Genomic DNA, 57671 nt, shown 5'->3' on the forward strand with positions numbered 1-57671 from the left:
GTGGAATTTAGGGCTAATCTACGTCAGCCCCAAAGTTTATGATGATATGTCGGTAGTAGTTTGTAAGGTTATCCAAACGCCCTCTATCTAACTCTTTTAACAATCACTGTCATCAGTTTTAAGTGAAATTTGAAACCATCTTTTACCATATCTCTCCATCATTGCATTCGTCCGTCTATCGGATAATCATTGCATTTATCCGATATGTCATGATACTGTTCAAAAAATATGACTATTAGGAGTTTCTCATGTCCGAACAGCAAAAATTCTTTTCAACCCAAGACGGGACTTCGCTTTTCTACCGCTATCGCCCTGCTGCCGATGGTTCTTCCGACAAAGCCATTGTGCTGTTCCATCGCGGACATGAGCATTCCGGCCGAATGATGTTTGTGGCGGATGAGCTGGGTTTTGATGATTTTTCCTATTTCGCTTGGGACGCGCGCGGTCATGGTTACAGTCCCGGTGAACGCGGCGATAGTCCGAGTATCGGCACTTCGATTGCAGATGTGGACGATTTTATCCGACACATCCAAAGCGAATACGGCATCAAACCTGAAAACATCTGCGTGATTGCGCAAAGTGTCGGTGCGGTATTGGTTTCTACTTGGCTGCATGATTACGCGCCGAAAATCCGTTGCGCCGTATTGGCTTCGCCTGCGTTCAAAGTCAAACTCTATGTTCCGTTTGCCCGTACCGGTTTGAAAATCATGCAAAAATGGCGCGGCAATTTCTTTGTCAACAGCTACGTCAAAGCCCACTATCTGACCCACAATGTCGAACGTCAAAAAAGCTACGACAACGATCCGCTGATTGCCCGCGCCATTTCTGTGCGCATTCTGCTGGGTTTATATGAGGCGGCCGAACGTGTAGTCGCCGATGCACAAGCGATTACTACGCCTGTACAACTGTTGATTTCAGGCAGCGATTGGGTTGTTCATCACAAACCGCAACATGATTTCTACAATCGTTTGGGCAGCCATATTAAAGAGCGCCATATCCTGCCAGGTTTCTACCACGATACTCTAGGCGAGCAAGACCGTGAAATTGCGTTTGTAGAAATGCGCCGTTTTATCCGCGAGCGTTTCAACCAACCTTTGCAACCAGTTGATTTAACCCAAGCCCATTTGCACAGCGACAGCCGCCGCGAAGCTGACGAACTGGCTACGCCTTTGCCTATTTGTTCGCCACGCGGCGCATTTTGGGCAATATATCGTGCCTCGCTCAAACTGGGTGCGCGCTGGAGTGAAGGCTTGAGAATCGGTCAAGAAACAGGTTTTGATTCGGGCAGCACGCTGGATTACGTCTACCGTAATCAACCGCAAGGCAGCAACGCTTTCGGTGTATGGGTGGACAAATACTATCTCAATGCCATCGGCTGGCGCGGTATCCGCCAACGCAAAGTCAATATCGGCAAAGCCATTCAGACGGCCTCAGCCAAATTGCGTGAAGCAGGCAAACCTGTACACGTTTTGGATATTGCGTCCGGTCATGGCCGCTATGTATTGGATGCCCTGACTGCCGACACATTGCCTGATTCCGTACGCTTGCGCGATTACAGCCCGATTAATGTCGAAGCCGGACGCAAACTGATTGCCGAGCGTGGTTTGCAAAACACGGTAACCTTCAATGAAGTCAATGCCTACGACCGCGCCAATTATCACGATTTGCAACCGCGTCCAACATTGGGCATTGTATCTGGTTTACACGAATTATTTGCCGACAATGATTTGATTTTGAACTCGCTCTACGGCTTCGGCGAGGCCATTGAAACCGGTGGCTACCTGATTTACACCGGCCAGCCTTGGCATCCGCAACTGGAAATGATTGCCCGCGCCCTGACCAGCCACAAAGCAGGCAGCCCAAACTGGGTAATGCGCCGCCGCAGTCAACAGGAAATGGATCAGCTGGTTGAAAAAGCCGGTTTTGAAAAAATCCATCAATGGATAGACGAAGACGGTATTTTCACCGTGAGCTTGGCAGTAAAGAAATAAAAATAAAGGCCGTCTGAACAAATTTTTAACTTTCAGACGGCCTGGTATATAAGTTGAGCATTAATAACTCAACAAAAAATAATATTAAAAGGGATTTTGGGTATAAACGTCAGCCCAATTAAATAATACTATGAAACACTTACTAATCGACTTTGAAAATATCCAACCGCAAAATCTGGATAAATTACCAACTGAAGATACTCATATTTGGTTATTTTTAGGCACACAACATAAATCATTACCCATTAGTTTAGTGGCATCATTGCTTCCATTTGGCGAACGTGTCCATCTTATTCACTTACAGAAATCAGGCAAAAACGCATTAGATTTTTATCTTTCTTATTATCTTGGAAAAATTATAGCTACAGATACAGATGCTCAAATTGGTATACTTTCTCGTGATGGTGGTTACGATATCTTAATAGAACATATCTTAGAAAAGCAGGAGGCAAAAGGTGTTGTACGCTTAGCAAATATAGATGAAGTGCAGCACACAAAAATTAATACTACTCCTCCAACAAAACTACTAGAACCCCACCCTCAATCTGAAAACTCCCTCAAACAACCTCAGCCATTAGCACCTTATTTTCAAGCAGCCTTAACTGCTTTGCGTCAGCCCAATGCTTTTCTTCCAACTCGCTTACATAATTTGCAACAAAATCTGTGTAAATATATTTTACGCGAACAGTTTCAAGGCAAAACAGATAAAGAATGCGAAACAACAACTGCTCATATTATTAATAAACTTAAAACACAAAACTTAATTAGTGTTGATGAGCAAGGTATAGTGATTTACCACATCAGTGACAATGATCTATTACAGAAAATCCAACGTTATATTTTGAATATCAAACCCAAAACTTATACTAATTTTCAAGATGCCGTACAGAAACGTGCAGATGCTCTATCACTTACTATAAGTCAAGCGGATATTCAAGCCTTTGCACGCCATTTGCGCGAACAAAACCATATTCGCCAAAACAATGGAAAAATTGAATATGCTCCATTTCCCCATACTAATCCCAATCCCATATCTCAAAAGAAAATACTCCATTTGCCTGATGAAACCATGTGGAAAAAAGTAATTGCCGCACTGTCAGTTGAACCATCAAAACGCCCAGGTAAAGTCAGTACATTACGAAACACTATAAAAGCACATGCAAAATCCAACAATCATGAAACTGAAAAACTATTACAGCATCTACTGAATAGAAAAGTTCTTAGCATTGATGGTACGAATATCACTTATCTTAAATAGGCTCACGGAATCAAAATATTTAATTATTAACTAATCCCCCATGAAACCCTCCCTAAAAACCTCCCTGCTCAAGCTGATGTCAGTCGGTATCCTGTTCTACACCAGCTACGGCCTGTCCAATCATTACGCGGCATCGCTGGACTATGTGCCGGAAGTCGCTTTTGCATGGGAGCGCAATATTCCGTTTTGGGCATGGACGATTGTGCCTTATTGGTCGCTGAACCTGATGTATGCCGCGGCATTTTTCCTTTGCCATGATACACATGAACAAAACCGATATGTAGCGCACCTTGTAGCTGCCCAACTGATTGCAACTCTTTGCTTCGTGCTGTTTCCGCTGCGTTTCGGGTGGTCTAAACCGCCTGCCTATGGACTGTCGGGCTGGCTGTTTGATTCATTGGCTGCATTTGATTTGCCGTACAACCAAGCGCCATCTTTGCATATTGCGTTGGCGATTATCGTGGGTGCATTTTATTGGACGCGCTTTCCCAAAATCCACCTGCCGCTTTTCTTATGGCAAAGCCTGATTGCTTTGTCGGTACTGACAACTTATCAACATCATTTTATCGACGTACCAACCGGAGCATTGCTCGGCTGGCTGGTGTTGTGGGCTTTCCCACGTCAGATGGCTTCGCCGCTAAAACTGGGCTTGAGTCATGCACGCTCACAAAAGATTGCGCTGCTGTATTTGCTTGGTGCGTGTTTGACGGCATTACCCGCGTTGCTGGGTGGCGCGTGGCTGTGGCTGATATGGATTAGCGTGTCTTTGCTAATGGTGGCTTTTGCCTATTTGACAGGAAATGCAAACGTATTCCAAAAACAGGCTAATGGTAAATTATCGGCGGCAGCGACGGTTTTGCTATTGCCTTATCTGGTGGGCGTACGGCTAAACATGGCGTATTGGTTACGCGGTAAAGCGAAAACGGCACCAGTCCGCCATGATGTGCTGATTGGCAGCGTTTTGGGGATTCCAAACCATCTGCCTGCGGTATTGGATGTATGCGCCGAATATCCCTGCCGTAGCCATCAAGGAGAATATCGCGCTCTGCCTTTACTGGATATGGTAACGCCGTCTGAAAACGATTTGGTTCAGACGGCCTCGATATTGGAAACCTTGCGCCAAAAACACGGCAAAGTATTGGTATGTTGCGCTTTGGGTTATGGAAGAAGTGCCGCAGTGGTGCTGACGTGGCTGCTGGTTTATGGTGGTTGCAAAAACTTGACGCAAGCGAAGGCAGAGCTCAAACAGGCTCGGCCGCAAATGGTATTATCGCCAGCCACTGCCCAAGCAGTTGAAGCTGCGGCCACCCGTTTAAAACAAGGATGATGATGGACAACGCAACCGATAGCCGTATTACTGCCCACCTACTCTCTACCGCACATTATGTTGCCGCCTGCAATGCCTTGCTGCTCGCCTTGTCGGCAAAATATGGTGGTGCTTGGTTTGCGGTGCAACTCGTCTTAGCAGCGGTTTTGTTGTACTGCCATATCCGCATTCACTTCGACCGCCGCGTGTTCCAAGACTTTGCCGACAACCGCTACGCTCCTGAAGACTTTGACCAATCCTTACAGCAAAACGGTTTGCGCCAAATTTCAGGCAACCGTACTTTGACCCAACGGATAAACGGCGCACTTTCCCTATGGCGCAAAAGCTTATACCTAACCGCCGCCCAATTTTTAATTTTGCTTATCCAAAGCATTTGATTATTTTGGCTGATTTATCCAAACCAAATCCCTAGCGGTATCTCACTCCCAAAGGCAGAAACAATGAAAAACTTCCTCAAAAAACAACTTGCCTGGCTAACCGACCAAGCCTTGTGTCTGTCGGTCTCTTTTCTTACGGGCGTACATCCTAAAAGTCCGCGCGAGCTGACATTCAATCAGCACCAAAAAGTTTATTACGCCAATCACGGCAGCCATGGTGATTTTGTGTTGGTGTGGATTTCCCTGCCCCGCCGCTGGCGTTTGTCTACACGCCCTGTCGCCGGTTCGGATTACTGGCTGACAAGCAAACTCAAACGCTTCATCATTCAAAACGTTTTCAACGCTTTGCTGATTCCGCGCCATAGCGATAATCCGCAAGCGATTACCGAACAGATGAAAGACGCACTAAACGCAGGCGACTCCTTGATTATTTTTCCTGAAGGCACGCGTAACACTGACGACAACACCATCCTGCTGCCGTTCAAGTCCGGCATTTATCACCTGGCGAAAAGCAAACCCAATACCGAATTTGTGCCGATTTGGATAGACAACATCAGCCGCGTATTGCCCAAAGGCAAAATCCTGCCTATCCCACTTTTGTGTGAAGTTCATATCGGACAGCCGCTTACCTTGCAGGAAAACGAAGACAAAGACAGTTTTTTGACACGCAGCCGTGAAGCGCTGCTGGCACTCAGGCCGTCTGAAAACGACCGCAGCGTGCTTCGCCAAAATGAATCTGAAGTTCAGCAAAACAAAGGAGGACAAGCATGAGCCTTTCTACGACTTCCCAACAAATCATTGTCGAACAAGCCGCCGCTCATCTGACTCCGCAAGCCGGCTATATTTTTGTCGGCGTGTTTGCCGTATTGTGTTTTGCCAGCATCATCGGACAATGGCTCAAGCGCAAAAACGGCGCAGATAATGCCACCATCGCCAACCTCAACGCCCGCATTTACGCATGGTGGCTGATGACGCTGGTGTTGCTGGGTGCGTTTTGGTTCGGCAAAATCGGGACGGTTGTACTGTTTTTCCTGATTTCATTTGCCGCACTGCGCGAATTTATGACCCTCGTCTATCGCCGCCGCAGCGACTATTACAGCATGGTGGTCTGCTTTTACCTGCTGCTGCCGGTGCAATACTATTTCGTCTATGACGGCTGGTACGGCATGTTCAGCATTTTTATTCCGGTTTACGGCTTTTTGATACTGCCGATTATTGCCAGCCTCAGCGGCCAAACCGCGCACTTTTTGGAACGTGCCGCCAAAACACAATGGATGGCGATGATTTGCATCTTCTGCCTGTCCCATGTTCCAGCGCTGATGTTTCTAGACTTGGACGGCTTCGATAACGGCAACAATATCCTGTTACTGATTTTTCTGATTGGCGTGGTGCAAGTATCGGATGTGTTGCAATACGTTTGGGGCAAACTGATCGGCGGTGCAAAAATCATGCCTTCGCTTTCGCCGTCAAAAACGATTTCCGGCACTGTCGGCGGTATTTTATCGGCCACGGCCATTGCCGCGTTGATGGCGCCGATTACGCCGTTCTCCCACGGCCAAGCAGCCGTTATCGGCTTTATCGTCTGCCTGATGGGCTTCTTTGGCGGCCTGGTTATGTCTGCCATCAAACGCGATTATGGTGTCAAAGACTGGGGCAATATGATACGCGGCCACGGCGGCATGCTTGACCGCGTGGATTCGATTTGCTTTGCCGCGCCCGTGTTCTTTCACATCACCCGTTATTTCTGGAACGGCTAAACTTCAGGCCGTCTGAAAGCTGTTTTTCAGACGGCCTCTAATATCCGAAACCGCCAATCCGCCGATTCGTTATACAATACGCAACTCTTGTTATTACATATACACAATATGAATAAACCCTCTCCAATCTTTCCCATTTTTCTTGCTACGCTTATCTTCGCCCTCATTGTTTGGTCAGGTATCAATCCCCATGACCGCGCGGTTTGGTACGCCGAAATCATCCCCGTAGCATCCGTATTCTTCCTTCTGGTTGCCACTTACCGCATTTTCCGCTTCAGCAACTTAGCCTACTTATTCATGAGCTTCTGGCTGATTATGCATTCAATCGGCGCATACTATACTTTTGCCGATGTGCCGTTTGAATCCATCAACCGCTTTGTCGAACCGATTTTGGGCGAAAACCGCAATCATTACGACCGCATTGCCCACTACATCATCGGCTTCTACGCCTATCCAATGGCTGAATGGCTACTGCGCCGCAAGCTGTGTAATCTGCCGCTGGCTTTGTTTTTCTCCCTGTTCTTCATCATGAGCGTGGCTGCCGCCTATGAAATCATCGAATGGCAATATGCCGTCATCGACGGCGGAGAGGCCGGACTGGAATTCTTGGGTTCTCAAGGCGATATTTGGGACGCGCAAAAAGACATGCTTGCCGATACTTTGGGCGCGTTAACCTCGCTGTTTATTTTTGTGTTTACCCGACCCGATAAACGTTTGGGTTTCTCTTAAATATATCCCTTTAAAGCAAAAGGCCGTCTGAAACCAGATTTTCAGACGGCCTTTTTTCATTTTTCTATCGCTATTATTGTAAAAATTAATAAATACGATAGTTAAAAACATAAGCCGATTTTGAAACAAAATCCGTCATCAAAATTTTTAAGCACATGAAATATATAAAAAACAACGTCTGTTAAGATTTTGTAAACAATATGCCTACGTCAACCTGAATTTTTCAATTTGATTTAAATCAGCATATCTTGTGTCATTAATCCATAAAATATCCGGAATTCTACAAAATATTGATTAACCCGATAGAGGTTATCATCAAGACGAGGAACACAAAATGCAGAAAATTCCAGAATTGGTCTGCCCCGCCGGCAACCTGCCTGCACTGAAAACCGCTGTGGACAACGGTGCGGACACGGTTTACATGGGTTTGAAAGATGCGACCAATGCACGAAACTTTCCGGGACTGAATTTCGATATGAAATCGGCGCGGGAAGGCGTAGCTTACGCCCATGCGCGCGGGCGCAATGTACTGATGGCCATCAATACATTCGCACAAGCGGGCCAAGTGGAGCGTTGGCACGCCGCTGTGGATACGGCGGCGGATTTGGGTGCCGATGCGATTATTGTTGCCGACCCCGCCATCATGGCGTATGCGGCAGACAAACATCCGAATTTACGCCTGCATATGTCGGTACAAGGTTCGGCCACCAATTACGAAGCCATCAATATGATGAAAGAGCTGTTCGGCATCCGTCGTGCCGTTTTGCCGCGCGTACTGACCATCGATCAGGTCAAACATGTGATTGACAATACTGATGTGGAAATTGAAGTCTTTGGCTTCGGCAGTTTGTGTGTGATGGTGGAAGGCCGTTGCATCTTGTCGAGCTATGCAACAGGCGAATCGCCCAATATGCAAGGTGTCTGCTCTCCGGCAAAATCCGTCCGCTGGGAACAACTGCCCGACCGCATGAACGTACGTCTAAACCAGGTATTGATAGACCAATACAAACCCAATGAACCGGCAGGTTATCCAACCTTGTGCAAAGGCCGCTTTGAAGTCAATGATGAAACTTACTATGCTTTGGAAGAACCGACCAGCCTGAATGTTTTGGAAATGTTGCCCGAACTCATCAAAATCGGTGTGTCCGCCATCAAAATCGAGGGACGCCAACGCAGTCCGATGTATACGGCGCAGGTAACCAAATCCCTGCGCCAAGCACTGGATGCAGCCGCAGCCGACCCGTCGCATTTCAAAGTCAATCCGTCCTGGAACAATGCCTTGAGCAAAGTTTCGGAAGGTCATCAGACAACTTTGGGCGCATACAACCGCCCATGGAAATAAGGGGAAAAAAATGAATTCATTGAAATTGTCGCTGGGCCCTATTTTGTTTTTCTGGCAAAAAGAAGCCCTGCTGGAATTTTACGTTTCCATGCTGGATACGCCGTTGGATACGGTTTATTTGGGCGAAGTAGTCTGCTCACGCCGTCAGAAAATGCGCTTTGCCGACTGGTTCGGACTGGCTGAAGACCTGGCGGAAAGCGGTAAGGAGATTATTCTTTCTTCACAAGTCCTGCTCGAAAGCGAATCCGATCTGAAACGCCTGCGTAAAATCACGGAGCAGGGAAAGTTTAAAGTTGAAGCCAACGACATGGGTGCGGTCAAATTGGCACGCGAACACGGCATCCCGTTTGTTGCCGGCGCAAGCCTGAATATCTACAACGAAACCACTTTGGACGTATTCCGAAAATTAGGGGCATTCCGCTGGATTGCACCGTCCGAGCTGAGCCGCGATAAGGTTGCAGAAATCATCAAGGCTTCAGACGGCATTGAAACCGAACTCTTTGCTTGGGGCAAAATGCCGCTCGCCTATTCATCACGTTGCTTTACCGCCCGCCATTACAATCTGAATAAAGACAGTTGCGAGTTCCGCTGCCTCGACCACGAGCACGGTATGGCCATGAATACGCGCGAAGGCCAGCCGTTTCTCACCATCAACGGCATCCAAACCATGTCTTACGGCTGCCAAAACCTACTGCCCCACCATGAAGATTTGAATAAAATCGGCGTGAATATGCTCAGACTGTCGCCACAAATGCACGGCATGGCTGAAATTATCCAAATTCACCGCGATGTATTGGACGGAAAAGCTACATGGGAAGATGTCCGCCCCGAGTTGGAACGACTGACTACCGGAACACTGGTTGACGGCTATTGGCGCGGCCAGCCCGGTATTGAAACCGTGAAGGAGGCATATTATGGCGCTGCCTGAAATCATATTACCCAAATGGATGGCAAAAATCGGTACCAAACTTCCCGGTAAACCTCCACGCTTTGTTTTGGTCTCCGTATTGAATACCATGCTGAAGAAAGGTTTACTGCCTGCCGATATGGAACTTTTTGCCGGAAGAAAATTCGAAATCGAAGTTTTGGATGCCGGTATCAAAGTGCGGTTTAGTGCCGATACGGAAAAATTCCTGGACGACAACTTCAGCGGCGCTCCCGATCTGAGGCTGGCCGCCAACGGCATAGACTTCATGCGTATGATGATGCGCGAGGAAGATCCCGATACCTTATTTTTTAACCGTAAATTGCAAATTGAAGGCGATACGGAACTGGGGTTAATTACCAAAAACTTACTCGACAGCGTCGAGTGGCCTTTCAGCGAATGGTTCCTGAAACGCAGTACATCCACTTTGGATTGATTAATTTTGGTTGAACCAAGAACAAAGGCCGTCTGAATGTTTCAGACGGCCTTATATATTTTGCCTCTTTTTGATATGTTTTTCTTATTGGTTTTATCAAATATAAAAAAGCGTACCTTGTTAGGTACGCTTTTTTCAATCCGACTCAAAATTAGAATTTTGCACCGGACTCATTTGCCATAAAGTCTACAGCCGCTTTAACTTCATCGTCACTCAAGCTGCTGTTGCCGCCTTTGGCAGGCATTGAATTAAAACCTTCAAGCGCGTGTTTGTGCAAAGTGTCTTTACCTTGCTTAATTCGAGGAGCCCAGTCGTCTTTTTTACCGACAACAGGTGCGCCCGGAATCATACCGCCATGACATGTTTTACAGTTGGCTTCAAAAACAGCTTTGCCGTCTACCTTAACCGGAGCCGCTTCTGCTTTTTCAGCAGGTTTGGCTTCAGCAGCCGGAGCAGCTTTGGCATCTGAAGCAGCTTTATCGGCAGCAGGAGCCGAAGCGGCCGCCGGAGCAGAAGCATCGGCAGGTTGAGCTGCCGGAGCAGGCTCAGCTTTTTTAGCAGGAGCTTTTTTACCGTCTTTGTTGGACAAACCCCAAACATAAGCAGTCATGATGTGCAGCTTGTCTTTGTCGAGGAAGTGACCCCAAGCAGGCATTTGGCTGCTGCGGCCGTTGGTAATGGTTTCGGTAATCGCTTTTTGAGTACCACCCCACAACCATACATCGTCGGTCAGATTCGGGCCGAGGCCTTGGATACCTTGACCTTTGTCGCCGTGACAAGTGAAACAGTTGGCAGGTGGGCCGCTAAACAGGACTTTACCGCGTTCTGCACGTTCTTCGTCGTATTGACCTTTAGGTTTAGAAAGAGACATAACATATTGTGTTACATTTTTCACGCCTTCTTCACCCAAAGCAGGACCCCATGCCGGCATAGAGGCAGTACGGCCTTTTTCGATGGTTTCCTGAATCTTTTCAGGTTCGCCGCCCCACAACCAATCGTCGTCGGTCAAATTCGGGAAGCCTTTTGAGCCTTTGGCATCTGAACCGTGACATTGGATACAGTAGGTATTGAAAAGGTTTTGCGCAATAGCACGGGCTTCAGGATCTTTAGCCACTTTCTCAATCGGCATATTGGAAAATTTAGCATACACTTTACCGTATTGCTGATTGGCTTTGGCAACTTCTTCTTCATATTGACCATGGCTGCTCCAGCCCCACAGGCCTTTGTAATCGCCGATACCTGGATACATAATCAGGTAGCCGACACCAAACAGCCATGTGCAGACATAAAGCCAAAACCACCAACGTGGCAGAGGGTTGTTGTACTCCGAAATGCCGTCCCACTCATGACCTGTGGTTTTTACTTCTTCGCCTTTTTTAGGGCGTTTCACAACGTTTTGCGAAAGCAGAAGCCAAGCCAGGCCGATGAAGCTGAGCACGACGATAACGGCAATATATATACTCCAGAAACTACTGGTAAATTGGGATGTTGTGTTCATTATTTTGCTCCGTGATCACGGACTGACTGAGCTTGATCGTTCTTTTCAGACGGCCTTTGTTCGTCATTATCGAAAATACTGCTGGCAGCATCGTCATAGTTTTTCTTATTGCGTCTATTGAACACAATATAGAGGACTAAAATAAAGCTGATGAATACCCAAACAGTAAAGAGCGAGCGAGCCCAGTTAGCGTCCATGATGTTACCTTACGTTTTTCAATGCCAAGCCCAAGCCTTGCAGGTAGGCGATAACAGCGTCCAGCTCTGATTTGTTGGCCAGCATTTCAGGTGCTTTGGCAATTTCTTCATCGCTGTAAGGTGTACCCACTTTACGCAGGGCTTTCATATGCGCCACAGTTGCCTCGGCATCGACTTTATTGCGTGCGAGCCATGGGAATGCAGGCATATTGGACTCCGGCACAACGTCGCGCGGGTTCAGCAGGTGGATGCGGTGCCATTCATCGGAATAACGGCCGCCGACACGAGCCAAATCCGGACCGGTACGTTTAGAACCCCATTGGAACGGATGGTCATAAACAGACTCACCGGCAACAGAGTAATGACCGTAACGTTCAGTTTCTGCACGGAATGGACGAATCATTTGAGAGTGGCAGTTGTAGCAGCCTTCGCGCACATAAATATCGCGACCGGCCACTTGCAGGGCGTTATATGGTTTCACGCCGGGTGCAGGTTCGGTAACCGCCTTGGTGAAGAACAGCGGAACAGCCTCGATCAGAAGGCCGACGCTGACTACAAGCAGGGTGAATACAATCAGTACACCGACTTTTTCTTCAGCTAATTGTTGTAATTTCATTTTGGTAGCCTATCTTTCTTGTCATTAGTGGTGTTGAGTTTGAGAAACCGCAGGAATCTCAGCATCAACGGCTTTACCACTGATAGCAGTACGGTAAACGTTATATGCCATGATGCACATACCGCTCAGGTACAGAAGACCGCCGGTGAAACGAATCATGTAGTAAGGCATGGTACGTTTTACGGATTCAACGAAGGAATAAGTCAGCGTGCCGTCGTCATTCAAAGAACCCCACATCAGACCTTGCATTACGCCGGCAATCCACATTGCAGCGATATACAGAACCACGCCGATGGTCGCGATCCAGAAATGCGCCTCAACCAATTTGGTGCTGTACATTTCATTTTTGCCGAACAAGCGGGGAATCATATAGTAAACGGAACCGATGGTTACAAAGCCCACCCAGCCCAATGCGCCGGCGTGAACGTGTGCAACAGTCCAGTCGGTGTAGTGGCTCAGAGCGTTAACGGTTTTGATAGACATCATCGGGCCTTCGAAGGTAGACATACCGTAGAAAGACAGAGAAACGATCAAGAATTTCAAAATCGGGTCGGTACGCAGTTTGTCCCATGCGCCGGACAGAGTCATGATACCGTTGATCATACCGCCCCAAGAAGGCGCAAACAGGATCAAAGACAATACCATACCCAAAGATTGAGTCCAGTCAGGCAATGCGGTGTAGTGCAAGTGGTGAGAACCAGCCCACATATAAGTGAAAATCAAAGCCCAGAAGTGGACGACGGACAAGCGGTAAGAGTAAATCGGACGGCCTGCTTGTTTAGGTACGAAATAGTACATCATACCCAAGAAGCCGGCTGTCAGGAAAAAGCCCACCGCATTGTGGCCGTACCACCATTGAACCATCGCATCAATCGCACCTGCGTAAACCGGATAAGATTTCATCAAACCGGCAGGGATGCTGATATTATTGACGATGTGCAACAGCGCAACGGCCAAGATAAAGCCGCCGTAGAACCAGTTGGCAACGTAAATATGTTTGATTTTACGTTTGGCAATCGTACCGAAGAATACGATGGCGTAGGCAACCCACACCAGCGTAATCAAAATGTCGATAGGCCATTCCAACTCGGCGTATTCTTTACCTTGGGTGTAACCCATAGGCAAGCTGATGGCCGCAGCCACGATAACGGCCTGCCAACCCCAGAAGGTAAATGCAGGCAACCAACCGCCAAACAGACGGGTATTACATGTACGTTGAACAACGTAGTATGATGTACCGATCAAACCGCAACCGCCGAATGCAAAAATAACCGCATTGGTGTGCAGAGGACGCAGGCGGCCGAAGTGGAACCAAGGTCCGATATTGGATAAATCGAGGGCTGGAGCAAAAAGCTGGGCAGCGACGATAACGCCAACCAACATGCCCACAATACCCCAAACTACAGTCATGATGGCGAACTGGCGCACCACTTTGTAGTTATAAGTTTGTGTGTCCATGGAAGTCTCCATAAATTATGGGTATAAAAAATTTTTATCTCACCCCAACCCCTGCATTTACGAAAAGCGCAATACGGCCAAGGCTCAAATTTTTCTAAATTTAACATAGACACCACAACATGCCAAGCAAAATTACATTCCACATTGCATAAAATATTTAGCAAGACATAAATTCATTTCTTTTATAATCAATAAATTATTAAAACATACGCATTAAATCGGACAGGGTATTTTTTCAAGCCCCCTTTTTCATACAGTTTTATTGATATAGATTAAGCCCACCCCTTAAAACCCCTTCTTCTTAATAAACTTTAGCAAATTAACCAATAGCTATGATTAATTACAAAATTACCCCCAACTTTCTGTCCCATGAATGGCACATCACCTTATCATTCACTCAAACCAATGATTCAGAAACAGAAATCAGCTTACCCAACTGGGTTCCCGGCAGCTACCTCATCCGTGACTTTGCCCGCCACATCACACACATCAGCGCGCGCTGCAACGGCAAAGCCCAACCACTGACACAAACCAGCAAAAACCATTGGCAAACCCCTGCCCTCAGTGGAGCGTGGGAAATTTACTACACTGTTTACGCATTCGACTTATCCGTTCGCTGCTCGTTCCTCAGCACCGAGCGCGGCTTTTTCGACGGCGCGTGTCTATTCTTAAAAGTGCACGGACAAGAATACCGGCCACATCAAATCGAATTTTCCACCCTGCCGCACACATGGCAGATAGCCACCACCCTGCCCCAAACCTCGGCGACCGCTTTTCAGACGGCCTCATATGCCGAGCTTATTGATCATCCTGTTGAAACAGGCATCATCGAATTCCTCGAATTTGAAGCACAAGGCATTCCCCACCGTATTGCATTAAGCGGCATCTATCCCGATTTTGACCGCTCCCGCTTCCTCGCCGATATTCAAAAAATCTGCGAAACCGAGTTGGCGATGTTCCCCTCCCCTGCCCCGTTTACCAAATACCTTTTCTTACTACATCTGGGCGACAACCTCTACGGCGGGCTGGAACACATCAGCAGCACCGCCCTGCTCGCCGACCGCCACAGCCTGCCACCTTATAATATGGGCGAGGCCGACAAAGCCTATACCGAATTGCTCGGCCTTTTCTCCCACGAATACTTCCACGCATGGAACGTCAAATCCATCAAACCGGCCGTATTCGCACCTTACAACCTCGACCAAGAAAACTACACTGAGCAACTTTGGGCATTTGAAGGCATTACCTCCTACTACGACGACCTCTTTCTAGCCCGAAGCAAAACCATCAGCCCCGAAGCCTACCTTACCCTGCTTGCACAAAGCATCACACGCGTCCAGCAGACACAAGGCCGTCTGAAACAAACACTTGCCCAATCCAGTTTCAGCGCATGGGACAAGTTCTACAAACAAGACGAAAACAGCCCCAACGCCATCGTCAGCTATTATCAAAAAGGCGCACTGGCCGCACTTTGCCTCGACCTCATCATCCGTGAAAAAAGCCAAGGCAAATACACCCTCGACAGCGTGATGCAGCAACACTATCGCGACTGGTGCAACACCCATCAAGGCATACCCGAAAAACACTGGCAAACCCGTTGCCAAGAAATAACCGGTTTAGATTTAGAAACCTTCTTTCAGACGGCCTTATACAGCACCGAAGACCTTCCGCTCGCAGAATGCCTGCAAAGCGTAGGTGTCAAACTCGACTTTATCCCCCTGCCCCGCCAACACGGAGGAGCATTTGCAAGCGAACCCCAATCGGTTGCCCCAGCCAACGATTTGGGTGCACGTTTCAAACAAAACAGCGACCATGCCGTCCTGACTCATGTATTCAATGGTGGCAGCGCAGAAAATGCCGGACTCTGCCCGCAAGACAAAATCATCGCCTTGGGCGGCTATGCCTGCAACGACCTTGCGGCACAGTGGAGCAAACTGCCTATCGGCACGCGCACCACCATCCATTTCTTCCGCCAAGGCCTGCTGCGCGAAACCAGCATCACAGTCCAAGCAGCAGAAGCCAATACCGCTCTGCTTCACATTACCGATCGCCCAAAACTCGAAAACTGGTTGTACAATCATTAAATAAAACTTCAGACGGCCTGCTACTTCACAGGCCGTCTGAAATCAACATACCCATACCCATTCAATATAAAGAAAGGAAAAACTATGCCCATCCGCAAGCTGACCAACTCCCTCTATATCGCCCCCCAACTGACCGAAGCCGATGTCCAAGAAGCCGTACGTCTCGGCATCCAAACCGTCATCTGCAACCGCCCGGACGGCGAAGAAGAAAACCAACCGGCTTTTACCGAAGTGCAAAACTGGTTTAAAGAGGCCGGCATCAACCAATTTTCCCACCAGCCCGTTGTTGCGCCTCAAATCAACGCAGCCGATGTCGCAGCCTTCCAAAATCTGTTGCAACAATCTCCGACTCCTATCCTTGCCTTCTGCCGTACCGGCACCCGTTGCTCCCTGCTTTGGGGTTATCATCAAGTGCAACACGGCGCATCCGTAGCCGAAGTAGTTGCCGCAGCCGAACAGGCTGGCGTCAATCTCAGCAACTTTGAAGCCCGCCTGCAAGAAGCCAAAGATAAAGGTTTGGCTTAATACCTAATTTATATCGTAAATAGTAGCCCTTAAAACCATCAGGCCGTCTGAAACCGATTATTCAGACGGCCTGATGGCCTTAGCTTATTTTTAATTTATTTCCACTATCTTGAAGATATATTTTCTAAATTAAAACAGAATTGACCTGTGTCAATACCCCAATCCTATTTTCATTTATAATGCCTTCCAATGATTCAGGGTCATGCCCGAATCCTCCAGTTTCCTCGATAAGAGCCAGCTCTCTTATTAAATGATTTTTCTTTCCTCTTGATGTGTGTGTGTTTGGGTGTGGCTGAGTGCCACCCCCTTTTTTTTTATACCTACCCTCTTGAAGGCCGTCTGAAACTTTCAGACGGCCTTTCCTTTCCCCTAGCAAAAATAGTATAAAATCCCCTTATCGTTCAAACCACAAAACCAAAACACCATGGTCAACAAACTCACTCCCCCTCCCAGCCTGCCCGATCCGCAAGACCTCCGCGCCGTTATCGCCTACAACATGCGCCTCTACCGCGTCAACCACGGCTGGTCGCAAGAAGAACTCGCACGCCAATGCGGACTCGACCGCACCTACGTCTCCGCCGTCGAGCGCAAACGCTGGAACATCGCCCTTTCCAACATCGAAAAAATCGCATCCGCACTCAAAATCGCCCCTTACAAACTCCTCCTTCCGCCGCAAGAAATGCTCCGCCAAATGACCGAGCCTGCCGACACCCAAGCCTAATTCATAGCCAGACACCATCATGACCGCCGCCCAACAAGCCATCCAAACCTACCGGCAGCAAAAAGCCGCAGCAGAAGCCGCCTACCGCCAAAACAACCGCCCTACCGCTTACTTCCGCGACCATATCGCTGCTGCCGAAACCCTACTGCAAACCCTCTGGCAAATCCACTTCCCCGACAGCGACGACATCAGTCTGATTGCCATCGGCGGCTTTGGGCGTTGCGAACTCTATCCTCATTCCGACTGGGATTTAGCGATTATTTCCACCACACCATTTTCAGACGGCCTGCAACAACAAACCGCCCAATTTATCCAAACTCTTTGGGACGCACGCCTCAATCCCGCCATCAAAAGCGGCAGCATAGAAGAAATCCTCCAAAGCACCCAAAACGACATTACCGGAGAAACCGCCTTTCTTGAAGCACGCCATCTCCAAGGCAACGCCAACCTTACCGCCCAACTTCTAAACAAACTCAACACACGCCGCGACACAGCCGCCTTCATCGAAGCCAAACTCCTCGAAATGGAGCAACGCCACACCAAATCCCAAGGCACAGGCGCACAACTCGAACCCAACGTCAAAACCTGCCCCGGCGGCCTGCGTGACATCCACACCCTGATTTGGACAGCCAAAGCACAAGGCATAGACAGCAACCCTACCGCTCTCGTTACCGCCGGCTTCCTCACCCGCGCCGAAGCCGGCATGCTGGCCCACGGCTACCGCCGCCTCGCCAACATCCGCATTCACCTCCACCTTACCGCCGACCGCCCCGAAGACAGGCTGCTTTTCGACTACCAGTCCCAAGTTGCCGAAAGCTTAGGCTATACCCAACCCGACATCCGCGGCAGAAGCGAAGCCCTGATGCACACCTTCTACCGCGCCACCAAAGCCATCAAACAACTCAACGGCATCCTCATTCCGATTCTCAAAAACCATCAAACCCCCGGCCGCCTCCAGCACATTCACCCCATCGACAACCACTACAAACGCATCGGCCACCAAATCGCCGCCAACGACCTTGCCCTGTTCGAGCAAAACCCCGAACACATCTTCACCATCATCCAAACCATGCAGGAGCAAAACATCACCACCATCGAGCCGCAAACCCTGCGCGCATGGTGGGCGGCCACACGGAAAATCAACGCCCGTTTCACCCAAAACCCAGAAAACCGCCGCCGCTTCATCCAATTCTTCAAACACGGCACCGGCCTTACCCAAACCCTCCGTTTTCTCAACCTCTACGGCGTACTGGGCCGCTATCTCCCCGCATGGGAAAAAATCACCGGCCTGCTCCAACACGACCTCTTCCATATTTACCCCGTAGACGACCACATCCTGACCGTCGTCCGCAATATGCGCCGTCTCGCCATCGAAACCCACAGCCACGAAATGCCCGAGGCCAGCGCCATCATGCAGGCCTACCCACGACCGCACATCCTCTACACCGCCGCCCTGCTGCACGACATCGCCAAAGGCCGTGGTGGCGATCACGCCAAAGAAGGCATCAAAGACGCACAACAATTCGCCGCCGACCACTACTACACCGAAGAAGAAAGCCACCTCCTCGCATGGCTGGTTGAAAACCACCTGCTCATGTCCACCGTTGCCCAAAAAGAAGACATCCAAGACCCGCACGTCCTCAAAGCCTTCTGCCGCCGTATTCCCACACGCGAATACCTCGACGCACTCTACCTGCTTACCATTGCCGACATCCGCGGCACCAATCCCAAACTTTGGAACACATGGCGCGCCAGCCTGCTCCAAACCCTCTACCACAGCACCGCCGCCGTTTTAAACAGCAAAAACCACGATCCCGAACGCCTCCCCAACCGACGCGAACAAGCCGCGGCCGACCAACTCACGCGCGCAGCCGTTCCCCTCAAAAACCAACAAAAACTCCGCCGTATCCTCGGCAGCGCATACTACGTCCGCCATCAAACGCGGGAAATCCTCTGGCACACCGCAAACCTCGCCTACGACACCCAAAGTCCGGCCGTCCGCAGTCGCATCCTCCCCCAAAGCAACAGCCTTCAAGTCATGGTCTTCATGCCCAACGGCGACCGCCTCTTCGCACGTCTCTGCCGCATCTTCAGCAGCCACCGCTTCGACATCCAAGCCGCACGCGCCTTCATCACCGAGCACGACTACATCCTCGACACCTTTATCCTCCAACTTCCCGACAATCTCCCGCCCGAAGAATATCCCGACCGCCAAAGCGCACTCGAAGCCGAGCTCAACAGCTTCATCCACGGCAATACCACCGTCCAAAAACAAAGCGGCCGCCCGCACATCAGCCGCCGCATCCGCCACATCCCCATTCCGCCTACCGTAATCATCACCCCCGAAGAAGATTACCCCGGCTGGCACACCATAGACATCACCGCCGTCAACCGCCCCCACCTCCTCGCCGACATCGCCGAGACCTTCTTCGCACACAACATCAGCCTGCGCTACGCCAAAATCACCACCTTGGATCAGCGCATCGAAGACAGCTTCATCACCTACAGCCCATCCCTCCAAGACCCGCAAACCCAAAACACCCTAAAACAAGCATTGATCGAAGTCCTGACCCCATAAAGGCCGTCTGAACATCTTAAAAACATAGGGTGAGCATTTTTTGCTCACCCTAATCACACCCAAAAATATAAACATCCTGAATATACTCTTTTAAAACACCCAAGAAATCCAAAACTTTAAAATTCAAAACAAACCATTGCTCTGACATAAAACTACATTCTAAAATCATAACCCAAATAAATATAATTTTAAATACAAAATTTCATTCACCTATTACGCCAAATCCTCTTCAAAAATCCTTCCTGCCAAATCTTTTCCTCATCCATATTCAAACAAAATACGCATACAAAATAAAACCCATAAAAAACAAAAAAATAAAATTACAAAATATTAAACTCACCGATTAATCCATAAAATTACCGCCCGTCTAAGTCAATTAACATATTATTAAACCAAGCTTAATTTCTGACAAAAAACGTCACACACCCAAACTTGTCTCCCTTCCCTGTCACAAAAAACACAAAACTGACAAAAAACGTCAACCGCCCTATTTTCTAAAATCCTGAAACTTTCAAACAAAAACTCACAAAACTTAAAAATTGAAAAATAAATCCAATAAAAACAACGAATAGAAAATAAAAAATAAAATTTTTAATCAATTTTGCGAACTTGGCACACAGACTGCTTGTAACAACACATCCGATAAGGCCCAAGCCTCAAAGCAGCAAGCCCGACGGAAGCTGTATATTCCTTCTTACTTATGGTTTACTCATAATACATAGTGCCAAGCACATTACGGACTTTTTACTTAAACACAATTATTCACACTTTCAAACTGGAGTTTTAAACAATGAAAGCAATCCAAAAAGGTTTTACCCTGATCGAATTGATGATCGTCATCGCCATCTTGGGCATCTTGGCCGTAATCGCCCTGCCTGCATACCAAGACTACACTATCCGCGCTAAAATTTCAGAAGGTCTGAGCTTGGCCGAGCCAGCCAAATTGGCAGTAGCAGAAACTTCTGCTGCACTGGGCGGCTTAAAAGAAGTTAAAGGCACAGATAGCAAGGATAGCAATACTGGTTATAACCTTCCTGCTCCCACTAAGTATGTATCCAGCATTAAAATTGCTGACGGTGGCGCAATTGAAGTTACAACTAAAAATACTGGTGCCTCAACTAATCCTGTATTTACGCTGACACCTACCCAAGCCAATGCAGAATCTCCTGTTACTTGGGAATGTACTACTACTGGTGGTGAAACTAAACACGTTCCAGCTAACTGCCGAACTGCTACTCCTCCTGCTAAGAAGCCATAATTTTTACATAAACAGCACATTTCAGATAAAAGCAAATCCCATAAAGCAATTATGGGATTTGCTTTATAAAAATAAGAAAACGATACACTCAAATGAATACCCCATTTCAAGCCCAAAAAGGTTTTACCCTGATTGAGCTGATGATAGTTATCGCCATCATCGGTATTCTGGTTGTTGTCGCCATACCCACTTACCAAAACTATACCGGTAGGGCGCAAGCCTCCGAAGCACTATACCTTGCCGACGACCTGAAAACCGAAATCAGCATCGCTTCAGCGGTAAATAACCGCCTGCCCAATGCAGACGATGTCAGCAAACAAGGCACAATCGGTGTTACCGCTCAACGCATCGGCGGCACATACATCCAAAACGGTGGCGTAACTGTAGAAGCAGATACAGGCAAAATCAGTATTCCTTTCGATAAAGGGCAAAACAAAGGCAAAGTCCTGACCCTGACCCCTTATCGAAATAATAACGATTCAACTTGGTTGCTCAACTGGCAATGCGGCGGAACGCTGGATCCGATGATGGTTCCCGCCATGTGCCGTGACGACTCACACGGATAAGAACCAAGCATATACCCTAAGAAAAACACAAAAATACATTGCAAAGAAAACACCCCAAACAAAGCCAAATACAAACGCGGAAAGCGAACAAACCAAAAAAATAAAACTCTCCAAAACAAGGTCATTAAGAGCCTGAATGATCACATTACGAAAATAAATGCCGTCTGAAATCGTTTTCAGACGGCCTCTTTATATCCAATCCTAATATGACATAAAACTTTGATCTTGATTAGTTTCAGACGGCCTTCATCTTTTCACAACTACATAAAACAAATTCGCAACACCCCTGATAAGACAATTTGTCGCACATCTGAACTCAATATATAATTTAACCATGCAAGTCTTTATTTTTAAGCATTTTTCATTTTCAAAACATACATTATCTACGCTGGGAGAACCATCATGCCTCATCTAAACTTGGACAAAACGGATTTAAAAATTCTGCAGGTTTTGCAGGAAAATGGGCGGTTGAGCAATGTTGAGCTTTCTGAAAAGGTGGCGCTCTCCCCTTCTCCCTGCCTGCGCCGTCTCAAACAGCTTGAAGATGCGGGCATTATTCAAAAATACGCGGCCCAGCTTTCTCCCGTATCTTTGGGCTTGGGTTTGCAGGCTTTTATCCGTGTATCGATTAGCAAGGCAAAAGATGCGCGCGAGGATTTTTCCGAATCTGTCCGCGCTTGGCCGGAAGTATTGAGCTGCTTTGCTTTAACGGGTGAAACCGATTATCTGCTCCATGCCTTTTTTACCGATATGAACGCGTTTTCCCATTTTGTTTTGGACACGCTGCTTTCGCACCACGGCGTGCAAGATGCGCAATCAAGTTTTGTGTTGAAAGAAATTAAAAACACGACCGCTCTGCCTTTGGTTCATTTGGTTCAGGATTAATGATTTGAAACTGATAAAGGCCGTCTGTTGTTCAGACGGCCTTTTAAATTCCAATGGTTTGCTTTCACGTCCATACACTTGTATACTTTTTAAGAATAATTCACATAAGCTTTTACTATGACTGACACCGCCCATCTCGATATCGATACTGTTTCAGAACATACCAAACAATGGTTGGAAAAAGCCGTTATCGGGCTGAATCTCTGCCCGTTTGCCAAAGCGCCACACGTTAAAAACCTGGTTCGCATCGTTGTCAGCAAAGCCCGTCATTTGGACGGCTTCCTTGAGGACTTGGATCGTGAATTGCAGCTTCTGGGCAATACGCCCGCTTCGGAATTGGAAACCACTTTACTGGTTCATCCGACACTGTTCCCTGATTTTGAAACCTTCAACCAAATGCTGGAAATTGCCGACGATGCCGTTGTAGAAAACGAATTGGAAGGCATTGTCCAAATTGCGCCGTTCCATCCCGATTTTCAATTTGAAGGCACAGAAGCCGACGACATCAGCAACTACACCAATCGCTCGCCCTATCCGACCTTGCATCTGATTCGTGAAGACAGTATTGCCAAAGCGGCTGAAGCATTTCCTGACGCCTCGGCAATTTTCGACCGCAATATCGCGCTGCTGGAAAAAATGGGGCATGAGGGCTGGGATAAATTAGACATTCCGCGTTGTCCATTTCCACATCACAAGCCGTCTGAAAACAAATAATTGGTGACGGGAAGATGGTTCGCTATTTGTTGATTTTTTGCGGCGCATTGTCGCTCGTCTTGGGCATTATTGGCATTTTCCTGCCATTACTGCCGACTACGCCTTTCATTTTATTGACCGCCGCCTGCTGGGCAAAAGCTTCGCCGCGCTTTCACAATTGGCTCTATCATCACCGCTATTTCGGCCCCATCATACAAAACTGGGAAAACAACGGCGCCGTGCCGCGTAAGGCAAAGTTTTTCGCTATCGGCATGATGGCCCTTTCTTGCCTGTTTATGTTTTGGCAATTTCCGGAACGCTGGTGGATTGGTGCCGTATCATCAATCTGTTGCAGCTGCGTGGCGGTGTGGATGTGGTTACGGCCGGAGGCATAAAATAAAACAGGTAGGCATTTTCGCTCACCTGTTTTTGTTTTCATACCCAATTTATCTGTCAAAACAATCAGTAACACCTAAAACACCCTATTCAACCCTTATTTTTCAGACGGCCTTTATTTATTCAATCAAATGTAAATTTTAGCTAAAATTAATTCAAAGTATTTTTTCGATAGTATTATTTTTGAGATTTCAAGCTCCTGTTTCAAAAACATTTTTTTACTACTTCCAACTACTCCCATCGCTTTTATTTCTTTATTTGTATCAACATTTCTTTAGATTCCAACACTCTAAACCGTCCCTTAACACTTGCTTTGCGTTATACTTTCCCCTGACACAACCGCGCAGTTCGTCTGGGTATTTTCAGACGGCCTGAATATTTCACCGCCGTGCTTTCTCAACGAAGTTCCTCACGGCGCAACAGAATAAAAAGGAAATACTATGCGCTATCTCTCATTTTTACTGCTTCTTGCCGCCTTTCCTGCTGCGGCATCCGATTTTGACGGCTCATCCGCAAGCCTGCTTTGGGGTCTGCCGTTTGCACTGATTCTCTTGTCCATTGCACTCGGACCTCTGTTTTTCTCCCGTATTTGGCACCACCACTTCGGCAAAATTACAGCGTTTTGGACGCTGCTGTTTTTAACGCCGTTTATCATAACCTTTGGTTTCGGAGCCGGCGTGCATACCGTTGCCCATGCGTTGGTTGAAGAATATATCCCCTTTATCCTGCTGCTTTTGGCGCTCTATACCATTTCAGGCGGTATTTTTGTCAGCGGCGATTTGCATGGTTCGCCTAAATTGAACACAACCCTGTTGGCAGTCGGCACGGCTTTGTCATCCATCATGGGGACGACAGGCGCGGCGATGTTGATGATTCGTCCGCTTTTGAAAGCCAACCATAAACGCCACTACCGCGTTCACATCGTGATTTTCTTCATTTTCTTGGTGGCGAATATCGGCGGCGGTCTGACTCCTTTAGGCGATCCTCCGCTGTTCTTAGGATTCCTGAAAGGCGTAGATTTCATGTGGACGGTCAAACACATGCTGATGCCTGTATTGATTAGTTCTGTGATTTTGCTGGCCGTTTTCTACATCATCGACAGCCGACACTTCAACCGCGAACAAAGCGAACACCTTGCTCCTGCTCCTTCCGATAAAGAAGAAAAAGTCAAAATCTATGGCAAATGGAATTTTCTGTTACTGGCCGGTGTTGTCGGCGCGGTTTTATTGTCCGGCTTGTGGAAACCAAATCATCCGGGCTTTGAAATCTTGGGCAGCCATTACGCCTTGCAAAACCTGATGCGCGATGGCATTTTGCTGGCTTTGACCGCCGTATCTTGGATTATTACGCCCAAACAGGTACGCGCAGGTAATGAGTTCAACTTCGAGCCGATTGCCGAAGTGGGCAAACTGTTTTTGGGTATTTTCATTACCATTTCGCCTGTTTTAGCGATTTTGAAAGCCGGCGAAACAGGCGCATTGGCTTCCGTTGTTTCTTTGGTTCACGACGCGGCAGGCAATCCGATTAATGTGATGTATTTCTGGATGAGTGGCATTCTGTCGGCATTCTTGGATAACGCGCCGACTTATTTGGTGTTCTTCAATATGGCCGGTGGCGATGCCCAAGCTTTGATGACAGGCCATCTGTTCCATTCGTTGCTGGCAGTATCCATGGGTTCCGTATTTATGGGTGCGCTCACTTATATCGGTAATGCGCCGAACTTCATGGTCAAAGCCATTGCCGAACAACGCGGCGTACCGATGCCTTCCTTCTTCGGCTACATGGCATGGTCGGTAATTGTATTGGTACCGCTGTTTGCCCTGCATACGATGATTTTCTTCGTTTGGCAGCTCTTTTAAACTTAGAGGCCGTCTGAAATTCAGACGGCCTTTTATTTTCAGCTATATCATCAAATATAGCGTTTAAATATCAATCAGTTAAAAATCATCCCCCTTAACACTCGATTACACATTCCTACTTTTTTCCCACTTTTCCCGTAAAAATAAGCGTAAAACTGACATAAAGCAGCCTATACCTGATAAAATCTAAAGCTTTGTTGTTTGCGTTTATTCGTTGTTTTTATAGCAAACCTCTGCTTTTTTCAGACGGCCCATCCTTTGTTTCAAATCATTACATGCCGTCTGAAAAAACAATCCGACATCCGAATCTCAACCCACCAAAAAGTAACGCATCCTTATGATTAAGATAAAAAAAGGCTTAGACCTGCCTATCGCGGGCAGACCGGAGCAAGTCATTTATGACGGCCCGGCCATTACCGAAGTCGCGTTGCTTGGCGAAGAATATGTCGGCATGCGCCCCTCGATGAAAATCAAGGAAGGCGAAGCCGTCAAAAAAGGCCAAGTGCTGTTTGAAGACAAAAAGAATCCGGGCGTAGTATTCACTGCTCCGGCTTCAGGCAAAATCGCCGCGATTCACCGTGGCGAAAAGCGCGTACTTCAGTCAGTCGTGATTGCCGTTGAAGGCAACGACGAAATCGAATTCGAACGCTACGCACCTGAAGCGCTGGCAAAATTGAGCAGCGAAGAAGTGCGCCGCAACCTGATCCAATCCGGTTTGTGGACTGCGCTGCGCACCCGTCCGTTCAGCAAAATCCCTGCCGTTGATGCCGAACCGTTCGCCATCTTCGTCAATGCGATGGACACCAATCCGCTGGCTGCCGATCCTACGGTCATCATCAAAGAAGCCGCCGAAGACTTCAAACGCGGCCTGTTGGTATTAAGCCGCCTGACCGAGCGTAAAATCCATGTATGTAAAGCAGCCGGCGCAGATGTGCCGTCTGAAAATGCTGCCAACATCGAAACACATGAATTTGGCGGTCCGCACCCTGCCGGTTTGAGTGGCACACACATTCATTTCATCGAGCCAGTCGGTGCGAACAAAACCGTTTGGACCATCAATTATCAAGATGTAATTGCCATTGGCCGTTTGTTTGCAACAGGCCGTCTGAACACTGAGCGCGTAATTGCCTTGGGTGGTTCTCAAGTCAACAAACCCCGCCTCTTGCGTACCGTTTTGGGTGCGAAAGTATCGCAAATTACTGCGGGCGAATTGGTTGACGCAGACAACCGCGTGATTTCCGGCTCGGTATTGAACGGCGCGATTGCACAAGGCGCACACGATTACCTCGGCCGCTACCACAATCAGATTTCCGTTATCGAAGAAGGCCGCAGCAAAGAGCTGTTCGGCTGGGTTGCGCCACAACCGGACAAATACTCCATCACGCGCACAACCCTCGGCCATTTCCTGAAAAACAAACTCTTCAAGTTCAACACAGCCGTCAACGGCGGCGACCGCGCCATGGTACCGATCGGCACTTACGAGCGCGTGATGCCATTGGATATCCTGCCTACCCTGCTCTTGCGCGATTTAATCGTCGGCGATACCGACAGCGCTCAGGCACTGGGTTGCTTGGAATTGGACGAAGAAGACCTCGCTTTGTGCAGTTTCGTCTGCCCGGGCAAATACGAATACGGCCCGCTGTTGCGCAAGGTGCTGGAAACCATTGAGAAGGAAGGCTGATTATGGGCTTGAAACATTTTCTTGAAAAAATCGAACCGCACTTCCTGCCGGGCGGCAAACATGAAAAATGGTATGCCCTCTATGAAGCTGCGGCGACGATTTTCTACACATCCGGCGCGGTAACGCGCAAAGCGGCCCACGTCCGCGATGCGCTCGACTCCAAGCGCATGATGATTTTGGTATGGCTGGCTTTGTTCCCCGCCATGTTCTACGGTATGTACAACGTCGGCGTACAGGCATTCGGTGCGTTAACGCCTGATTTGCTGCAACAAAATATCGCTAACGACTGGCATTACGCCCTTGCCAACGCTTTGGGCATCAATATGTCGTCTGAAGCGGGCGTGTTGGGCAAAATGCTCTTCGGCGCGATTTTCTTCCTGCCGATTTACGCGACTGTATTTGTCGTGGGCGGCTTCTGGGAAGTTTTGTTCGCCACTGTACGCAAACACGAAATCAACGAAGGTTTCTTCGTGACTTCGATTCTGTTTGCTTTGATCGTTCCCCCTACCCTGCCTTTGTGGCAAGCGGCTTTGGGTATTTCTTTCGGCGTTGTGGTTGCGAAAGAAGTATTCGGCGGTACAGGTAAAAACTTCATGAACCCTGCTCTTGCAGGCCGTGCGTTCCTGTTCTTCGCCTACCCTGCCAACATTACCGGCGACACCGTTTGGACTGCGGTTGACGGCTATTCCGGTGCCACTGCGTTGGCGCAATGGGCGGCACACGGTGCAGACGGTCTGAAAAACGCTGTAACCGGTCAAAACATTTCTTGGATGGATGCGTTTATCGGTAACGTACCCGGCTCAATCGGCGAAGTATCCACTTTGGCGCTCTTAATCGGCGGCGCGTTTATCGTGTTTGCCCGCATCGCTTCTTGGCGCATCATTACCGGCGTGATGATCGGTATGATTGCGATGTCTTCACTGTTTAACTTCATCGGCTCGGACACCAACGCCATGTTCTCCATGCCTTGGTACTGGCACTTGGTGGTCGGCGGCTTCGCCATCGGTATGCTGTTTATGGCGACCGACCCTGTTTCCGCTTCCTTTACCAATGTCGGCAAATGGTGGTACGGCGCGCTTATCGGTGTGATGTGCGTATTGATCCGCGTGATCAACCCTGCTTACCCCGAAGGCATGATGTTGGCGATTCTGTTTGCCAACCTGTTTGCCCCGATTTTCGACTATTTCGTCGCACAAGCGAACATCAAACGCAGAAAGGCGCGCAGCAATGGCTAAGAAATTCGATAAAGACAGCTTCAGCGGCACGCTGATTGTGGTATTGGTTGTCAGCCTGATTTGTTCCATCATCGTTGCTGGTGCGGTCGTCGGCTTGAAACCCATCCAAGAGAAACAAAAACTCCAAGACAAACAAGGCTATATCTTGAGCGTAGCCGGTTTGATGGATAAAAACACCGACATCAGCAAAACCTTTGCCGAGCGTATCGAGCAACGTGTCGTGGACTTAGCAACCGGAGAATACGTCGCCGATGCGCCTAAAGACTTCAGCGCACGCGTTGCCGGCAAAGACCCTGCCCAAAGCATCCAAATCAAACCTGAAGACGATTTGGCAGGCATCAAAAGCCGTGCCAAATACACTGAGGTTTACTTGGTAAAAGGCGAAGACGGTAAAGTCAGCCAAATCATCTTGCCTATGCACGGCAACGGCTTGTGGTCTGTCATGTACGGTTTTGTCGCCATTCAACCTGACGGCAACACCATCAACGGCATTACCTACTACGACCAAGGTGAAACCCCGGGTTTGGGCGGCGAAATCGGCAACCCTCTGTGGCAAAAAAAATTCGTCGGCAAAAAACTGTTTAACGAACAAGGCAAATTTGCCCTGCACGTCGGCAAAGGTGCAAGCTCAGACAAAGAACACGGCGTAGATGCCCTCTCCGGCGCATCGCTGACGTCTAAAGGTGTGCAAGGTTCGTTCGACTACTGGTTCGGCGAAAACGGCTATATCCCCTACCTGAACAAATTGAAATCAGCAGGAGCACAATAATGGCTGACATGAAACGCTTGAAACATTTGATGTTTTCACCCTTTATCGACAACAACCCGATTGCCTTGCAAGTTTTGGGTATTTGTTCGGCTTTGGCGGTTACCACCAAACTTCAGACGGCCATCGTAATGGGTATTTCCGTAGCTTTGGTAACCGGTTTTTCCAGCTTCTTCATCTCATTGGTACGCAACTACATTCCCAACAGCATCCGTATTATTGTGCAAATGGCGATTGTTGCTTCCTTGGTAACGCTGGTTGACCAACTGCTCCAAGCTTTTGCCTATGAGTTGTCCAAACAGCTGTCCGTATTCGTCGGCCTGATTATTACCAACTGTATCGTGATGGGCCGCGCCGAAGCATTCGCCATGAAAGAGCCTCCTTTGGAGAGCTTGGTTGACGGTATCGGCAATGGCGCAGGTTACGGCATGATGCTGATCATCATCGCAACCATCCGCGAACTGATCGGCTCAGGCAAGCTCTTTGGCTACACCATTTTCCAAACCGTACAGGACGGCGGCTGGTATCAAACCAACGGTTTATTCCTGCTCGCCCCTAGCGCGTTCTTCATCATCGGCTTCTTGGTATGGGGTCTGCGCACTTGGAAACCTGAACAGGCGGAGAAATAACACATGGAACATTACTTAAGCCTCTTTGTAAAATCCGTCTTTCTGGAAAACATGGCACTTTCCTTCTTCTTGGGGATGTGTACATTTTTGGCGGTATCTAAAAAAGTATCCACTGCATTCGGTTTGGGCGTTGCCGTAACTTTCGTACTCGGCCTGTCTGTCCCTGCCAACCAACTTGTTTACTCGCTGTTGAAAGACGGCGCGCTGGTTGAAGGCGTGGATTTAACCTTCCTGAAATTCATCACCTTCATCGGCGTAATTGCCGCTTTGGTGCAGATTTTGGAAATGTTCTTGGACAAATTCGTCCCTGCCCTCTACAACGCATTGGGTATCTACCTGCCCCTGATTACCGTAAACTGCGCGATTTTCGGTGCCGTATCGTTTATGGCGCAACGCGAATACAACTTCGGCGAGTCCGTTGTATACGGTTTCGGCGCAGGCTTGGGCTGGCTTTTGGCTATTGTCGCTTTGGCGGGTATTACCGAAAAAATGAAATATTCGGATGTCCCTAAAGGCCTCAAAGGCTTGGGCATTACCTTTATCGCCGCCGGCCTGATGGCAATGGCGTTTATGTCGTTCTCCGGCATCCAGTTATAAGAAAGGAATCGGCATGGAGATTATTTTAGGTATCGTGATGTTTACCGTCATCGTCTTGGTTTTGGCACTGATGATTCTGTTTGCCAAATCCAAGTTGGTGAGCGAAGGCGACATCACCATCAAAGTCAATAACGAAAAAGAACTGACGATGCCTGCCGGCGGCAAACTGCTGGGTGCGCTTGCCAGCCAAGGTATTTTCGTTCCCTCCGCCTGCGGTGGCGGCGGCTCATGCGGTCAATGCCGCGTTGTCGTGAAAAGCGGCGGCGGCGACATTCTGCCGACCGAGTTGTCCCACATCAGCAAACGCGAAGCGCGCGAAGGCTGCCGTCTGTCTTGTCAGGTCAACGTCAAAACCGACATGGAAATCGAAGTACCGGAAGAAGTGTTCGGTGTGAAAAAATGGGAATGTACCGTCATCTCCAATGATAACAAAGCCACGTTCATTAAAGAACTCAAGCTTGCCATTCCTGAAGGCGAAGAAGTTCCTTTCCGTGCCGGCGGCTACATTCAAATTGAAGCTCCGCCGCACACCGTTGCCTACAAAGACTTCGATATTCCTAAGGAATACCACGAAGACTGGGACAAATACAATCTGTGGCAATACGTTTCCAAAGTGGACGAGCCGATTTTGCGCGCTTACTCTATGGCTTCATATCCAGAAGAGAAAGGCATCATCATGCTGAACGTGCGTATCGCTACGCCGCCTCCGCGCGTACCTGATGCGCCTCCGGGACAAATGTCGTCCTACATCTGGTCGCTCAAACCCGGCGACAAAGTAACCATCTCCGGTCCGTTCGGCGAATTCTTCGCCAAAGATACCGATGCCGAAATGGTATTCATCGGCGGCGGTGCAGGTATGGCGCCGATGCGTTCCCACATTTTCGACCAGCTGAAACGTTTGAACTCCAAACGTAAGATTACTTTCTGGTATGGCGCCCGTTCTAAACGTGAAATGTTCTATGTCGAAGACTTCGACCAACTCGCGGCAGAGTACCCGAACTTCACATGGCACGTCGCCTTGTCCGACCCATTGCCTGAAGACAACTGGGACGGTTACACAGGCTTCATCCACAACGTGGTTTACGAAAACCACCTAAAAAACCATGAAGCACCGGAAGACTGCGAATTCTACATGTGCGGCCCTCCAATCATGAACCAGTCCGTGATCAAAATGCTCAAAGACTTGGGCGTGGAAGACGAAAACATCCTCTTGGACGATTTCGGCGGCTAACAGACAAAAAGGAAGAAACTTCGGTTTCTTCCTTTTTTATTGCCAGGCCGTCTGAAAACCATACTTTCAGACGGCCTGAACCTTTCTTTTACGATACAATAAAGGCCTCAAAAAATAATCCGCAAATCCCCTATGCCGTTTCTTTCCAATTCGTTTTACCGTCCGATAATCGGTTGCACTATTGCCATCTTTTCCGCACTCACACTCTCTGCCTGCCAACCTGAAAAACAACAAACCATTACCCTGCAAGGCGAGACCATGGGCACGACCTATACCGTCAAATACCTTTCAGACGGCCAAGACAAACTCCCCTCCCCTGCCGAAATACAAAAACGCATTGATGACGCGCTTAAAGAAGTCAACCGGCAAATGTCTACCTACCAGACCGATTCCGAAATCAGCCAATTCAACCAGCTGCGCACCGTCAATCAGGCAATGCCCATTTCCCAAGACTTTGCCTATGTAACCGGCGAAGCCTTACGTTTAAACAAACTGACGCACGGCGCACTGGACGTAACCGTCGGCCCTTTGGTCAACCTTTGGGGATTCGGCCCGCAAAAAGAAATCACGCACGAACCAACCGCACAAGAAATCCAACATGCTTCAGAAATGGTCGGTACGGACAAACTCAAACTTTCCCAAGACGGACAGCAGCCCACACTTGCCAAAACCCATCCCGAAGTCTATTTAGACCTATCCTCCATTGCCAAAGGATTCGGCGTGGATAAAACCGCCGCTGAACTTGAAAAACTCAATATCGGCAATTATTTGGTTGAAATTGGCGGCGAGTTGCATGGCAAAGGCCGCAATGCGCAAGGCAACCCTTGGCGTATCGGCATCGAGCAACCCAATATCGTTCAAGGCGGCGCCACTCAAATTACCATTCCATTGGACAATAAATCACTGGCCACGTCCGGCGACTACCGCATTTTCCATGTCGATAAGTCAGGCCGCCGCCTTTCCCATATCATCAACCCCAAAACCAAACAACCCATCAGCCACAACCTTGCTTCCATCAGCGTAGTAGCAGAAAACGCCACACTTGCAGACGGCCTTTCCACCGGATTGTTCGTCCTCGGAGAAACCGAAGCGCTTAAACTTGCCGAGCAAGAAAATCTCGCCGTTTTCCTTATCATCCGAACCCCGCAAGGCGGCTACCATACTAAAATGTCCAGCGCATTCAAGAAATTATTAAACTAACCTTCAGGAATACACACATGAAAACCCTCCTTCTGACTTTCGGCATCTTTATCATCGTCATCCTCGGCATGGCAGTCGGCTATATTTTCTCCAAACGCACCATCAAAGGCAGCTGCGGCGGCATTTCCTCTCTCGGCATGAAGAAAATGTGCGATTGCGACACGCCATGCGATACTTTGCAAAAAGAGCTGGATAAAAAACAACATTCCGACAATCAAGGCATCAAGGTCGATCATTAAGTCTTTGTTGAATGTCTATTCATAACTCAAGGCTGTTTATCCCCCATCAGGCCGTCTGAAAAACAAAAGAGCGTAATTCCAATGGATATACGCTCTTTTGTTTTGCCTCTTCCAAAGTAATCCAAAAATATCTTGCCCACCCGTTTAAATCAAGACCACTCCAAACCAATCATAAACAAAAAGAAAAGCTCCTGCAAAACAGGAGCTTTTTCTTGGAAGAAACCGGATTATTTCAATTTAGTTTCTTTGTAAATAACGTGTTTACGGGCTACTGGGTCAAATTTTTTGATTTCCAGTTTGCCAGGCATAGTACGTTTGTTTTTAGTAGTTGTGTAGAAGTGACCAGTACCAGCGCTGGACTCCAGTTTGATTTTATCGCGCATTGCAGTAATCCTTAATTAATGGTGTTTAAATTAAGCTTCGCCGCGAGCACGCAAATCAGCCAATACGACATCAATGCCTACTTTATCGATGGTGCGCAATGCAGCGTTAGAAACGCGCAGGCGAACCCAGCGGTTTTCACTTTCTACCCAGAAACGACGTGATTGCAAGTTAGGCAAAAAACGACGTTTGGTTTTGTTGTTGGCGTGTGATACGTTATTGCCAGACATCGGGCGCTTACCGGTCACTTTGCAAACTCGTGCCATGGTTAGTCTCCAAACTTCTAAAATAGTAAAACGCGATTTATACCACGAAATCCGCCTTCAGTTCAAGTCGTTTACTGAAAAAACGGGATTTGTGGAAATAAACCTTCTCAATATGTTGCATCTGCGAAACGGTATCTTCGCAAAGCCTTAACTTTTCAATTATAACGGATTTCTTCAAAAAAATCATCTGTCGTTTGCTTGGTCGGCAAAATAAACAGGCCGTCTGAACATTTCAGACGGCCTGTTTGTCATCATGCTTTTTTCTTCAACGCCGCATTCAAAATGCAGCCGAGTATAAAGCAGGCTAAAGAAGGAACAACCCACCCCAAACCGATATTGTAAAACGGCAATGCGCGCTCGATGGCGGCAGCGGTTTCGGCATCCAATCCAAACGCGGCCTTATAGGCATCGAGCAAACCGACCATAAGGGCCGCCATCATGGTGCAAAAATAGACAATACGGCCGCCGCCGAATAGTTTATCCGTCAAAGCCAGCAGAATGATGACGATGGTCAGCGGATACAACAGCATCAACATAGGAATGGAAAACTGCAAAATCGCTGAAAGGCCTTTATTGGCCAACAGGATAGACACCACCGTATTCAGTATCACAAAGATTTTATAAGAAATGCTCGGACAGAGGCGGTTGAAATATTCGGCGCATGAAGTAATCAAGCCAACCGCCGTACTCAGACAGGCAAGCAGCACCATGACGCCAAGCAACACAATACCGGCCGTACCGAAATAGTGCTGTGCGGTTTTAGACAAAACCGACGCGCCGTTTTCCTGTAAGCCGATACCGGCCACACCTGTCGCGCCCATATAGCCGATAAACAGGTAAACCACTGCCAAACAAGAAGCCGCCAACACACCGGAAATCGTCGTGGTCTTCAGCAAATCAGCGCGGTTGTCCACGCCCATGGCGCGAACGGCATCGATGACGATAATGGCAAACACCAGCGAAGCCAGCGCGTCCATGGTGCCGTAACCTTCCAAAATGCCTTTAACCAACGGATGAGTGGCAAAATTGCCTTGCGCCGCCTGTGGCATACCCATCGGGTTAATAGCGGCATAGCCGACCAATATTGCAATTGCCAGCAATAAAATGGGCGTAAGGATTTTACCGATACGGTCAACCAGTTTCCCCGGAGAAATCGACAGCCAATAAGTCATGCCGAAAAACACCAGGCTGAATACGGCCAATGCGATGCTTTTCCAAGATTCATCAATGAAAGGAGAGATGGCGGTTTCAAAAGATACCGTTGCCGTACGCGGCATGGCAAACAAGGGGCCGATTGCCAGATAAAGCGCGGCGGCAAAAGTCACGCCGTACCAAGGCGCAACACGGGAAGCCAGCGCTTCCACATCGCGTGAGCCGGAATAGCCGACGGCAATCACACCCAGCAATGGCAACCCCGCACCGGTCAACAAAAAGCCGAACATTGCCGAAAGCCAGTTTTCGCCGGCCTGCTGCCCCAAATAAGCCGGGTAAATTAAGTTACCCGCGCCGAAAAACAGCGCAAACAGCATCAAACCCACCGCCCATAAAGAGGCCTTGCTGCGACTTGTCGTCGAATTCATTTTAGTTCTCTTTTTCCAAATAACCGTTATCGGTTTCATCGGCTTCAAGGCCGTCTGAAAGCATTTCGGCTTCGTTTGTTTCCAAACCGTCTTTCAGGCTGATTTCGATTTCGCCATAATTTTCAGGCTGTACGATACGCACCAAGCCTTCTTTGGCCAATTCCAGCAATGCAATAAAATTGACCACCACATACGTCGCACCCTGCTCCGGCTTAAACAAATCGCTGAACTTGCTGATACCGCTTTCGTTCAAACGGCGCAAAATCGCCGTCATCTGCGCGCGCACGGAAATGGTTTCCCGCACCACTTCATGACTGCGTGTATGCTTGGCACGCGACAAAATACCCAACCAAGCCTGCGTCAAATCGGCAACGTACACTTCCGGCAACTTCGCTTCGACCGCAATTTCCAGCGGCAAATACGCCCAAGCGAAATCACGTCCGGCACGCGGCAACGCGTCCAAGCCCTGAGCCGCCAGTTTCATCTGTTCGTAAGCCAACAGACGGCGCACCAACTCGGCACGCGGATCTGCCTCTTCATCCTCAACTTCTTCAGGACGCGGCAACAGCAGGCGCGATTTAATTTCAATCAGCATCGCCGCCATCAGCAGGTATTCCGCCGCCAAATCAAACTGATACGCTTCCATTTGGGCAATATAGTGCAGATACTGCTCGGTAATCTTTACCATCGGGATATCGAGGACATCGATATTTTGCTTGCGGATAAGGTACAGCAACAAATCCAACGGCCCTTGGAAGCTGCTCAATACCACCTTCAATGCATCGGGCGGAATAAACAAATCCTGCGGCACATCGGTAACAGGCTGACCGAACACCCACGCAACGGTATGTTCAGACGGCGTTGCGGCAGTGGAAGAAATAAGGTGTTCTGAAGGCATGGTTAAAGGGTCTTTTTCTTTTTAAGTTTAGTAAGAAGTTTCATCAACAAAAGGCCGTCTGAAACGAAGACGACCCGTTTTTAATATAAAAATCAGCGGTTTTTACGATTGATTTGCAAAGAAACAATGGCGACGGCAAAGGTCTGAGCCAAGGCCATGCCCAACAGCGGCAGGCCGGCGAAAACCGTACCCGTCAGTACCGAGCCGATATCTCGGGACAACACAAAACCATCCCTCGCAAGCATCGCCACCATCAAAGCCGACAACAGCAAACTTTCGCAGCCGACCAAAAACCAAATCATTTTAACCGAACGGCGTTTGCGCCATTTCATGATACCGGCGTGCACAAGGCTGAAGATCACGATAGACAGAAACGGATAAAGAAACGTGGTGAACGGGCGGGTATAACCGCTTTGCACACACAAATAATCGCCGGGCAGCGTATTGCATTCCATCACATCGAGAAACATTGGATCGACAGCATACATCAACACGCCGAACCATACCGCATAAATCAGACTGGCGATAAAGTAGGCTTTAAAAAATCGGCTCTTCACCATCTTCCCCTACCCCTCACTTCCGCCCTGCGATATGCTCCACCGCAGCTTGCGCACAATACAACCCAAACGAAGCCGTCACCAGCATACTCGCGCCATAGCCCGCGCAGGACAAACCTTGCGGCGCGGCATCGGTCGAACACGCTTCGCCGGATTGCGGCGGCGTAATATTCTCGGTTGAATAAACGCAAGGCACGCACATTTTTTCTTTGGTATCGCGGCTGAAGCCGTAGCGTTTGCGCAAGGTATAGCGCAAATTGGAAAGCAGCGGATCGTGGGTAACGCGGCTCAAATCGGCGGTTTGGATCAAAGCCGGATTTTTCTGTCCGCCCGCGCCGCCACTGATGATAAACGGTTGTTTATGTTGCACGAAATATGCCGCCATCGCCGCTTTGACACGGATTTGGTCGATGGCGTCGATGACGAAGTCAAAAGGCCGTCTGAAAAGCTCGTCCAGATTGTCTTCGGTCACAAAATCTTCAATTTCCGTCACTTCGCATTGCGGATTGATTTGAGCAATGCGTTCGCGCAAAGCGGTAACTTTTGCCTTACCGAAATCATCGGTCAAGGCGTGCAACTGGCGGTTGACATTGGATTCGGCAACATTGTCCAAATCAATCAGCGTTAAACGACCGATGCCGCTCCTCGCCAATGCCTCCACCGCCCACGAGCCGACGCCGCCGACGCCGACCACGCACACATGCGCGCGCGAAAAGCGCACCAGCGCTTCGTCTCCGTAAAGTCTGGCAATGCCGCCAAAGCGGCGCGAAGAAAGAAAAGCGGCGTCCTGCATAAGTAACCTTGTGATATATCAATAAATTAATGAAAAACGCGACAGGCGATTCGGACAGACATTATACTTGAAAGCAGATGGGCTGTTGTACCTGCCCGAAAGAGTTTATAATCGTTTCACATTCAGACAAGTTCTGATTTCATATTAAACGAAAGTGCCGCTACTCGGCGCAAAAGGAGAATGAATATGTACAAACATCTGGTTGTAGCCGTTGACGGTAGCGAGACCTCCCTCAATGCATTGAAACACGCCGCCGAACTGGCAAGCCTCAACAAAGCCCAACTGACTTTGGTTCACGTTGCCAACCCTGCCGAATACATGGCTTTGGCGCCTGAATTCCTGCAACACGAAAGCTACGAAGCCGCCGCCGTTGCCCAAGGTAACGAAGTTTTGGATTTCGCAGAAAAAACAGCGCGTGAAAACGGCGTTGAAAACATCGTGAAACACCTGTTGGTCGCCAACAAAGGCGCGCGCGAAATGGCTCAAGACTTGGTTGACTACGCCGACGAAAATGGCGCCGACCTACTGGTACTCGGCACACACGGCCGCACCGGCCTGATGCACCTGCTGATGGGCAGCTTCGCCGAAACCGTTATGCGCCAAAGCCACCTGCCTCTGCTGATTATCCGCAGCAAAGCCGAAGAAGCATAATCAAGCATTGATTTAAAATAGCGAAAGGCCGTCTGAATATTTTTCAGACGGCCTTTTTTCACATGACAGCTTTAACTTTTATTTCGCCATTTCTTTGAACACTTCGTGTGCCGCAACAATGGTTTCGTCAATCAGCTCAGGCGTATGCGCGGCGGAAACAAAGCCGGCTTCATAAGCGGACGGGCCGAAGGCAACATTGCGGTCGAGCATACCGTGGAAGAAATATTTGAAACCTTCAATATTGGAACGCGCCATATCAGCGTAGTTTTGCGGTGCATGGTTGGCAAAATACAGACCGAACATGCCGCCCACGCTGTCGGCCGTAAATTCAACGCCGTGCGCTTTGGCCGCATCGGCCATACCGTTGGCAAGGCGTTGAGTCAGGGCAGTCAGGTTTTCATAGAAGCCTTCGCGCTGAATGATTTCCAACGTTTTCAAACCAGCTGCAACCGCAATCGGATTGCCGGACAATGTACCTGCCTGATACACACCGCCTAAGGGGGAAATGCATTCCATAATGTCTTTACGGCCGCCGAACGCCGCCAAAGGCATGCCGCCGCCGATTACTTTGCCCATGGTGGTCAAATCGGGTTTGATGCCGTGCAAAGATTGCGCGCCGCCCAGCGCCACGCGGAAGCCGGTCATCACTTCGTCGTAAATCAATACGGCACCGTGTTTTTCAGTCAATTCGCGCAAGGCTTTGACAAAGGCTTCAGACGGCCTAACCAGATTCATATTGCCGACAAAAGGCTCCAAAATCACACAGGCAATGTCATTGCCGCTTTGAGCAAAGGCTTCTTCCAGTTGGGCGATATTGTTGTATTCGAGTACCAAAGTGTGTTTGGTAAAATCGGCAGGCACACCGGCGGAAGAAGGATTGCCAAACGTCAGCAGACCGCTGCCTGCTTTCACCAACAGGCTGTCGGAATGACCGTGGTAGCAGCCTTCAAACTTGATGATTTTGTCACGGCCGGTAAAACCGCGTGCCAGACGGATGGCGGTCATCGTTGCTTCCGTGCCGGAGCTGACAAGGCGCAGCTGCTCGACCGACGGCATGATTTTGGCGATTTCTTCGGCAATGACAATTTCGCCTTCAGTCGGCGCACCAAACGACAAACCGCCCAATGCCGCCTCGCGCACAGCTTCAATGACTTCAGGATGGGCATGGCCGACAATCGCAGGGCCCCAAGAGCCGACATAGTCGGTATAACGCGTGCCGTTTTCGTCCCAAACATACGCACCTTCTGCCTTTTTGATAAAACGCGGTACGCCGCCGACGCTGCCGAATGCGCGCACAGGAGAGTTTACGCCGCCGGGAATAATGGCTTTGGCGCGGTTGAACAAGCTTTCATTACGGTTCATGGTCAATTCTTTCGTAAGAGGTCGTCTGAAAATCAAATTGATGCCATTTTAACACTAAATCCTTTTCAGACGGCCCAAGCTTCAAAATAAGAATCGGGCGCAAAATCAAAATTATTCTTTAAAAACAAACACTCTATCCACATTTTTCCTGCTTGTGCTATAATCCGCGACCTATTGAAACAATAAAAGAAAAGCATCATGTTACGCGGATTCATACTCAGCCTCGCCCTTTTGGCGTCCTCCCTCGTCCATGCACAACGCAGCCTGCCCGACGATATGGACGTGGCCGTTTTAAAAACTGTCGATCTGCCTTATCTGAAAGTCAGCAAAGGCGGTTTTTCTTGGACGCGCCTACTGACCTTGGGCATTGTGGACGGCAATGCGGCCAAACTGCAAATCACCCGCTTCACCAAAATCCACGATGAAAACGACCGTTTCATTCCTATGGGCCGCCTGCTGAATCAAACCGGCAAAGCCGTCGCGTTCAAATACAACGAAGAGAGCCGCCTCGTCCGCGAAATCTGGATTCTGACCGACGCCGAGGCCGACAGGTTTGCCGCACACGCCAAAGTGCAAAAACAGGCGGAAGAATAACTTTCAGACGGCCCGGGTATTCACAGGCCGTCTGAACCCTTTTACAACAAGCAAATCAATCAAAACAAACCATGAAAAAAGTATTTATCCGCACCTTCGGGTGCCAAATGAACGAGTACGACAGCGAAAAAATGCTGTCCGTCCTCGCCGAAGAACACGGCGGCATCGAGCAGGTTACCCAACCTGACGACGCCGACATCATCTTGTTCAACACCTGCTCCGTGCGTGAAAAAGCGCAAGAGAAAGTCTTCTCCGACTTAGGCCGTGTACGCCCACTCAAAGAGAAAAACCCAAACGTAATCATCGGCGTTGCCGGCTGCGTTGCCTCGCAAGAAGGCGAAAACATCGTCAAACGCGCTCCGTATGTGGACGTGGTTTTCGGCCCGCAAACGCTGCACCGTCTGCCTAAACTCATCGTCGATAAAGAAACTACCGGCCTGTCTCAAATCGACATTTCCTTCCCCGAAATCGAGAAATTCGACCACCTGCCGCCTGCGCGCGTAGAAGGCGGCTCGGCATTCATTTCCATTATGGAAGGCTGTTCCAAATACTGCTCTTACTGCGTCGTCCCTTACACCCGCGGCGAAGAATTCTCCCGCCCGCTCAACGACGTATTGACCGAGATTGCCGGTTTGGCACAACAAGGCGTTAAAGAAATCAACCTCTTAGGTCAGAACGTCAATGCCTATCGCGGCGAAATGGAAAATGGCGAAATCTGCGACTTTGCCACTTTGTTGCGCATCGTCCACGAAATCCCCGGTATCGAACGCCTGCGCTTTACCACCAGCCATCCGCGCGAATTTACCGACGCGATTATCGAGTGCTACCGCGACCTGCCCAAGCTGGTTTCCCACCTGCACCTGCCGATTCAAAGCGGTTCCGACCGCGTATTGAGCGCGATGAAACGCGGTTACACCGCCTTGGAATACAAATCCATCATCCGCAAGCTACGTGCCATCCGTCCTGATTTGTGCCTCAGCTCCGACTTTATCGTCGGCTTCCCGGGCGAGACCGAGCGCGAGTTCGAGCAAACCTTGAAACTGGTCAAAGACATCGCCTTTGACTTGAGCTTCGTCTTTATTTACAGTCCGCGCCCCGGTACGCCTGCCGCCAACCTACACGACGATACGCCGCACGAAGAAAAAGTACGCCGCCTCGAAGCTTTGAACGAAGTCATCGAAGCCGAAACCGCGCGCATCAACCAAACCATGGTAGGCACGGTTCAACGCTGCTTGGTCGAAGGCATCTCCAAAAAAGACCCCGACCAACTGCAAGCCCGTACCGCCAACAACCGCGTGGTCAACTTTACCGGCACACCCGACATGATCAACCAAATGATCGATTTGGAAATCACCGAAGCCTACACCTTCTCCCTGAAAGGCAAACCGGTATAAGCACACGCAAACAAAGGCCGTCTGAAACTGTTCAGACGGCCTTTATCTTGGTTCGGCACGGCATTATCTGATTCATGTATTTTTATTACCCGAACAAAAGGCTTTTCAGTATAATACCGCCCGAAAATTCCCTTATCTGTTGAGAAGTTAAGGCCAAAAACCAAACTTTTTGCAGACCAATCCGACGATGCCGTCCCGCAGGCGGCTTTCCCAAAAGGAATATTTTTAAATGAGTTCTTCAAATCAAAGCGTTTTGGAACGATTGTTCAACCTGAGTGCCAATCAGACCAACGTCCGCACTGAAATCATGGCCGGTTTGACCACCTTCCTCGCCATGTGCTACATCATCATCGTCAACCCCCTGATTTTGGGCGAAACCGGCATGGATATGGGCGCAGTATTTGTGGCCACCTGTATCGCCTCCGCCATCGGCTGTTTCGTGATGGGCTTTGTCGGCAACTACCCGATCGCCCTCGCGCCGGGCATGGGTTTGAACGCCTACTTTACCTTTGCCGTCGTCAAAGGCATGGGCGTGGACTGGCGTGTGGCTTTGGGTGCCGTTTTCATTTCCGGCATCATTTTCATCCTGTTCAGCTTCTTTAAAGTGCGTGAAATGCTGGTCAACGCCCTGCCTATGGGCTTGAAAATGTCGATTGCCGCAGGTATCGGCCTCTTCTTGGCATTGATTGCGCTCAAAGGCGCGGGCGTGATTGTGGCCAATCCTGCCACATTGGTCGGCTTGGGCGACATCCACCAACCTACCGCCCTGCTGGCGATGGCAGGCTTTGTCATGGTGGTTGCACTCGGCCACTTCCGCGTCAAAGGCTCCATCATCATTACCATTCTGATGCTGACCGCCATCTCCACCGTCTTGGGCTTGAGCGAGTTCAAAGGCGTGGTCGGCGAAGTCCCAAGCATTGCGCCGACTTTCATGCAGATGGACTTCAAAGGCTTGTTTACCGTCAGCATGGTCAGCGTGATTTTTGTATTCTTCCTGGTTGACCTGTTTGACTCTACCGGCACCTTGGTCGGCGTTTCCCACCGCGCAGGCCTGTTGCAAGACGGCAAACTGCCGCGTTTGAAACGCGCCCTGCTTGCCGACTCAACCGCCATCGTCGCCGGCGCCGCCTTGGGTACGTCTTCTACCACCCCTTACGTTGAAAGCGCGGCAGGTGTTTCTGCCGGCGGCCGCACCGGCCTGACTGCCGTTACCGTCGGCGTCCTGATGCTGGCCTGTCTGATTTTCTCGCCGCTGGTTCAAAGCATTCCTGCATTCGCTACCGCTCCCGCCCTGCTCTATGTTGGCGCGCAAATGTTGCGCAGCGCGCGCGAAATCGATTGGGACGACATGACCGAAGCCGCACCGGCATTCCTGACCATCGTCTTCATGCCGTTTACCTACTCGATTGCCGACGGTATTGCGTTCGGCTTTATCAGCTACGCACTCATCAAACTCTTGTGCAACCGCACCCAAGACGTACCGCCTATGGTATGGATTGTCGCCGTATTGTGGGCATTGAAATTCTGGTTCTTGGGTTAAACCACCCCAAAAAAACAGGCCGTCTGAAAAGTTTTCAGACGGCCTGTTTTATTTTGCCCAGCGTTTAAAGCTGTCGGCAAAGATTATTTTTTCACTTTTTTAGCGGCTGGTTTAGCGGCAGCTTTCGCGCCTTTGTCCAATACGCAGAAACGGGTAGCGATTTGGTCAACCACTTCTTGTTTGCCGTTTACTTCGGTAGTACCGCGGATAGTCAGCATGTTGCCGTCAACTTTGTCCACGTTGGCTGCAGTAGCTGCTTCAGCAATCCAAGCAACGTTGCCGCCCCAGAATGCGTTTACATCTTTGCTGCTGTCAGTGATACGGAACAGGTTTTCAGTGACTTGGCCTTTGTATTTTACTTGGGCGGCAACAACTTCGTTGCCTTTGAAGCCGTACATGACGCTCAGAGGCTCTTTGCCGTCTTTACCGCATTTGTAGTGAACTTCTTTAGTACCGTCGATAGAGTCTACTTTCAAAGTATTAGGTACTGGAGCTTGAGCTTGTTGAGCCTGAGCTTGAGTTTGTTGTTGCGCAGTAGGCGCAGCTTTGGCTTCAGGTTTGGCTTTAGAACCGCTGCTACATGCAGTCAGGGCAACAGCCGCCAAAACGGCAGGAACGATTAATTTAACATTCATATTCATAATTGACTCCCAAATGGTTTCAATAAAAAACCGGCAAACGCCGGCTGACATTTACACATTAACAGAGATATTCCGTCTTGTCTTTATTTCAGACGGCATTTTTTAAGAAAAGTTCAAATAAATATTTTTATTTTCTAAAATCAAGAAATTATGAATATGAAATCATGTAAATTCAGGTTTGGGAATTTTTAAGATGAATACTCTTGTCAATAAATCGGGTTTTGACAATAGTAAAATAAGATTGAAAAACGCATAGAAATGACAAAAAGTCTGGGCAATTGATTTTACACACTTCTGTCTCTTGAGTTGCTAAGCGTTTCAGACGGCCCTAGAACACAAACAGTAAATGCAATAAAAAAACGCAATCTGAAACAGATTGCGTTTTTTTGAAAACTGGCACGCCCACGGGGAATCGAACCCCGGTTACCGCCGTGAAAGGGCGATGTCCTAACCGCTAGACGATGGGCGCGGATAAATCTTGTGGCGCACCCGGAGCGATTCGAACGCCCGACCCTCTGGTTCGTAGCCAGATACTCTATCCAACTGAGCTACGGGTGCATCCTCATCACTTCGCTAGTGCGTTGTGAATCAAGAAGACCGAATAATATAGGCTTTACTGAAACCTGTCTACCCTTTTCACGGATATTTTTTATATTTTTATTTAACTATTTGAAATTAAACAATATAAAATTAACGTAAAATCCCTACTCCTGACAAATCCTGCGCCATTTTGGCGGCGGAGTTATCGGTCATGCCACCAACAAAATCCAAAATCTTCATATAGGCCTGATACAGACTGTCTTCAGGAAGAATCGGATTGTGCTTTTTCAATAATTCCAATGCCAGAGACTGACGCGTTGCCAACTGTTTTTCAGCAATCAGGGCATAAGCGGCAGGGACAAGCAAATCCAAGATGGAGCCTAAGCATGGGAACGTGGCGATTTCGGTCAAGAGCTTGGTGTGATGGCGGAAAATCCGTGTTTGCGCCAATTCTTTTGCTTTTGCCAAAGTGTTTTGCACTTGCGGGCTACACAGAGCAAGCAAATCTTTGCCTTTGAATGTTCCGTCCAACAAGTCGGACTGATGCAGCATAAAGGTTTGCGCGACATCATCAATCGCCTTACCAATCGCAATGCCGCGCAACATGGCGCAACGCTGACGGCTGGAGCTGGCGTGCCATGCGCTTTCGGCAAAGGTCAGCTCGGACAAAATACTTTCTACTTCCGTATCCGTGAGCAAATCCAATTCGACGGCATCTTCCAAGTCCAGCAAGGCATAGCAAATATCGTCGGCGGCCTCCATCAAATAAGACAAAGGATGACGCGCCCAGCTGTCTGCTCCTGCGGAAACCAGCCCCAATTCGTCGGCAACTTGACGGATAAACGGCAACTCGGTTTGATAAATATTGAATTTCTTTCTGCCGTTCGGATGTTGCGTTGTCCACGGATACTTCAACAATGCGCCGATGGCTGCCGCAGTCAGGCGCATTCCGCCCGCCTCGGGATACATTTCAAGACTGGCGACGATACGCAGGCTATGCGCATTGCCTTCATAGGTTTGAATATCGTTGCGTTCCGCTTCGTTTAATGTGTTCAGATAAATTTGATGTTCAGGCCGTCTGAACCAATCACGCAAAGCATCTTCGCCGGTATGGCCAAACGGCGGATTGCCCAAATCATGCGCCAAACAGGCAACCTGCACCACGGCACCAATATCGCTGGGCGTATTGCCCTGCGGCAAAAAACCGCCGTTGTGCAACATCACGCCCACGCGGTTGCCCAAGCTCCTGCCCACGCTGGCAACTTCAACGCTGTGCGTCAGGCGGTTGTGCGTCAAATCGTGTTGCGCCAGCGGATGCACTTGCGTTTTTCGGCCAAGGCGGCGAAAGGCTCCGGAAAAAACAACCCGGTCGTAATCGATGTGAAAATCCGTACGCAAGGCATCGGCACCTTCCTGAGTCGAAGGGGTAACGGTCGGCACGATTTCGCCGTTTTGGGGACGGAAGCGTTGGGTGGACAATAAGTTTTGCCAATTCATTCGGGTATTCATAAGCGTTTCCTAAAATGAAGCAAAGGCCGTCTGAAACATATTCAGACGGCCTTATGCTTATTTACCGCGCATCAATTCAAAGAAATCGTCATTGTTTTTGGAGTCTTTGAGTTTGCCCACCAAAAACTCGGTCGCTTCGATTTCGTCCATCGGATGGAGGAATTTACGCAAGAGCCACATGCGCTGCAACTGATCGTTCGGCACCAGCAATTCTTCGCGGCGCGTACCGGATTTATTGATGCTGATGGCCGGGAACAGGCGTTTTTCTGCCATGCGGCGGTCAAGGTGCAATTCCATATTGCCCGTACCTTTGAACTCTTCGTAAATCACGTCGTCCATGCGGCTGCCGGTTTCAACAAGCGCTGTCGCAATAATGGTAAGCGAACCGCCTTCTTCAACATTACGCGCGGCACCGAAGAAGCGTTTCGGACGGTGCAAAGCATTGGCATCGACACCGCCGGTCAGAATTTTGCCCGAAGTCGGCACAACGGTATTGTAGGCACGAGCCAAACGGGTAATCGAATCCAGTAGGATAACCACGTCTTTTTTGTGTTCGACCATACGTTTGGCTTTTTCAATCACCATCTCGGCCACTTGTACATGGCGTTGCGCAGGTTCGTCAAACGTAGAGGAAACGACTTCGCCGCGTACAGAACGGCTCATTTCGGTTACTTCTTCCGGACGCTCGTCAATCAACAGGACAATCAGCTCGACATCGGGATAATTGGCGGTAATGGCGTGGGCAATGTTTTGCAACATTACGGTTTTACCGGTTTTAGGCGGCGCCACCAACAATGCACGTTGGCCTTTACCGATCGGGGAAACCAAGTCGATGGCGCGGCCGGTCAGATTCTCTTCGGCTTTGATGTCGCGCTCGAGTTTGAATTGTTCGGTTGGGAATAAAGGCGTGAGGTTTTCAAAAAGAATTTTGTGTTTGCAGACTTCGGGCGGATCGCCGTTGATGGTGTCGAGGCGGACAAGCGCGAAATAGCGCTCGTTGTCTTTCGGCACACGCACGCTGCCTTCGATGGTGTCGCCGGTGTGCAGATTGAAGCGGCGGATTTGCGTGGGAGAAACATAAATATCGTCAGGACCGGCAAGATAAGAAGTATCTGCGCTGCGCAGGAAACCGAAGCCGTCAGGCAGGATTTCCAGTGTACCCGAACAGGTAAAGCTGACATTCTGCTTCATCATCTGGCGGACGATGGCAAAAACGAGGTCTTGTTTGCGGAAACGGTTGGCGTTTTCAATGCCATGTTCTTCTGCCATTTCCAAGAGTTTGGAAATGTGGAGGGTTTGGAGTTCTGAAACGTGCATAGTATTGATATATTTTGGATGGTATCAGAGAGATGGCACACAGGCCGTCTGAAAGTATGAAATCGTGCCGCAGGATACGGTAGATTTTTGAGAAAGTTGAATTTTAGGCAGTTGGAGGCAGGGTGTCAAATTTTTAAATCGAACACTGAGCCGAGACCATAATCTTACCCTACAATAAGATTATGGCCGGCAACAGCTTGGCAATCGCAACCCTATCGCCAAAAATCCGAGTATTTACCCAACTTCAGACGGCCTTTTGTCCGTACCGCATCAGCGTCATGCCGCCGACCGCCGCCGCGCAGCCCGCAACCAGCGAAATATGCAACGGTTCGCCCAAAACCCACGCCGAAGACAGCACACCGAAAATCGGCACAAGCGTAATATACGCCGCCGCGCTGCCTGCACCCAAAGTCTTTACGCCTTCGAAATACCACGCATAGGCCAATACCGTCGCACCGATAACCAGCCATGCCAAGGCCGTCCAACCGCGCCCATCCATTGCCGCTATCGCCTCAAACGGCATTCCGTCCGTCCACAACGCCACCACCGACAACATCAACGCACCAATAAACGACGTTGCCGTCGTTACCGTCAGCGCATCTATCCCGCGCAAAACCGCGCGACCGATTAAGGTATAAGCCGCCCAACAGACCACGCAGCCGAAAATCAGCCACTCCCCCGCCTTGATGCCGCCCGACAATACCGTCAACGGCTGCCCTTGCGTTACCACCATAATGGCACCGCCGACCGCCAGCAGCATACCCGCCAAAATCTTCGCGTTTAGACGCTCACCGAAAAACCAAGTTGCCAACAGCAGCGTCAACACGGGATTCACCGCCACAACCACCGCCGCCTTGCCTGCCGGCATAGTCTGCAGACCCAGCATAAAAAACACCGCATAGCCGCACACGCCGACGGAAGCAGCCACCGTCAAACCCAGCCATTGCCGTGCCGATAAAGCCGCCAAAGTCGCAAATCTGCTGCGCGCAAACAACCAGCCCAACAACAAAACCGAAGCCAGTACAAACCGAACCGCCCCGCCCGTCAACGGCGGCAGCGACTGCCCCAACATCCGCCCCATCGGCCAGGACGCACCCCACAACACCGCCATTCCCAGCAGTTTCAAATGTACAGAATAACGTTCCATCTCATCCCTTTTATCGACAAAGGCCGTCTGAAAACCCGATTTCACGTTTTCAGACGGCCTTCAATTTAACGACTGCAAACAGATTACTTAGGCTGCCAAGAATCTTTCAACGTCACCGTGCGGTTGAACACCGGCGTGTCTTTGCTGTGGTCTTTGCGGTCGGTCACAAAATAGCCGATACGCTCGAACTGCCAACGGCTTTCTGCCGGCAAATTTTTTGCGACAGGTTCGGCGTAAGCAGTGATTTCCTTAATGGATTCTGGATTGAGGAAATCGGTAAACGGCAGGTAATTGCCGTCTTCGCCGCGCACGGCATCGGGACGCTCGACGGTAAAGAGGCGGTCGTACAGGCGGACTTTGATTTCTGCTGCGTGTTCGGCAGAAACCCAATGAATCACGCCTTTGACTTTTCTGCCTTCGGGATTTTTGCCCAAGGTATCGTGGTCGATGCTGCATTTGAGTTCAACCACATTGCCTGCCTCGTCTTTTACTACTTCGTCGCACTTGATGACATAGCCGTGGCGCAAACGCACTTCGCCGCCGGGAATCAGGCGTTTGAAGCCTTTGGGCGGATTTTCGGCAAAGTCGTCGGCTTCGATGTAGATGGTTTGTGAAACAGGCACTTCGCGATCGCCCATTTCTTCGTGGTTCGGATGGAACGCGGCACGGCGGCTTTGGGTTTTGCCGGCTTCAAAGTTGGTCAGGGTCACTTTGAGCGGATTCAAAACCGCCATCAGGCGCGGGGCGGAGTTTTCCAGCTCTTCGCGAATCGCACCTTCCAACACGCTCATATCGACCACGTTTTCAGATTTGGAAATACCGGCGCGTTTGGCAAACAGGCGCAGGCCTTCGGGCGTGTAGCCGCGGCGGCGCATACCGGAAATGGTCGGCATACGCGGATCGTCCCAGCCGGAAACATGGCCTTCTGAAACCAGTTGGTTCAGCTTGCGTTTGGACGTGATGGAATACAGAAGCTCCAAACGGGAAAACTCGTATTGGCGCGGACGCGTGGCGTGCGGCGCAGGGATGTTGTCCAACACCCAGTCGTACAACGGACGGTGGGCTTCAAATTCGAGCGTACACAAGGAATGCGTGATGCCTTCGATGGCATCGGAAATGCAATGCGTGTAGTCGTACATCGGGTAGATGCACCATTTGTCGCCGGTGTTGTGGTGATGGGCACGGCGGATGCGGTAGATGACGGGGTCGCGCATATTGATATTGCCTGAAGCCATGTCGATTTTCAGGCGCAGGGTTTTGCTGCCGTCTGGAAATTCGCCGTTTTTCATGCGCGTAAACAGGTCGAGGTTTTCTTCGATACTGCGGTCGCGGTAAGGGCTGTTTTTACCCGCCTCGGTCAGCGTACCGCGGTATTCGCGCATTTCTTCGGGCGTCAAATCATCGACATATGCTTTGCCGTCTTTGATTAAGCCGACGGCGTAGTCATACAGCTGGTCGAAATAATTGGAAGCGAAACGCGGCTCGCCCGCCCAATGGAAACCGAGCCACTCGACGTCTTCTTTGATGGCGTTGACGTATTCGTCGTTTTCTTTTTCGGGGTTGGTGTCATCGAAACGCAGGTTGCACAAGCCGTCGTAAATATAAGCCAAACCGAAGTTCAGGCAGATGGATTTGGCGTGGCCGATGTGCAGGTAGCCGTTGGGTTCGGGCGGGAAGCGGGTTTGGATGGCTTCGTGTTTGCCGCTTTTTAAGTCTTCTTCAATGATGGTGCGGATGAAATGGTTGTCCGCGAATTGGTCTTTATTCAACATAATATTTCTTTGATGGAAAGATGATTTTCTGTTTTCAGACGGCCTGGGCATTCAATCAGGCCGTCTGAAAGGAATGGAATGATGGCTCAATTGTACCCGACTTGGCTACTTTGATACAGGGTCGACAACCTGCCACGCCACGCCGCGCTCGTTTAGGGTTTTCTGCATGGCGGCAGATGGTGTGCGGTCGGTAAACAGCTTATCGAATGCGCCGATATCGCCCAGTCTGACCAAGGCATTGCTGTTGAACTTGCTGTGGTCGACGCCGAGATAGCGCACGCGGGCATTGTTCACCATCGCCTGCATGACGCTGACTTCCTTGTAATCGTCATCCAAAAGCGAGCCGTCGTTTTCTATGCCGTGGGTACTCATGATGGCATAGTCGACTTTGAATTGGTTGATGAAATCGACGGTCGCCACACCCGTAATGCCGCCGTCCAAGGGGCGGACCACGCCGGAAGCGATGATAACCGTGTAGTCGGTACGCGCCGCAGTGATGGAGGCGGCGTAGATATTGTTGGTGATAATCCGCAGGTTTTTACGCTGTCTGACCAACTCGGCGGCGACGGCTTCCATGGTTGTACCGATGCTGATAAACAGTGAGGCATTGTCGGGAATGGTGGAAGCAATCAGCCGGGCAATGGCGTTTTTTTCCTGCTGCTGATGGTTGCGCCGCTCCTGCCCTGCCGTTACGACTGAAACGTCGCCCAAAGATGCGCCGCCGTGATAGCGTTTGAGCTGTCCGGTTTCGCTCAATTCCTGCACATCGCGGCGTATGGTTTGCGGCGTCACATCCAAATTCGCCGCCAGCTCTTCCACCGTCATGAAGTTATGTTCGCGGATAAGGGTGAGGATATGTTCGTGTCTTTGGATTTTGGGTTTCATGGCGTTTTGCTTTGCAGGGATAAACCAATGGCCGTCTGAATATTTCAGACGGCCTTTTTATTGTCAAACCGATTACATTTCGAGTTTCTGTTCCAAGCGTTCGATGCACGCGCTCAAGTGGCGGCGCATGACTTTGGTCACACGGTTACGCTTGCCGGCCACCAATAAATCGAGGATTTCTCGGTGTTCATGGTGCGAATTGGAATTGATGGTACGCTTTTCTTTGCGAAGCGGATCGGAAACGGCCACAATCAGTGAAGAACGTGCGCACAAGGTATTCATGATTTCAAACAGGACATCGTTGTCCAGCAACCGCGCCAATTCGACATGGAAGGCATTAGACAGGCGGTTCCAACCCACGCGGTCGCCGCTTTCGGAGGCTGCACCCTCTTGCTCAATCATGGCGTAAAGCGGTTGCAGGCGCGTTTCCAAATCAGGCATATCGATGAGGACGCTCAAAATCATGCTTTCCATTTCGATACGCGTGTTGAACACGTCTTTCATTTCTTTCAAGTCCGGCACATGGACAAATGCGCCGCGGTTGGGCTGCAAATCGACGATTTTATCGTGCGCCAAAAGCGATAATGCGCCACGCACGGTATTACGCGAGCAAACCATTTGCCGGCACAGCTCGGACTCGGTCAGTTTTTTGCCCGGCAGCAGCAGATGGTCGGTAATGCCGTCCAAAATCAATGCGTACACGCGGAAGAGTTCGGAATCGTGACGCTCTTCCAAAATAAGCGATGAAGTTGCAGGCGCAACGTTGGTATTATTTTCGTAATCCATAATGTTTCCCCAGTATTTGTGTTGAGGCGCAATGGCTTGCAGACCTGCATATTTCAGGGTTGGTTAAAATATAATTAAAAATTGTTGACAATGTTAAACGAAACTTGCACAATGAGGTCAACAAGCCAAGTTATAAAGGCTGATAGAGAGAGAGAAAAAGGAATAAAAAGCAAGCAGATATATTCATGTTAATGCGTGAATATATCTGCTTTTTTTGTGGGTAGCCGGTTCACGCTCCGGCTTTTTCCTTGAAAACCGCCCTATTCTGCTTCGACAATTTCGAAGCTGTGGCTCATTTTTGCCGCTTTGCCCAGCATAATCGATGCGGAGCAATATTTTTCGGCAGACATCTGTACGGCGCGTTCAATCGCGCTTTCTTGCAAATCCCGACCATACACTTTGAAATGGATATGGATTTCGGTAAACACGCGCGGCGCGGTGTCGGCGCGTTTGGCAGTCACTTCGGCACGGCAGTCGGTGATTTTTTGGCGTTGTTTCTCGGCAATCATCACCACATCGATGCTGGAACAGCCTGCCACACCCAACAGCAGCATTTCCATCGGGCTGGGGCCGCGTTTGACTTCGCCTTCAGCCGCCGCGCCTTCCATTACGACGCTGTGTCCGTTTGCCGTTGTGCCGACGAAGCACATTCCGTCTATCCATTTTGAAGTCACTTGCATGGTGTGTTTTTCATCCGTAAAAGCATTAATCTGATATTGTAAACAATTCCTAGTAATAAACCTAGTCAGGCCGTCTGAAAAATACAATCCATTACAATCGGGCCGAACGCGTTATTCGTCCCGATACGCCCAATGATTGACCGGCCCGTGCCCTGCCCCGATGCCCAAAGGATGGGAAATGGCGGCGGCAATATAGTTTTTTGCCGTCTGAACCGCCTCGGGAACACTAAACCCTTTTGCCAACTCGGCAGTAATGCAGGCAGAAAACGTGCAGCCTGTGCCATGCGTATGCGGCGTTGGGAAACGTTTGCTGTTCAGCTCGATGGTTTCGTATGGCGTAAACAGCCAGTCGGTGCAATATTCGCTTTGGCTGTCGGCAAGATGGCCGCCTTTAATCACCACATTTTTCACACCCCAATCCTGAAGAATTTTGGCGGCGCGTTCCGCATCTTGGCGGTTTTCAATATTAATACCCGTCAAGGCCTGCGCTTCGGGTAGATTGGGGGTCAATACATCCGTATGCGGCAGCAGCAGGCGTTTCATGGCTTCGACGGCTGAGTTTTCCAACAACGGTGCGCCGCCTTTGGCAATCATGACCGGGTCCAACACGCGTTTGCCGAAGTCGCATTCGGCGGTTTGTTCCGCCACGCATTCGATGATTTCCGCCGTACCCAGCATGCCGATTTTATAAGCGCGGATGTGGAAATCCTCCTGAATCGCGGCAATCTGCGCGGCAATCATGTCGGTCGGTATCGGATGCACCGCCGATACGCCCAAAGTATTTTGTGCGGTAACCGCGGTCAGTACGCTGGTGCCGAACACGCCGCGCATCTGAAACGTCTTCAAATCCGCCTGTATGCCTGCGCCGCCGCCGGAATCGGAGCCGGCAATCGTCAGCGTTTGAATAAAAAGTTCATCCATCGTGTCCTCCTGTTTTTCAGACGGCCTTTTGCTTATCGTTGTTGAAAGCCGTTTTGGTTTTATCCGCAAACAAAGTCATGCGCCGTCTATCTTTCCGAAAGCCTTATTTGTTGTTTTACCCAAAACAAACGTACGTTCTCGGGCGGAATATCTTAACAAACAAAAGGCCGTCTGAAAACTATTTTCATTTTCAAACGGCCTGTTTAATGTTAAACCTATTCAGGCTTAATCTTCGTATGCGTCAATCGGCAAGCAGGAGCAAACCAGATTGCGGTCGCCATAGACCTCATCCAAACGTTTCACACTCGGCCAGAATTTGTTTTCACGCACGAACGGCAATGGGAAGACAGCTTCTTCGCGGGAATATGGGTGCGCCCATTCGCCGGTTACGTCGGCGGCGGTGTGTGGGGCGTTGACCAGCGGATTATCGTCTTTCGGCCATTCGCCGCGCTCGACTTTCAGCACTTCCTGTTTGATTTGTTTCAGTGCGGCGATGAAGCGGTCGAGTTCGGCTTTGCTTTCACTCTCGGTCGGCTCAATCATCAGCGTACCGGCAACAGGGAATGAAACCGTCGGCGCGTGGAAGCCATAGTCCATCAGGCGTTTGGCGATGTCAGTTTCGGTGATGCCGCTCTCGGCTTTGAGCGGACGCAAATCGACAATACATTCGTGCGCGACGCGGCCGTTTTTGCCTGCATACAGAATCGGATAGTCTTCGCTCAGGCGTTTGGCGACATAGTTGGCGTTGAGCAACGCCCAGCGCGTCGCCTGTTCCATGCCTTGTTTGCCCATCATGGTCAGGTACATCCAAGTAATCGGCAGGATGGACGCGGAACCGAAGGCCGCAGCAGCAACGGCGGTTTGGTCGGCACTGGCGCTGTGGGTGTCGGTCAAAGCGTGTCCCGGTGCAAATGGGGCAAGGTGGGCTTTCAAACCGATAGGGCCGACGCCCGGACCGCCGCCGCCGTGAGGGATACAGAAGGTTTTGTGCAGGTTCATGTGCAACACGTCCGCGCCGACTTCGGCAGGCTGCATGATGCCGATTTGGGCATTGAGGTTGGCGCCGTCCATGTAAACCTGTCCGCCGTTTTCATGGATGATGCGGCAGATGTCGCGGATGCCTTCTTCGTACACGCCGTGGGTGGACGGATAGGTAATCATGATGGCGGACAAGGCGTCGCGGTGTTGCTCGGCTTTGGCTTTCAAATCGTCGATGTTGACGTTGCCATGTTCGTCGGTATCGACAACGACGACTTTCAAGCCCAGCATGGCCGCAGTCGCAGGGTTGGTGCCGTGGGCGGATTTGGGAATCAGGCAGATGTTGCGGTGTCCCTCGCCGTTGGCTTCTTGATAGCGGCGGATGGACAGCATGCCGCTGTATTCGCCCTGCGCGCCGGAGTTGGGCTGGAAGGAAATCGCGTCAAAGCCGGTGATGGCTTTCAGGCTGTTTTCCATGTCGGTCAAGAGTTCGCGGTAGCCTGCGGCTTGGTCTTTGGGGGCGTAAGGGTGGATGTCGGTGAACTCTGCCCAAGTAATCGGCAACATTTCCGCAGTCGCATTGAGCTTCATGGTGCAGCTACCGAGCGAAATCATGCTGCGGTTCATCGCTAAATCGCGGTCTTCGAGTTTTTTCAGGTAGCGCAACATTTCGTGTTCGGTGTGGTAACGGTTGAACACGGGATGTTGCAGAATGTCGTCTTGACGCAGCAATTCGGTGTTCAGACGGCCTTTGACATCATCGGCAAATGTGAACGTATCCTTACCGGTAAACGCGCGATACAAATCGGTTAAATCTTCGCGTGTCGAAGTTTCATGGAAGGCTGCCGCAACTTGAGTATCGCTCACGCGGCGCAGGTTGTAGCCCGATTCCAAAGCAGCGGCGAACACTTGGTCTGCTTTCTCTTTGCTGCCGAAATCGACGGTAACGGTATCGAAGAAGACTTTATGAACCACATTCAGGCCGTCTGAAACCAGCGCATCGGCAAAGGCAGAAGCCAGCGCGTGAATGCGGTTGGCGATGCGTTTCACGCCTTCGGGGCCGTGGTAAACGGCGTACATACCGGCCAAGTTCGCCAGCAATGCCTGCGCGGTACAAATATTGGATGTCGCTTTTTCGCGGCGGATGTGTTGCTCGCGGGTGGACAACGCCATGCGTAAGGCAGGTTTGCCCGATGCGTCTTTGGATACGCCGATGATGCGACCCGGAGCAGAACGTTTGAACTCGTCTTTAAACGCGAAATAAGCGGCGTGCGGCCCGCCGAAGCCCATCGGTACGCCGAAGCGCTGGGTATTGCCCAAAGCAATATCCGCGCCCAATTCGGCAGGTGATTTCAGCAAAACCAAACTCATGATGTCGGCGGCAACGGCCACGATTGTGCCTTTTGTTTTCAGACGGCCGATAACGTCCTGCAAGTCTTGCACGTCGCCGTCTTTGCCGACGTATTGGAACAGCGCGCCAAAGTATTCGCCTTCATCCGCTTGGGCAAAATCGCCGACCACCAGTTCAAAGCCGAAATATTTGGCGCGGGTTTTCATCACGTCCAAAGTTTGCGGATACACGCGCGCATCCACAAAGAAACGCTCGGATTTCACTTTGCCCACGCGGTGCGCCATCGCCATCGCTTCAGCGGCGGCAGTTGCCTCGTCCAGCAAAGACGCGCCTGCCACAGGGAAACCGGTCAAATCGATACACACTTGTTGGAAGTTCAACAAAGCTTCCAAACGACCCTGCGCGATTTCCGCCTGATACGGGGTGTAGGCGGTATACCAACCCGGATTTTCCAATACGTTGCGCAAAATCACGTTCGGCACGCGGGTCGGATAATAGCCCAAGCCGATATAGGATTTGTTGATCACGTTTTTCGACGCAATGCCTTTCAATTTCGCCAACGCGTCCGCCTCGGTCAAAGCCTCGGGCAAATCGAGTTCGGACGGCATACGGATGCTTTGCGGCACGGTATTGCCGACAAAATCATCCATGCTCTTCTCGCCGAGCGCTTCCAAAAGCGCAGCCTCGGCGCCAAAGCTCAAATGGCGCGCAGCAAATTCGTTCGGGTTGAACAATTCAGATAGTTTCATTTCTACTCCTTCGGTGTTATCGATATCAACACTGTTTTTTCTTGCAGATGTTGTTTCAGGCGTCCTCCGCCCACTTTGGACGACATGCCAATATTTCCCTATAAACCGGACAGGTTTCCATATGTGCGCCGGGCAGGTAGCCGGTACTCATCAGAAATTCGCCGACGATTTCGCCGCCGACAAATTTGAAATGTTTTTTAAACAGCTTCACCCATTCAGCCTTGTCGAGCGGATGGTGCGCATCGAGCCAGTTTTTGAATGAGCCGTATTCTTGCTGTATTTGTTTGATTTGTCGCGCGTTATAAATGGCTGCGTTGATTTTCAGGCGGTTGCGGACGATGCCTGCGTCGGCAAGCAGCCGCTCAATATCGGCTTCGTCAAATGCGGCGACCGTCTCGATATCGAAACCTTTAAATGCCGTCTGAAATGCCTGCTGCTTCTTCAACATCAGCGTCCAGCTCAAACCCGCCTGATTGATTTCCAACACCAGCCGCTCAAACAATTCATTGTCGTCCTCAATCGGAAAACCGTATTGCGTGTCGTGATAATGTTGGTTGGGGTTGTCCGTATCGTCGGGTAGCGTGGCGACAAATTCGCAGTAATTCATGTTTATTGAGGAAAATTGAAACAAAGGCCGTCTGAAAGCATTTTTCAGACGACCTAAGACCTGCAATATCAAACAGGCGCAAAACCTGTTTGGATGTTTGCAAAAATCAAGCTACTTCGCCTGCGTATTGTTCGGCAGTCAGCAGACCGTCGTAATCGGCAGGGTTGGCAGGTTTGATTTTGAAGAACCAGCCTGCGCCGTAAGGGTCGCTGTTGGCAGTTTCCGGCGCGCTGGGCAAATCTTCGTTGACGGCAACGACTTCGCCCGCAATCGGCGCGTACACGTCGGACGCGGCTTTCACAGATTCAACCACACCGGCTTGCTCTTCGGCAGCCAGGTTTGCACCGACTTCGGGCAGCTCGACGAACACGATGTCGCCCAACAGCTCTTGCGCGTGATGGGTAATGCCGACAGTGATGGTACCGTCTTCTTCAAGGCGCAGCCATTCGTGGCTGGCAACGTATTTCAGTTCGGCTGGGATGTTGCTCATGGTTTGATTCTCCATTGATAGGGGTTATTTTCAGACGGCCTCTGCGTGAATCAATATCCACAGATGCCTTGTTCAATGCTTTCTACAAACGTCCGTATCGGACGACAATTAAAACCTGCTTTCAGACGGCCCTTCACAAAAAAGGCCGTCTGAATCGATATTAATCAAACTGTTTTTGACCGTTGCGCACAAACGGCAGCTTCAATACGCGCACATCGACTTCCTTGC

The 57671-nt window shown here is 49.8% G+C and carries 56 protein-coding genes and 2 tRNA genes (1 of these 58 running past the window's edge); 32 read left to right on the forward strand and 26 right to left on the reverse strand.

The genetic code is table 11. The features are described 5' to 3' along the window. The first annotated feature begins 248 nt into the window (after positions 1-248). The 10 genes from HMPREF2661_RS05450 to HMPREF2661_RS05495 all read left to right on the forward strand — a co-directional run bounded on the left by HMPREF2661_RS05450 (position 249) and on the right by HMPREF2661_RS05495 (position 10142). Positions 249-1991, forward strand: a complete 1743-nt coding sequence (locus tag HMPREF2661_RS05450; protein WP_070822651.1) for a bifunctional alpha/beta hydrolase/class I SAM-dependent methyltransferase — start codon at positions 249-251, stop codon at positions 1989-1991. 130 nt (positions 1992-2121) lie between these two features. After that, entirely contained in the window at positions 2122-3249 is a 1128-nt protein-coding gene (locus tag HMPREF2661_RS05455) for a PIN domain-containing protein (RefSeq protein WP_070822653.1), read from the forward strand. 40 nt (positions 3250-3289) lie between these two features. Beyond that, positions 3290-4576: a dual specificity protein phosphatase family protein gene (locus HMPREF2661_RS05460; RefSeq protein WP_070822655.1), complete on the forward strand. Its 1287-nt coding sequence runs from the start codon at positions 3290-3292 to the stop codon at positions 4574-4576. Between the two features lie 2 nt (positions 4577-4578). Continuing rightward, a complete protein-coding gene (locus HMPREF2661_RS05465) occupies positions 4579-4953 on the forward strand; it encodes a hypothetical protein (RefSeq protein ID WP_070822657.1) in 375 nt (124 codons plus the stop codon). A 63-nt stretch (positions 4954-5016) separates the two neighbouring features. Continuing rightward, positions 5017-5724 carry a lysophospholipid acyltransferase family protein gene (locus tag HMPREF2661_RS05470; RefSeq protein WP_070822659.1) on the forward strand — a complete coding sequence of 236 codons (708 nt, stop codon included), beginning with the start codon at positions 5017-5019 and terminating at the stop codon, positions 5722-5724. Then, positions 5721-6710: a phosphatidate cytidylyltransferase gene (locus tag HMPREF2661_RS05475; RefSeq protein WP_049323909.1), complete on the forward strand. Its 990-nt coding sequence runs from the start codon at positions 5721-5723 to the stop codon at positions 6708-6710. Before HMPREF2661_RS05470 ends, HMPREF2661_RS05475 begins: the two co-directional genes overlap by 4 nt. Positions 6711-6818: 108 nt before the next feature. After that, positions 6819-7439 (forward strand): DUF2238 domain-containing protein, encoded by a 621-nt coding sequence (locus HMPREF2661_RS05480; protein WP_049323908.1) that lies wholly within the window; start codon positions 6819-6821, stop codon positions 7437-7439. A gap of 334 nt (positions 7440-7773) precedes the next feature. Continuing rightward, positions 7774-8781, forward strand: a complete 1008-nt coding sequence (locus HMPREF2661_RS05485; protein WP_003748766.1) for a ubiquinone anaerobic biosynthesis protein UbiU — start codon at positions 7774-7776, stop codon at positions 8779-8781. 10 nt (positions 8782-8791) lie between these two features. Continuing rightward, positions 8792-9709: a U32 family peptidase gene (locus HMPREF2661_RS05490; protein ID WP_070822660.1), complete on the forward strand. Its 918-nt coding sequence runs from the start codon at positions 8792-8794 to the stop codon at positions 9707-9709. Further along, the gene (locus HMPREF2661_RS05495) at positions 9696-10142 is read left to right on the forward strand and encodes a ubiquinone anaerobic biosynthesis accessory factor UbiT (RefSeq protein ID WP_049323906.1); all 447 of its coding nucleotides are present in this window, start codon (positions 9696-9698) and stop codon (positions 10140-10142) included. Before HMPREF2661_RS05490 ends, HMPREF2661_RS05495 begins: the two co-directional genes overlap by 14 nt. 151 nt (positions 10143-10293) lie before the next feature. Here the strand turns inward: HMPREF2661_RS05495 and ccoP are convergent, their stop codons facing one another. Genes ccoP through ccoN form a run of 4 tightly spaced genes read right to left on the reverse strand, consistent with a single transcriptional unit; the run spans position 10294 to position 13911 of the window. Then, positions 10294-11640: a cytochrome-c oxidase, cbb3-type subunit III gene (gene ccoP / locus HMPREF2661_RS05500; protein ID WP_079453803.1), complete on the reverse strand. Its 1347-nt coding sequence runs from the start codon at positions 11638-11640 to the stop codon at positions 10294-10296. Continuing rightward, on the reverse strand, positions 11640-11837 hold the full coding sequence (locus tag HMPREF2661_RS05505; RefSeq protein WP_049323905.1) for a cbb3-type cytochrome oxidase subunit 3: 198 nt from the start codon (positions 11835-11837) through the stop codon (positions 11640-11642). Before HMPREF2661_RS05505 ends, ccoP begins: the two co-directional genes overlap by 1 nt. 4 nt (positions 11838-11841) lie before the next feature. Then, positions 11842-12453 (reverse strand): cytochrome-c oxidase, cbb3-type subunit II, encoded by a 612-nt coding sequence (gene ccoO / locus HMPREF2661_RS05510; RefSeq protein WP_003748778.1) that lies wholly within the window; start codon positions 12451-12453, stop codon positions 11842-11844. Positions 12454-12477: 24 nt separating this feature from the next. Beyond that, positions 12478-13911, reverse strand: coding sequence for a cytochrome-c oxidase, cbb3-type subunit I (ccoN, locus tag HMPREF2661_RS05515; protein ID WP_003748780.1), 1434 nt, complete (start codon positions 13909-13911; stop codon positions 12478-12480). Between the two features lie 332 nt (positions 13912-14243). Between ccoN and HMPREF2661_RS05520 the strand changes: the two genes are divergently transcribed. From HMPREF2661_RS05520 to nqrM, 18 genes are all read left to right on the forward strand, one after another. After that, positions 14244-15995 carry a M61 family metallopeptidase gene (locus HMPREF2661_RS05520; protein ID WP_070822662.1) on the forward strand — a complete coding sequence of 584 codons (1752 nt, stop codon included), beginning with the start codon at positions 14244-14246 and terminating at the stop codon, positions 15993-15995. An 84-nt stretch (positions 15996-16079) separates the two neighbouring features. Continuing rightward, positions 16080-16520, forward strand: coding sequence for a TIGR01244 family sulfur transferase (locus tag HMPREF2661_RS05525; RefSeq protein ID WP_070822664.1), 441 nt, complete (start codon positions 16080-16082; stop codon positions 16518-16520). A 424-nt stretch (positions 16521-16944) separates the two neighbouring features. Continuing rightward, entirely contained in the window at positions 16945-17241 is a 297-nt protein-coding gene (locus tag HMPREF2661_RS05530) for a helix-turn-helix domain-containing protein (protein ID WP_003680870.1), read from the forward strand. A gap of 19 nt (positions 17242-17260) precedes the next feature. Beyond that, on the forward strand, positions 17261-19819 hold the full coding sequence (gene glnD / locus HMPREF2661_RS05535; protein ID WP_070822666.1) for a [protein-PII] uridylyltransferase: 2559 nt from the start codon (positions 17261-17263) through the stop codon (positions 19817-19819). Between the two features lie 790 nt (positions 19820-20609). Further along, the gene (locus HMPREF2661_RS05540) at positions 20610-21077 is read left to right on the forward strand and encodes a pilin (RefSeq protein WP_070822668.1); all 468 of its coding nucleotides are present in this window, start codon (positions 20610-20612) and stop codon (positions 21075-21077) included. Positions 21078-21169: 92 nt separating this feature from the next. After that, positions 21170-21643, forward strand: coding sequence for a pilin (locus tag HMPREF2661_RS05545; protein WP_070822670.1), 474 nt, complete (start codon positions 21170-21172; stop codon positions 21641-21643). 402 nt (positions 21644-22045) lie between these two features. Continuing rightward, positions 22046-22528: an Lrp/AsnC family transcriptional regulator gene (locus HMPREF2661_RS05550; RefSeq protein WP_003684427.1), complete on the forward strand. Its 483-nt coding sequence runs from the start codon at positions 22046-22048 to the stop codon at positions 22526-22528. 117 nt (positions 22529-22645) lie between these two features. Further along, positions 22646-23242, forward strand: a complete 597-nt coding sequence (locus HMPREF2661_RS05555) for a DUF1415 domain-containing protein (protein ID WP_070822672.1) — start codon at positions 22646-22648, stop codon at positions 23240-23242. A gap of 14 nt (positions 23243-23256) precedes the next feature. Beyond that, on the forward strand, positions 23257-23616 hold the full coding sequence (locus HMPREF2661_RS05560) for a YbaN family protein (protein WP_070822674.1): 360 nt from the start codon (positions 23257-23259) through the stop codon (positions 23614-23616). Positions 23617-24057: 441 nt separating this feature from the next. Next, a complete protein-coding gene (locus HMPREF2661_RS05565; RefSeq protein ID WP_070822676.1) occupies positions 24058-25476 on the forward strand; it encodes a sodium:proton antiporter in 1419 nt (472 codons plus the stop codon). A gap of 337 nt (positions 25477-25813) precedes the next feature. After that, positions 25814-27157: a Na(+)-translocating NADH-quinone reductase subunit A gene (locus HMPREF2661_RS05570; RefSeq protein ID WP_070615826.1), complete on the forward strand. Its 1344-nt coding sequence runs from the start codon at positions 25814-25816 to the stop codon at positions 27155-27157. Positions 27158-27159: 2 nt separating this feature from the next. Further along, positions 27160-28392: an NADH:ubiquinone reductase (Na(+)-transporting) subunit B gene (locus HMPREF2661_RS05575; RefSeq protein ID WP_070822678.1), complete on the forward strand. Its 1233-nt coding sequence runs from the start codon at positions 27160-27162 to the stop codon at positions 28390-28392. After that, positions 28385-29161: a Na(+)-translocating NADH-quinone reductase subunit C gene (locus tag HMPREF2661_RS05580; protein WP_070822680.1), complete on the forward strand. Its 777-nt coding sequence runs from the start codon at positions 28385-28387 to the stop codon at positions 29159-29161. The genes HMPREF2661_RS05575 and HMPREF2661_RS05580 overlap by 8 nt, the downstream gene beginning before the upstream one ends. Then, positions 29161-29787 carry an NADH:ubiquinone reductase (Na(+)-transporting) subunit D gene (locus HMPREF2661_RS05585; protein ID WP_049329022.1) on the forward strand — a complete coding sequence of 209 codons (627 nt, stop codon included), beginning with the start codon at positions 29161-29163 and terminating at the stop codon, positions 29785-29787. Before HMPREF2661_RS05580 ends, HMPREF2661_RS05585 begins: the two co-directional genes overlap by 1 nt. Positions 29788-29790: 3 nt before the next feature. Next, complete coding sequence (nqrE, locus tag HMPREF2661_RS05590; RefSeq protein WP_003684365.1) at positions 29791-30384, forward strand: NADH:ubiquinone reductase (Na(+)-transporting) subunit E; 594 nt, start codon at positions 29791-29793, stop codon at positions 30382-30384. A gap of 13 nt (positions 30385-30397) precedes the next feature. Then, positions 30398-31615, forward strand: a complete 1218-nt coding sequence (gene nqrF / locus HMPREF2661_RS05595) for an NADH:ubiquinone reductase (Na(+)-transporting) subunit F (protein WP_070822682.1) — start codon at positions 30398-30400, stop codon at positions 31613-31615. A gap of 132 nt (positions 31616-31747) precedes the next feature. Then, complete coding sequence (locus HMPREF2661_RS05600; protein ID WP_084824309.1) at positions 31748-32815, forward strand: FAD:protein FMN transferase; 1068 nt, start codon at positions 31748-31750, stop codon at positions 32813-32815. Between the two features lie 17 nt (positions 32816-32832). After that, positions 32833-33054, forward strand: coding sequence for a (Na+)-NQR maturation NqrM (gene nqrM, locus HMPREF2661_RS05605; protein ID WP_003680888.1), 222 nt, complete (start codon positions 32833-32835; stop codon positions 33052-33054). A 227-nt stretch (positions 33055-33281) separates the two neighbouring features. On the opposite strand, the gene rpmG is transcribed toward nqrM, so the two are convergent. From rpmG to HMPREF2661_RS05635, 6 genes are all read right to left on the reverse strand, one after another. Continuing rightward, the gene (rpmG, locus tag HMPREF2661_RS05610; protein WP_003684373.1) at positions 33282-33437 is read right to left on the reverse strand and encodes a 50S ribosomal protein L33; all 156 of its coding nucleotides are present in this window, start codon (positions 33435-33437) and stop codon (positions 33282-33284) included. A 30-nt stretch (positions 33438-33467) separates the two neighbouring features. After that, positions 33468-33701, reverse strand: coding sequence for a 50S ribosomal protein L28 (rpmB, locus tag HMPREF2661_RS05615; RefSeq protein WP_002216391.1), 234 nt, complete (start codon positions 33699-33701; stop codon positions 33468-33470). A gap of 251 nt (positions 33702-33952) precedes the next feature. Next, a complete protein-coding gene (brnQ, locus tag HMPREF2661_RS05620) occupies positions 33953-35281 on the reverse strand; it encodes a branched-chain amino acid transport system II carrier protein (RefSeq protein WP_070822684.1) in 1329 nt (442 codons plus the stop codon). Position 35282: 1 nt separating this feature from the next. Continuing rightward, positions 35283-36179, reverse strand: a complete 897-nt coding sequence (locus tag HMPREF2661_RS05625; protein WP_070822686.1) for a segregation and condensation protein A — start codon at positions 36177-36179, stop codon at positions 35283-35285. Positions 36180-36271: 92 nt separating this feature from the next. Then, a complete protein-coding gene (locus tag HMPREF2661_RS05630) occupies positions 36272-36739 on the reverse strand; it encodes a hypothetical protein (protein WP_070584806.1) in 468 nt (155 codons plus the stop codon). Positions 36740-36752: 13 nt separating this feature from the next. Next, positions 36753-37529, reverse strand: a complete 777-nt coding sequence (locus tag HMPREF2661_RS05635; RefSeq protein ID WP_070822688.1) for a tRNA threonylcarbamoyladenosine dehydratase — start codon at positions 37527-37529, stop codon at positions 36753-36755. A gap of 186 nt (positions 37530-37715) precedes the next feature. On the opposite strand from HMPREF2661_RS05635, the gene HMPREF2661_RS05640 reads away from it, so the two are divergent. Then, the gene (locus HMPREF2661_RS05640; protein WP_003748822.1) at positions 37716-38180 is read left to right on the forward strand and encodes a universal stress protein; all 465 of its coding nucleotides are present in this window, start codon (positions 37716-37718) and stop codon (positions 38178-38180) included. Between the two features lie 78 nt (positions 38181-38258). Here HMPREF2661_RS05640 and hemL read toward each other — a convergent pair whose 3' ends face one another. Beyond that, complete coding sequence (hemL, locus tag HMPREF2661_RS05645; RefSeq protein WP_049323888.1) at positions 38259-39542, reverse strand: glutamate-1-semialdehyde 2,1-aminomutase; 1284 nt, start codon at positions 39540-39542, stop codon at positions 38259-38261. A gap of 198 nt (positions 39543-39740) precedes the next feature. Between hemL and HMPREF2661_RS05650 the strand changes: the two genes are divergently transcribed. The 3 genes from HMPREF2661_RS05650 to HMPREF2661_RS05660 all read left to right on the forward strand — a co-directional run bounded on the left by HMPREF2661_RS05650 (position 39741) and on the right by HMPREF2661_RS05660 (position 43070). Continuing rightward, entirely contained in the window at positions 39741-40136 is a 396-nt protein-coding gene (locus HMPREF2661_RS05650; RefSeq protein ID WP_049323887.1) for a hypothetical protein, read from the forward strand. Between the two features lie 71 nt (positions 40137-40207). Beyond that, positions 40208-41530: a tRNA (N6-isopentenyl adenosine(37)-C2)-methylthiotransferase MiaB gene (gene miaB, locus HMPREF2661_RS05655; protein WP_004519557.1), complete on the forward strand. Its 1323-nt coding sequence runs from the start codon at positions 40208-40210 to the stop codon at positions 41528-41530. A gap of 229 nt (positions 41531-41759) precedes the next feature. After that, positions 41760-43070, forward strand: a complete 1311-nt coding sequence (locus tag HMPREF2661_RS05660; RefSeq protein WP_049323886.1) for an NCS2 family permease — start codon at positions 41760-41762, stop codon at positions 43068-43070. An 83-nt stretch (positions 43071-43153) separates the two neighbouring features. Here HMPREF2661_RS05660 and HMPREF2661_RS05665 read toward each other — a convergent pair whose 3' ends face one another. The 15 genes from HMPREF2661_RS05665 to gcvT all read right to left on the reverse strand — a co-directional run. Next, positions 43154-43711: a hypothetical protein gene (locus HMPREF2661_RS05665; protein WP_003748832.1), complete on the reverse strand. Its 558-nt coding sequence runs from the start codon at positions 43709-43711 to the stop codon at positions 43154-43156. A gap of 394 nt (positions 43712-44105) precedes the next feature. Next, positions 44106-44180: transfer RNA gene (locus HMPREF2661_RS05670), tRNA-Glu, on the reverse strand. Between the two features lie 12 nt (positions 44181-44192). Beyond that, positions 44193-44269, reverse strand: a tRNA-Arg gene (locus tag HMPREF2661_RS05675). Between the two features lie 132 nt (positions 44270-44401). Beyond that, complete coding sequence (locus HMPREF2661_RS05680) at positions 44402-45760, reverse strand: deoxyguanosinetriphosphate triphosphohydrolase (RefSeq protein WP_049322530.1); 1359 nt, start codon at positions 45758-45760, stop codon at positions 44402-44404. 57 nt (positions 45761-45817) lie between these two features. Continuing rightward, complete coding sequence (gene rho / locus HMPREF2661_RS05685; RefSeq protein WP_003748836.1) at positions 45818-47077, reverse strand: transcription termination factor Rho; 1260 nt, start codon at positions 47075-47077, stop codon at positions 45818-45820. 244 nt (positions 47078-47321) lie between these two features. Further along, positions 47322-48224, reverse strand: a complete 903-nt coding sequence (locus tag HMPREF2661_RS05690) for a DMT family transporter (protein WP_070822691.1) — start codon at positions 48222-48224, stop codon at positions 47322-47324. 83 nt (positions 48225-48307) lie between these two features. Continuing rightward, the gene (locus HMPREF2661_RS05695) at positions 48308-49996 is read right to left on the reverse strand and encodes a glutamine--tRNA ligase/YqeY domain fusion protein (protein WP_070822693.1); all 1689 of its coding nucleotides are present in this window, start codon (positions 49994-49996) and stop codon (positions 48308-48310) included. Between the two features lie 105 nt (positions 49997-50101). Continuing rightward, positions 50102-50881 (reverse strand): DeoR/GlpR family DNA-binding transcription regulator, encoded by a 780-nt coding sequence (locus HMPREF2661_RS05700; RefSeq protein ID WP_049322527.1) that lies wholly within the window; start codon positions 50879-50881, stop codon positions 50102-50104. A 72-nt stretch (positions 50882-50953) separates the two neighbouring features. After that, positions 50954-51667, reverse strand: coding sequence for a GntR family transcriptional regulator (locus HMPREF2661_RS05705; RefSeq protein WP_003748847.1), 714 nt, complete (start codon positions 51665-51667; stop codon positions 50954-50956). A 260-nt stretch (positions 51668-51927) separates the two neighbouring features. Further along, complete coding sequence (locus tag HMPREF2661_RS05710; RefSeq protein ID WP_049348121.1) at positions 51928-52347, reverse strand: OsmC family protein; 420 nt, start codon at positions 52345-52347, stop codon at positions 51928-51930. Between the two features lie 111 nt (positions 52348-52458). Beyond that, on the reverse strand, positions 52459-53268 hold the full coding sequence (gene thiD, locus HMPREF2661_RS05715) for a bifunctional hydroxymethylpyrimidine kinase/phosphomethylpyrimidine kinase (RefSeq protein ID WP_070607028.1): 810 nt from the start codon (positions 53266-53268) through the stop codon (positions 52459-52461). A gap of 225 nt (positions 53269-53493) precedes the next feature. Further along, positions 53494-56346 (reverse strand): aminomethyl-transferring glycine dehydrogenase, encoded by a 2853-nt coding sequence (gene gcvP / locus HMPREF2661_RS05720; RefSeq protein WP_070822695.1) that lies wholly within the window; start codon positions 56344-56346, stop codon positions 53494-53496. Between the two features lie 55 nt (positions 56347-56401). Continuing rightward, positions 56402-56953 (reverse strand): DNA-3-methyladenine glycosylase I, encoded by a 552-nt coding sequence (locus HMPREF2661_RS05725; protein ID WP_070822697.1) that lies wholly within the window; start codon positions 56951-56953, stop codon positions 56402-56404. Positions 56954-57059: 106 nt separating this feature from the next. Next, positions 57060-57458 (reverse strand): glycine cleavage system protein GcvH, encoded by a 399-nt coding sequence (gene gcvH / locus HMPREF2661_RS05730; RefSeq protein ID WP_036494010.1) that lies wholly within the window; start codon positions 57456-57458, stop codon positions 57060-57062. Between the two features lie 145 nt (positions 57459-57603). Further along, on the reverse strand, positions 57604-57671 hold the 3' end of the coding sequence (gene gcvT / locus HMPREF2661_RS05735) for a glycine cleavage system aminomethyltransferase GcvT (protein ID WP_070822699.1). Its footprint extends 1033 nt past the window's final position; the window shows 68 of its 1101 coding nt (coding positions 1034-1101); its start codon lies off the right edge, out of view — the gene reads right to left on this strand; the stop codon is at positions 57604-57606.

It is taken from the genome of Neisseria sp. HMSC061B04 (genome assembly GCF_001836705.1).
Taxonomy (GTDB): Bacteria; Pseudomonadota; Gammaproteobacteria; order Burkholderiales; family Neisseriaceae; genus Neisseria.

Bases quoted from the DNA above. Each gene is read 5' to 3' on its own strand.
- HMPREF2661_RS05700 (WP_049322527.1), bottom strand. From the start codon at position 50,881: ATGAAACCCAAAATCCAAAGACACGAACATATCCTCACCCTTATCCGC.
- HMPREF2661_RS05505 (WP_049323905.1), bottom strand. From the start codon at position 11,837: ATGGACGCTAACTGGGCTCGCTCGCTCTTTACTGTTTGGGTATTCATC.
- HMPREF2661_RS05570 (WP_070615826.1), top strand. From the start codon at position 25,814: ATGATTAAGATAAAAAAAGGCTTAGACCTGCCTATCGCGGGCAGACCG.
- HMPREF2661_RS05480 (WP_049323908.1), top strand. From the start codon at position 6,819: ATGAATAAACCCTCTCCAATCTTTCCCATTTTTCTTGCTACGCTTATC.
- HMPREF2661_RS05465 (WP_070822657.1), top strand. From the start codon at position 4,579: ATGGACAACGCAACCGATAGCCGTATTACTGCCCACCTACTCTCTACC.
- rpmG (WP_003684373.1), bottom strand. From the start codon at position 33,437: ATGCGCGATAAAATCAAACTGGAGTCCAGCGCTGGTACTGGTCACTTC.
- hemL (WP_049323888.1), bottom strand. From the start codon at position 39,542: ATGAACCGTAATGAAAGCTTGTTCAACCGCGCCAAAGCCATTATTCCC.
- rpmB (WP_002216391.1), bottom strand. From the start codon at position 33,701: ATGGCACGAGTTTGCAAAGTGACCGGTAAGCGCCCGATGTCTGGCAAT.
- HMPREF2661_RS05585 (WP_049329022.1), top strand. From the start codon at position 29,161: ATGGCTGACATGAAACGCTTGAAACATTTGATGTTTTCACCCTTTATC.
- HMPREF2661_RS05640 (WP_003748822.1), top strand. From the start codon at position 37,716: ATGTACAAACATCTGGTTGTAGCCGTTGACGGTAGCGAGACCTCCCTC.
- HMPREF2661_RS05490 (WP_070822660.1), top strand. From the start codon at position 8,792: ATGAATTCATTGAAATTGTCGCTGGGCCCTATTTTGTTTTTCTGGCAA.
- HMPREF2661_RS05520 (WP_070822662.1), top strand. From the start codon at position 14,244: ATGATTAATTACAAAATTACCCCCAACTTTCTGTCCCATGAATGGCAC.
- HMPREF2661_RS05660 (WP_049323886.1), top strand. From the start codon at position 41,760: ATGAGTTCTTCAAATCAAAGCGTTTTGGAACGATTGTTCAACCTGAGT.
- HMPREF2661_RS05450 (WP_070822651.1), top strand. From the start codon at position 249: ATGTCCGAACAGCAAAAATTCTTTTCAACCCAAGACGGGACTTCGCTT.
- brnQ (WP_070822684.1), bottom strand. From the start codon at position 35,281: ATGAATTCGACGACAAGTCGCAGCAAGGCCTCTTTATGGGCGGTGGGT.
- HMPREF2661_RS05650 (WP_049323887.1), top strand. From the start codon at position 39,741: ATGTTACGCGGATTCATACTCAGCCTCGCCCTTTTGGCGTCCTCCCTC.
- glnD (WP_070822666.1), top strand. From the start codon at position 17,261: ATGACCGCCGCCCAACAAGCCATCCAAACCTACCGGCAGCAAAAAGCC.
- HMPREF2661_RS05495 (WP_049323906.1), top strand. From the start codon at position 9,696: ATGGCGCTGCCTGAAATCATATTACCCAAATGGATGGCAAAAATCGGT.
- HMPREF2661_RS05475 (WP_049323909.1), top strand. From the start codon at position 5,721: ATGAGCCTTTCTACGACTTCCCAACAAATCATTGTCGAACAAGCCGCC.
- HMPREF2661_RS05460 (WP_070822655.1), top strand. From the start codon at position 3,290: ATGAAACCCTCCCTAAAAACCTCCCTGCTCAAGCTGATGTCAGTCGGT.
- thiD (WP_070607028.1), bottom strand. From the start codon at position 53,268: ATGGATGAACTTTTTATTCAAACGCTGACGATTGCCGGCTCCGATTCC.
- HMPREF2661_RS05680 (WP_049322530.1), bottom strand. From the start codon at position 45,760: ATGAATACCCGAATGAATTGGCAAAACTTATTGTCCACCCAACGCTTC.
- HMPREF2661_RS05710 (WP_049348121.1), bottom strand. From the start codon at position 52,347: ATGCAAGTGACTTCAAAATGGATAGACGGAATGTGCTTCGTCGGCACA.
- HMPREF2661_RS05550 (WP_003684427.1), top strand. From the start codon at position 22,046: ATGCCTCATCTAAACTTGGACAAAACGGATTTAAAAATTCTGCAGGTT.
- HMPREF2661_RS05575 (WP_070822678.1), top strand. From the start codon at position 27,160: ATGGGCTTGAAACATTTTCTTGAAAAAATCGAACCGCACTTCCTGCCG.
- HMPREF2661_RS05690 (WP_070822691.1), bottom strand. From the start codon at position 48,224: ATGGAACGTTATTCTGTACATTTGAAACTGCTGGGAATGGCGGTGTTG.
- ccoN (WP_003748780.1), bottom strand. From the start codon at position 13,911: ATGGACACACAAACTTATAACTACAAAGTGGTGCGCCAGTTCGCCATC.
- HMPREF2661_RS05485 (WP_003748766.1), top strand. From the start codon at position 7,774: ATGCAGAAAATTCCAGAATTGGTCTGCCCCGCCGGCAACCTGCCTGCA.
- HMPREF2661_RS05470 (WP_070822659.1), top strand. From the start codon at position 5,017: ATGAAAAACTTCCTCAAAAAACAACTTGCCTGGCTAACCGACCAAGCC.
- nqrM (WP_003680888.1), top strand. From the start codon at position 32,833: ATGAAAACCCTCCTTCTGACTTTCGGCATCTTTATCATCGTCATCCTC.
- HMPREF2661_RS05525 (WP_070822664.1), top strand. From the start codon at position 16,080: ATGCCCATCCGCAAGCTGACCAACTCCCTCTATATCGCCCCCCAACTG.
- HMPREF2661_RS05530 (WP_003680870.1), top strand. From the start codon at position 16,945: ATGGTCAACAAACTCACTCCCCCTCCCAGCCTGCCCGATCCGCAAGAC.
- HMPREF2661_RS05600 (WP_084824309.1), top strand. From the start codon at position 31,748: ATGCCGTTTCTTTCCAATTCGTTTTACCGTCCGATAATCGGTTGCACT.
- gcvH (WP_036494010.1), bottom strand. From the start codon at position 57,458: ATGGAGAATCAAACCATGAGCAACATCCCAGCCGAACTGAAATACGTT.
- gcvP (WP_070822695.1), bottom strand. From the start codon at position 56,346: ATGAAACTATCTGAATTGTTCAACCCGAACGAATTTGCTGCGCGCCAT.
- ccoO (WP_003748778.1), bottom strand. From the start codon at position 12,453: ATGAAATTACAACAATTAGCTGAAGAAAAAGTCGGTGTACTGATTGTA.
- ccoP (WP_079453803.1), bottom strand. From the start codon at position 11,640: ATGAACACAACATCCCAATTTACCAGTAGTTTCTGGAGTATATATATT.
- HMPREF2661_RS05565 (WP_070822676.1), top strand. From the start codon at position 24,058: ATGCGCTATCTCTCATTTTTACTGCTTCTTGCCGCCTTTCCTGCTGCG.
- HMPREF2661_RS05555 (WP_070822672.1), top strand. From the start codon at position 22,646: ATGACTGACACCGCCCATCTCGATATCGATACTGTTTCAGAACATACC.
- nqrE (WP_003684365.1), top strand. From the start codon at position 29,791: ATGGAACATTACTTAAGCCTCTTTGTAAAATCCGTCTTTCTGGAAAAC.
- HMPREF2661_RS05545 (WP_070822670.1), top strand. From the start codon at position 21,170: ATGAATACCCCATTTCAAGCCCAAAAAGGTTTTACCCTGATTGAGCTG.
- HMPREF2661_RS05725 (WP_070822697.1), bottom strand. From the start codon at position 56,953: ATGAATTACTGCGAATTTGTCGCCACGCTACCCGACGATACGGACAAC.
- HMPREF2661_RS05665 (WP_003748832.1), bottom strand. From the start codon at position 43,711: ATGAATATGAATGTTAAATTAATCGTTCCTGCCGTTTTGGCGGCTGTT.
- HMPREF2661_RS05560 (WP_070822674.1), top strand. From the start codon at position 23,257: ATGGTTCGCTATTTGTTGATTTTTTGCGGCGCATTGTCGCTCGTCTTG.
- HMPREF2661_RS05695 (WP_070822693.1), bottom strand. From the start codon at position 49,996: ATGTTGAATAAAGACCAATTCGCGGACAACCATTTCATCCGCACCATC.
- miaB (WP_004519557.1), top strand. From the start codon at position 40,208: ATGAAAAAAGTATTTATCCGCACCTTCGGGTGCCAAATGAACGAGTAC.
- nqrF (WP_070822682.1), top strand. From the start codon at position 30,398: ATGGAGATTATTTTAGGTATCGTGATGTTTACCGTCATCGTCTTGGTT.
- HMPREF2661_RS05455 (WP_070822653.1), top strand. From the start codon at position 2,122: ATGAAACACTTACTAATCGACTTTGAAAATATCCAACCGCAAAATCTG.
- HMPREF2661_RS05540 (WP_070822668.1), top strand. From the start codon at position 20,610: ATGAAAGCAATCCAAAAAGGTTTTACCCTGATCGAATTGATGATCGTC.
- HMPREF2661_RS05635 (WP_070822688.1), bottom strand. From the start codon at position 37,529: ATGCAGGACGCCGCTTTTCTTTCTTCGCGCCGCTTTGGCGGCATTGCC.
- HMPREF2661_RS05625 (WP_070822686.1), bottom strand. From the start codon at position 36,179: ATGCCTTCAGAACACCTTATTTCTTCCACTGCCGCAACGCCGTCTGAA.
- rho (WP_003748836.1), bottom strand. From the start codon at position 47,077: ATGCACGTTTCAGAACTCCAAACCCTCCACATTTCCAAACTCTTGGAA.
- HMPREF2661_RS05580 (WP_070822680.1), top strand. From the start codon at position 28,385: ATGGCTAAGAAATTCGATAAAGACAGCTTCAGCGGCACGCTGATTGTG.
- HMPREF2661_RS05705 (WP_003748847.1), bottom strand. From the start codon at position 51,667: ATGGATTACGAAAATAATACCAACGTTGCGCCTGCAACTTCATCGCTT.
- HMPREF2661_RS05630 (WP_070584806.1), bottom strand. From the start codon at position 36,739: ATGGTGAAGAGCCGATTTTTTAAAGCCTACTTTATCGCCAGTCTGATT.